The 56,609-nt window shown below is 48.3% G+C and carries 59 protein-coding genes, 1 tRNA gene and 1 pseudogene (1 of these 61 running past the window's edge); 10 read left to right on the forward strand and 51 right to left on the reverse strand.

The features are described from left to right. From ACLTD4_RS06525 to ACLTD4_RS06540, 4 genes and pseudogenes are all read right to left on the reverse strand, one after another. A pseudogene (locus tag ACLTD4_RS06525) lies at positions 1–223 on the reverse strand (iron ABC transporter permease); the annotation flags it as partial. A 4-nt stretch (positions 224–227) separates the two neighbouring features. Beyond that, positions 228–1,004 carry an ABC transporter ATP-binding protein gene (locus tag ACLTD4_RS06530; RefSeq protein ID WP_029465576.1) on the reverse strand — a complete coding sequence of 259 codons (777 nt, stop codon included), beginning with the start codon at positions 1,002–1,004 and terminating at the stop codon, positions 228–230. 174 nt (positions 1,005–1,178) lie between these two features. Continuing rightward, on the reverse strand, positions 1,179–2,045 hold the full coding sequence (locus ACLTD4_RS06535) for a MurR/RpiR family transcriptional regulator (protein ID WP_117620947.1): 867 nt from the start codon (positions 2,043–2,045) through the stop codon (positions 1,179–1,181). A 97-nt stretch (positions 2,046–2,142) separates the two neighbouring features. After that, a complete protein-coding gene (locus tag ACLTD4_RS06540) occupies positions 2,143–3,714 on the reverse strand; it encodes a ClC family H(+)/Cl(-) exchange transporter (protein ID WP_117620948.1) in 1,572 nt (523 codons plus the stop codon). A 192-nt stretch (positions 3,715–3,906) separates the two neighbouring features. Here ACLTD4_RS06540 and ACLTD4_RS06545 point away from each other — a divergent pair, with 192 nt between their 5' ends. Then, complete coding sequence (locus tag ACLTD4_RS06545; protein WP_243008245.1) at positions 3,907–4,926, forward strand: lysozyme; 1,020 nt, start codon at positions 3,907–3,909, stop codon at positions 4,924–4,926. A 112-nt stretch (positions 4,927–5,038) separates the two neighbouring features. Here ACLTD4_RS06545 and ACLTD4_RS06550 read toward each other — a convergent pair whose 3' ends face one another. Beyond that, positions 5,039–5,260: an HPr family phosphocarrier protein gene (locus tag ACLTD4_RS06550; protein WP_117620949.1), complete on the reverse strand. Its 222-nt coding sequence runs from the start codon at positions 5,258–5,260 to the stop codon at positions 5,039–5,041. A 258-nt stretch (positions 5,261–5,518) separates the two neighbouring features. Here ACLTD4_RS06550 and ACLTD4_RS06555 point away from each other — a divergent pair. Continuing rightward, a tRNA-Ser gene (locus ACLTD4_RS06555) sits at positions 5,519–5,606 on the forward strand. 54 nt (positions 5,607–5,660) lie between these two features. On the opposite strand, the gene trxB is transcribed toward ACLTD4_RS06555, so the two are convergent. Both trxB and ACLTD4_RS06565 read right to left on the reverse strand, forming a co-directional pair. Beyond that, positions 5,661–6,578 carry a thioredoxin-disulfide reductase gene (gene trxB, locus ACLTD4_RS06560; protein ID WP_029465572.1) on the reverse strand — a complete coding sequence of 306 codons (918 nt, stop codon included), beginning with the start codon at positions 6,576–6,578 and terminating at the stop codon, positions 5,661–5,663. A gap of 37 nt (positions 6,579–6,615) precedes the next feature. Continuing rightward, on the reverse strand, positions 6,616–6,942 hold the full coding sequence (locus ACLTD4_RS06565) for a thioredoxin family protein (RefSeq protein WP_025530155.1): 327 nt from the start codon (positions 6,940–6,942) through the stop codon (positions 6,616–6,618). A 412-nt stretch (positions 6,943–7,354) separates the two neighbouring features. Here ACLTD4_RS06565 and ACLTD4_RS06570 point away from each other — a divergent pair, with 412 nt between their 5' ends. The 3 genes from ACLTD4_RS06570 to ACLTD4_RS06580 are packed head-to-tail and all read left to right on the forward strand — an operon-like array spanning position 7,355 to position 9,266. Continuing rightward, positions 7,355–8,128, forward strand: coding sequence for a nitroreductase family protein (locus ACLTD4_RS06570; protein ID WP_117620950.1), 774 nt, complete (start codon positions 7,355–7,357; stop codon positions 8,126–8,128). Between the two features lie 11 nt (positions 8,129–8,139). After that, positions 8,140–8,490, forward strand: a complete 351-nt coding sequence (locus ACLTD4_RS06575) for an ArsR/SmtB family transcription factor (protein WP_055656384.1) — start codon at positions 8,140–8,142, stop codon at positions 8,488–8,490. Between the two features lie 23 nt (positions 8,491–8,513). Next, positions 8,514–9,266 (forward strand): EFR1 family ferrodoxin, encoded by a 753-nt coding sequence (locus ACLTD4_RS06580; RefSeq protein ID WP_117620951.1) that lies wholly within the window; start codon positions 8,514–8,516, stop codon positions 9,264–9,266. An 18-nt stretch (positions 9,267–9,284) separates the two neighbouring features. Here the strand turns inward: ACLTD4_RS06580 and ACLTD4_RS06585 are convergent, their stop codons facing one another. The 5 genes from ACLTD4_RS06585 to ACLTD4_RS06605 all read right to left on the reverse strand — a co-directional run bounded on the left by ACLTD4_RS06585 (position 9,285) and on the right by ACLTD4_RS06605 (position 14,002). Then, positions 9,285–9,614 (reverse strand): TIGR04076 family protein, encoded by a 330-nt coding sequence (locus tag ACLTD4_RS06585; protein ID WP_055656388.1) that lies wholly within the window; start codon positions 9,612–9,614, stop codon positions 9,285–9,287. After that, positions 9,611–9,985, reverse strand: coding sequence for a hypothetical protein (locus tag ACLTD4_RS06590; RefSeq protein WP_243008244.1), 375 nt, complete (start codon positions 9,983–9,985; stop codon positions 9,611–9,613). The genes ACLTD4_RS06585 and ACLTD4_RS06590 overlap by 4 nt, the downstream gene beginning before the upstream one ends. After that, positions 9,966–10,250, reverse strand: coding sequence for a hypothetical protein (locus ACLTD4_RS06595; RefSeq protein WP_243008243.1), 285 nt, complete (start codon positions 10,248–10,250; stop codon positions 9,966–9,968). Before ACLTD4_RS06595 ends, ACLTD4_RS06590 begins: the two co-directional genes overlap by 20 nt. A gap of 464 nt (positions 10,251–10,714) precedes the next feature. Then, positions 10,715–12,562, reverse strand: coding sequence for a GGDEF domain-containing phosphodiesterase (locus ACLTD4_RS06600; RefSeq protein WP_055656390.1), 1,848 nt, complete (start codon positions 12,560–12,562; stop codon positions 10,715–10,717). A 195-nt stretch (positions 12,563–12,757) separates the two neighbouring features. Beyond that, positions 12,758–14,002, reverse strand: a complete 1,245-nt coding sequence (locus ACLTD4_RS06605; protein ID WP_055656392.1) for a cation:proton antiporter — start codon at positions 14,000–14,002, stop codon at positions 12,758–12,760. A gap of 143 nt (positions 14,003–14,145) precedes the next feature. On the opposite strand from ACLTD4_RS06605, the gene ACLTD4_RS06610 reads away from it, so the two are divergent. After that, positions 14,146–15,048, forward strand: coding sequence for a LysR family transcriptional regulator (locus tag ACLTD4_RS06610; protein ID WP_025530148.1), 903 nt, complete (start codon positions 14,146–14,148; stop codon positions 15,046–15,048). Positions 15,049–15,077: 29 nt separating this feature from the next. On the opposite strand, the gene ACLTD4_RS06615 is transcribed toward ACLTD4_RS06610, so the two are convergent. From ACLTD4_RS06615 to ACLTD4_RS06625, 3 genes are read right to left on the reverse strand one after another with little or no spacing between them, the layout of a single operon-like run. Beyond that, entirely contained in the window at positions 15,078–16,001 is a 924-nt protein-coding gene (locus ACLTD4_RS06615) for a DMT family transporter (protein ID WP_117620953.1), read from the reverse strand. A gap of 1 nt (position 16,002) precedes the next feature. Next, on the reverse strand, positions 16,003–16,650 hold the full coding sequence (locus tag ACLTD4_RS06620; RefSeq protein WP_002600967.1) for an AAA family ATPase: 648 nt from the start codon (positions 16,648–16,650) through the stop codon (positions 16,003–16,005). Between the two features lie 13 nt (positions 16,651–16,663). Further along, positions 16,664–17,962: a galactokinase gene (locus ACLTD4_RS06625; RefSeq protein WP_055656396.1), complete on the reverse strand. Its 1,299-nt coding sequence runs from the start codon at positions 17,960–17,962 to the stop codon at positions 16,664–16,666. 549 nt (positions 17,963–18,511) lie between these two features. Between ACLTD4_RS06625 and ACLTD4_RS06630 the strand changes: the two genes are divergently transcribed. After that, entirely contained in the window at positions 18,512–19,495 is a 984-nt protein-coding gene (locus ACLTD4_RS06630; RefSeq protein WP_117620954.1) for a TIGR01212 family radical SAM protein, read from the forward strand. 45 nt (positions 19,496–19,540) lie between these two features. Here ACLTD4_RS06630 and ACLTD4_RS06635 read toward each other — a convergent pair whose 3' ends face one another. The 10 genes from ACLTD4_RS06635 to ACLTD4_RS06680 form a co-directional block, all read right to left on the reverse strand. Beyond that, entirely contained in the window at positions 19,541–20,056 is a 516-nt protein-coding gene (locus ACLTD4_RS06635) for a GNAT family N-acetyltransferase (RefSeq protein ID WP_117620955.1), read from the reverse strand. 1 nt (position 20,057) lies between these two features. Then, positions 20,058–21,272, reverse strand: a complete 1,215-nt coding sequence (locus ACLTD4_RS06640; protein ID WP_117620956.1) for a CapA family protein — start codon at positions 21,270–21,272, stop codon at positions 20,058–20,060. Positions 21,273–21,282: 10 nt separating this feature from the next. Continuing rightward, positions 21,283–21,708: a flavodoxin family protein gene (locus tag ACLTD4_RS06645; RefSeq protein ID WP_055656574.1), complete on the reverse strand. Its 426-nt coding sequence runs from the start codon at positions 21,706–21,708 to the stop codon at positions 21,283–21,285. 293 nt (positions 21,709–22,001) lie between these two features. Beyond that, positions 22,002–22,844: a DegV family protein gene (locus tag ACLTD4_RS06650; protein WP_002600973.1), complete on the reverse strand. Its 843-nt coding sequence runs from the start codon at positions 22,842–22,844 to the stop codon at positions 22,002–22,004. A gap of 87 nt (positions 22,845–22,931) precedes the next feature. Then, positions 22,932–23,525: a flavodoxin domain-containing protein gene (locus tag ACLTD4_RS06655; RefSeq protein WP_117620957.1), complete on the reverse strand. Its 594-nt coding sequence runs from the start codon at positions 23,523–23,525 to the stop codon at positions 22,932–22,934. 36 nt (positions 23,526–23,561) lie between these two features. Continuing rightward, on the reverse strand, positions 23,562–24,059 hold the full coding sequence (locus ACLTD4_RS06660) for a MarR family winged helix-turn-helix transcriptional regulator (protein ID WP_055656403.1): 498 nt from the start codon (positions 24,057–24,059) through the stop codon (positions 23,562–23,564). A gap of 130 nt (positions 24,060–24,189) precedes the next feature. Next, on the reverse strand, positions 24,190–24,486 hold the full coding sequence (locus ACLTD4_RS06665) for a sulfate transporter (RefSeq protein WP_117620958.1): 297 nt from the start codon (positions 24,484–24,486) through the stop codon (positions 24,190–24,192). Positions 24,487–24,591: 105 nt separating this feature from the next. Beyond that, entirely contained in the window at positions 24,592–26,610 is a 2,019-nt protein-coding gene (gene htpG / locus ACLTD4_RS06670) for a molecular chaperone HtpG (protein ID WP_055656408.1), read from the reverse strand. A 147-nt stretch (positions 26,611–26,757) separates the two neighbouring features. Further along, positions 26,758–27,255 (reverse strand): DUF5721 family protein, encoded by a 498-nt coding sequence (locus ACLTD4_RS06675; protein ID WP_002600978.1) that lies wholly within the window; start codon positions 27,253–27,255, stop codon positions 26,758–26,760. A gap of 1 nt (position 27,256) precedes the next feature. After that, the gene (locus tag ACLTD4_RS06680) at positions 27,257–28,024 is read right to left on the reverse strand and encodes a DUF6882 domain-containing protein (RefSeq protein WP_117620959.1); all 768 of its coding nucleotides are present in this window, start codon (positions 28,022–28,024) and stop codon (positions 27,257–27,259) included. 171 nt (positions 28,025–28,195) lie between these two features. Between ACLTD4_RS06680 and ACLTD4_RS06685 the strand changes: the two genes are divergently transcribed. Next, positions 28,196–29,494, forward strand: coding sequence for a M18 family aminopeptidase (locus ACLTD4_RS06685; RefSeq protein ID WP_117620960.1), 1,299 nt, complete (start codon positions 28,196–28,198; stop codon positions 29,492–29,494). Between the two features lie 101 nt (positions 29,495–29,595). On the opposite strand, the gene ACLTD4_RS06690 is transcribed toward ACLTD4_RS06685, so the two are convergent. From ACLTD4_RS06690 to ACLTD4_RS06790, 21 genes are all read right to left on the reverse strand, one after another. After that, positions 29,596–29,826 carry a hypothetical protein gene (locus ACLTD4_RS06690; RefSeq protein WP_002600981.1) on the reverse strand — a complete coding sequence of 77 codons (231 nt, stop codon included), beginning with the start codon at positions 29,824–29,826 and terminating at the stop codon, positions 29,596–29,598. Between the two features lie 27 nt (positions 29,827–29,853). After that, positions 29,854–30,828, reverse strand: coding sequence for a peptidylprolyl isomerase (locus ACLTD4_RS06695; RefSeq protein ID WP_412331205.1), 975 nt, complete (start codon positions 30,826–30,828; stop codon positions 29,854–29,856). Positions 30,829–30,879: 51 nt separating this feature from the next. Continuing rightward, positions 30,880–31,992, reverse strand: coding sequence for an SbcC/MukB-like Walker B domain-containing protein (locus ACLTD4_RS06700; RefSeq protein ID WP_412331206.1), 1,113 nt, complete (start codon positions 31,990–31,992; stop codon positions 30,880–30,882). A gap of 355 nt (positions 31,993–32,347) precedes the next feature. Beyond that, positions 32,348–33,145 (reverse strand): AAA family ATPase, encoded by a 798-nt coding sequence (locus ACLTD4_RS06705; RefSeq protein WP_412331207.1) that lies wholly within the window; start codon positions 33,143–33,145, stop codon positions 32,348–32,350. After that, on the reverse strand, positions 33,142–34,296 hold the full coding sequence (locus ACLTD4_RS06710; RefSeq protein WP_117620963.1) for an exonuclease SbcCD subunit D: 1,155 nt from the start codon (positions 34,294–34,296) through the stop codon (positions 33,142–33,144). Before ACLTD4_RS06710 ends, ACLTD4_RS06705 begins: the two co-directional genes overlap by 4 nt. A gap of 55 nt (positions 34,297–34,351) precedes the next feature. Then, positions 34,352–35,137 (reverse strand): HAD family hydrolase, encoded by a 786-nt coding sequence (locus ACLTD4_RS06715; protein WP_117620964.1) that lies wholly within the window; start codon positions 35,135–35,137, stop codon positions 34,352–34,354. Next, positions 35,134–35,754: a Maf family protein gene (locus ACLTD4_RS06720; protein ID WP_117620965.1), complete on the reverse strand. Its 621-nt coding sequence runs from the start codon at positions 35,752–35,754 to the stop codon at positions 35,134–35,136. The genes ACLTD4_RS06715 and ACLTD4_RS06720 overlap by 4 nt, the downstream gene beginning before the upstream one ends. A gap of 238 nt (positions 35,755–35,992) precedes the next feature. After that, entirely contained in the window at positions 35,993–36,556 is a 564-nt protein-coding gene (locus ACLTD4_RS06725; RefSeq protein WP_055656578.1) for a putative ABC transporter permease, read from the reverse strand. 111 nt (positions 36,557–36,667) lie between these two features. Beyond that, positions 36,668–37,126 carry a divergent PAP2 family protein gene (locus tag ACLTD4_RS06730; protein ID WP_002600988.1) on the reverse strand — a complete coding sequence of 153 codons (459 nt, stop codon included), beginning with the start codon at positions 37,124–37,126 and terminating at the stop codon, positions 36,668–36,670. Between the two features lie 43 nt (positions 37,127–37,169). Next, positions 37,170–37,739 carry an HD domain-containing protein gene (locus ACLTD4_RS06735; protein WP_117620966.1) on the reverse strand — a complete coding sequence of 190 codons (570 nt, stop codon included), beginning with the start codon at positions 37,737–37,739 and terminating at the stop codon, positions 37,170–37,172. 29 nt (positions 37,740–37,768) lie between these two features. After that, complete coding sequence (gene glgA / locus ACLTD4_RS06740; protein ID WP_055656428.1) at positions 37,769–39,214, reverse strand: glycogen synthase GlgA; 1,446 nt, start codon at positions 39,212–39,214, stop codon at positions 37,769–37,771. A 103-nt stretch (positions 39,215–39,317) separates the two neighbouring features. Beyond that, positions 39,318–40,121 carry a sporulation transcription factor Spo0A gene (spo0A, locus tag ACLTD4_RS06745; RefSeq protein ID WP_002600991.1) on the reverse strand — a complete coding sequence of 268 codons (804 nt, stop codon included), beginning with the start codon at positions 40,119–40,121 and terminating at the stop codon, positions 39,318–39,320. Between the two features lie 438 nt (positions 40,122–40,559). Further along, positions 40,560–41,387, reverse strand: coding sequence for a PTS system mannose/fructose/sorbose family transporter subunit IID (locus ACLTD4_RS06750; RefSeq protein ID WP_055656431.1), 828 nt, complete (start codon positions 41,385–41,387; stop codon positions 40,560–40,562). Next, positions 41,384–42,178 carry a PTS mannose/fructose/sorbose/N-acetylgalactosamine transporter subunit IIC gene (locus ACLTD4_RS06755; protein ID WP_055656433.1) on the reverse strand — a complete coding sequence of 265 codons (795 nt, stop codon included), beginning with the start codon at positions 42,176–42,178 and terminating at the stop codon, positions 41,384–41,386. Before ACLTD4_RS06755 ends, ACLTD4_RS06750 begins: the two co-directional genes overlap by 4 nt. A 21-nt stretch (positions 42,179–42,199) precedes the next feature. Continuing rightward, on the reverse strand, positions 42,200–42,697 hold the full coding sequence (locus tag ACLTD4_RS06760) for a PTS system mannose/fructose/N-acetylgalactosamine-transporter subunit IIB (RefSeq protein WP_055656435.1): 498 nt from the start codon (positions 42,695–42,697) through the stop codon (positions 42,200–42,202). Positions 42,698–42,701: 4 nt separating this feature from the next. Beyond that, positions 42,702–43,142, reverse strand: a complete 441-nt coding sequence (locus ACLTD4_RS06765) for a PTS sugar transporter subunit IIA (protein WP_117620967.1) — start codon at positions 43,140–43,142, stop codon at positions 42,702–42,704. Positions 43,143–43,169: 27 nt separating this feature from the next. Then, positions 43,170–43,802 carry an RpiB/LacA/LacB family sugar-phosphate isomerase gene (locus ACLTD4_RS06770; RefSeq protein WP_055656439.1) on the reverse strand — a complete coding sequence of 211 codons (633 nt, stop codon included), beginning with the start codon at positions 43,800–43,802 and terminating at the stop codon, positions 43,170–43,172. An 18-nt stretch (positions 43,803–43,820) separates the two neighbouring features. Then, positions 43,821–44,705 carry a class II fructose-bisphosphate aldolase gene (locus ACLTD4_RS06775; protein WP_055656441.1) on the reverse strand — a complete coding sequence of 295 codons (885 nt, stop codon included), beginning with the start codon at positions 44,703–44,705 and terminating at the stop codon, positions 43,821–43,823. A gap of 1 nt (position 44,706) precedes the next feature. Continuing rightward, entirely contained in the window at positions 44,707–45,672 is a 966-nt protein-coding gene (locus tag ACLTD4_RS06780) for a transketolase family protein (RefSeq protein WP_242867928.1), read from the reverse strand. Next, the gene (locus ACLTD4_RS06785) at positions 45,669–46,505 is read right to left on the reverse strand and encodes a transketolase (protein ID WP_055656445.1); all 837 of its coding nucleotides are present in this window, start codon (positions 46,503–46,505) and stop codon (positions 45,669–45,671) included. Before ACLTD4_RS06785 ends, ACLTD4_RS06780 begins: the two co-directional genes overlap by 4 nt. A 15-nt stretch (positions 46,506–46,520) precedes the next feature. Beyond that, complete coding sequence (locus tag ACLTD4_RS06790) at positions 46,521–47,648, reverse strand: iron-containing alcohol dehydrogenase family protein (protein ID WP_117633952.1); 1,128 nt, start codon at positions 47,646–47,648, stop codon at positions 46,521–46,523. Between the two features lie 506 nt (positions 47,649–48,154). On the opposite strand from ACLTD4_RS06790, the gene ACLTD4_RS06795 reads away from it, so the two are divergent. Further along, positions 48,155–48,979 carry a DeoR/GlpR family DNA-binding transcription regulator gene (locus ACLTD4_RS06795; RefSeq protein ID WP_117633950.1) on the forward strand — a complete coding sequence of 275 codons (825 nt, stop codon included), beginning with the start codon at positions 48,155–48,157 and terminating at the stop codon, positions 48,977–48,979. Positions 48,980–49,058: 79 nt separating this feature from the next. Here the strand turns inward: ACLTD4_RS06795 and spoIVB are convergent, their stop codons facing one another. The 5 genes from spoIVB to dcuC form a co-directional block, all read right to left on the reverse strand. Continuing rightward, positions 49,059–50,339: a SpoIVB peptidase gene (gene spoIVB, locus ACLTD4_RS06800; RefSeq protein ID WP_117633949.1), complete on the reverse strand. Its 1,281-nt coding sequence runs from the start codon at positions 50,337–50,339 to the stop codon at positions 49,059–49,061. Positions 50,340–50,467: 128 nt separating this feature from the next. Beyond that, complete coding sequence (locus ACLTD4_RS06805; protein ID WP_181988586.1) at positions 50,468–52,354, reverse strand: TRAP transporter permease; 1,887 nt, start codon at positions 52,352–52,354, stop codon at positions 50,468–50,470. A 2-nt stretch (positions 52,355–52,356) separates the two neighbouring features. After that, a complete protein-coding gene (locus tag ACLTD4_RS06810; protein WP_117633947.1) occupies positions 52,357–53,364 on the reverse strand; it encodes a TAXI family TRAP transporter solute-binding subunit in 1,008 nt (335 codons plus the stop codon). Between the two features lie 66 nt (positions 53,365–53,430). Further along, the gene (locus ACLTD4_RS06815; RefSeq protein WP_117633946.1) at positions 53,431–54,606 is read right to left on the reverse strand and encodes a MalY/PatB family protein; all 1,176 of its coding nucleotides are present in this window, start codon (positions 54,604–54,606) and stop codon (positions 53,431–53,433) included. Positions 54,607–54,687: 81 nt separating this feature from the next. Beyond that, the gene (dcuC, locus tag ACLTD4_RS06820) at positions 54,688–56,067 is read right to left on the reverse strand and encodes a C4-dicarboxylate transporter DcuC (protein WP_117633945.1); all 1,380 of its coding nucleotides are present in this window, start codon (positions 56,065–56,067) and stop codon (positions 54,688–54,690) included. A gap of 206 nt (positions 56,068–56,273) precedes the next feature. Between dcuC and ACLTD4_RS06825 the strand changes: the two genes are divergently transcribed. Continuing rightward, positions 56,274–56,609, forward strand: the 5' portion of a protein-coding gene (locus tag ACLTD4_RS06825) for a FadR/GntR family transcriptional regulator (RefSeq protein WP_051364641.1). 357 nt of this gene lie beyond the right edge of the window; the window shows 336 of its 693 coding nt (coding positions 1–336); the start codon lies at positions 56,274–56,276; the stop codon falls past the right edge of the window.

Raw genomic sequence — 56,609 nt, forward strand, 5'->3', positions numbered from 1 at the left:
TCGAAAGGACCGCGCAGCACACCGATATCTGAATGCTGTTGCCGAACGCCGCTGCGAATCCCCTTCCGGTCAGAACCTCAAGGTAATTGCTGAGGGTCAGAGCACCGCCTTTTTCAAGGGACTTATAAAACAGACGGCAGAGCGGCACGATCAGAAAACCAAGGAACAGCAAAGTGACCGCCAGAAATATCCCCTTGATCTCCACTTCTTTCTTCTGTTTCATAACGCTACCCTACTCTCACTTCCATTATCGGAGCGGCCGTCTGTTTAAACAGCGTGAATATGTGGTTGCGCTTTATCACCAGCTGGTTTAAGATGAATTCCTTCACGAAATCATTTTCCGGAGTCTCGATAATCTCCTCCGGCCTTCCATATTGGGAGATCCTGCCCTGATTGACGATCAGCACCTTATCCGACAGCGTCAGCGCCTCCTCGGGGTCATGGGTGACGATGATGGTAGTCAGGTGGTAATCCCGGGCGATCTGCCGGATCTTATCCTTGATGGATTCCTTGATCACACCGTCCAGTGCGCTGAGAGGCTCATCCAGCAGCAGAATCCTCGGTTTCATCACCATGGTTCTCGCCAGCGCCACTCTCTGCTTCTGCCCTCCGGAAAGCTGCTCGATCTTCTTATGCAGGTGCTCCCGCAGCCCCAGCAGATCGATCAGTTCCTCCACCTCCTGCGGCGTCGAGATCTTCGGGTTATTTTTCAGGCCGTAGGTGATATTCCGGTACACGTTCAGGTTTGGGAACAGGGCGTAATCCTGAAATACGATATTGAAGCCCCTCTGTTCCATGGGCATATCCGTGATCACCTCTCCGTTGAAGATGATCTCCCCTTCATCCGCCCCAGTCAGACCCAGAATCAGGTTCAGGAGCGTAGTCTTTCCGCAGCCGGAGGGACCCAGGATCGAGACGATCTCGCCCTCCTCAATATTCAGGTTGATATCCTGCAAAATAATATTTCCATCATACGATTTTTTCAGATTCTTAATCTCAAGCATAGAAACTCCTCTCATGGTTCATATATGGCGTGTCTGCCTTGCCGACGTCTCTATGAAACCATATTTTTCCTGCTTTCAACTACCGTCTTCTTGAAAATTCTCTGTAAAATGGGCGTAAAAAAAGCTGTAGAATTTCTACAGTTCGAAATTCTACAGCTTATATTTTTTCATCACTTAAAGCTTTGTGGGCTGCCCATAGGCCTGCTTCCGTATTACCCTGCTGCTCTCATCCAGCTTTCCGGTATACCGCTCATAGTCGCTCAAAAGAATGGCAATATAGATCATATCCACCACCATGAGCTGCGAGGCCCTGGAAAAGATGGCGTCGCCGTACAGAAACTGCCGGTTGCTGGTGCACAGGACCAGATCGGAATACTGTTCCAGTAAGGTATGTTCAAAATTGGTGATGGCGATCGTCTTCGCTCCGGCCTTTCCGGCCATCTCCATGGCGTCCACCGTACTTCTGGAAAATCCCGAGTAAGATATGCCGATCGCCACGTCCCCCTCCGAGAGGCTGGCCGCGCTGACGCTCTGCATATACACATCTCCGTAAGCGATGCAGTGGATTCCCAGGTACATCAGCTTCGTGATCAGATCCTGCGCTGTACAGGAGGAATTCTCCACGTAATAGACGGCGATTTTATTCGCCCCGGTAATCGCTTTTACCACGTCTTCCAGGATATCCGGCGTTATGCTTCTTATAGTCTTCTCGATCTGTCCGATGGTGGTTCCGATAATTTTTGCCGGGACATCGCGGATGGTGTCGCGTTCGGAAAATGGAAAACCGTACAGAAAACGGCTGCCCTCCTCCTGTTCACTCCCCGCCAGTTCATACCGGAAATCCTTAAATCCCTGGTAGCCCAGCGCCTTCACAAACCGCATGACGGTGGGCTGGCTGACTCCTGCCCCTTCAGCGATCTTTTCCAGCGTTAAATCCTTCAGATTTTCCCCGCATTTTAGCAGATAATCCGCCGTCTTCTTCTCGGATCTGCGCAGCACCGGATAGGACCGGGTAATCTCCTGTTTCAGTCTCTGGTTCATTGACGCCTCCCATTATGTAGAAATACTACAATTTTACGTCAATTATACGAAGTTCCGAACAGGCCAACAAGACAGGTTATGTAAAATTTTCCTATAATTACTGCATTTTCACCGTCTCACAGAACTCCTGTAGCGTCCGGTGAAGCTGGCCCTCCGCCGTCTCGTCACAGAGCACGACAATCTTATCGCCGGCAAGCAGCTTCGTATCGCCTCTCGGCACGAATTCCGCCTCGCCCCTCATCAGGGAGACGACGAGACACGTCTTCGGCCACGCGATCTCCGATACCTTCATGCCCTCCGCCGCGCTTCCATGGAAGATCATGCCTTCCACCAGCACCTTTTCTCCGGTCAGAACCGCCTTCTTATCCGGATTCTGCTTCGCCAGCAGACGGTGAAGCAGCTGGTCGTAAACCGGCGCACACCGCATGATATCCGGCACCAGATATGCAGCCAGGGACACCATGGACAGCGTGAGCAGATGGGAGAAGGACCCCGTCATCTCACTGATTAAGATAATTCCCGTAATCGGCGCGCGGACAATGGCGGAGAAGTAACCGGCCATCCCCAGGATGATGAAGTTGCCTAAAAGCCCGTCTAAAGAACCGCTCACCATTCCCACCGCGTTGAAGTAGATGCCTCCGATCACGGCTCCCATGACGAGAAGGGGCAGGAAGATACCGCCCGGCGCTCCGGAACCGAAGCTCACCATGGAAAATACGAATTTCAGCACAAACAGCAGACACAGGGAGCCCATCACCATTTCTCCGGAGGAGAGCACCTCCACCAGGGAATGGCCGCCGCCCAGGACGGACGGATAGAGGAATCCGAACACCCCGGCCAGCATAAATGGGATCAGCAGCCGCATCGTCTGTCCCGGAAGCTTCTGATACAGATCCTGGGATTTGGACAGGCAGGTGTTATAGACCACGCCCATCAGCCCGATGATGACTCCCAGAATAAGCACATGGCCGTATGTACCTAACGGCATCATATGAATAATATGAAAAGTAAAGACCGGTTTCAAGCCGAATACATTTCTGGAAACAAAGTCTGATGTAATCGATGCCGCCATGGATGACAGAAGGATCTCCGGTGAAAAATGCTTATGTATCTCCTCTAAGGAGAACAGCACGCCCGCTATCGGCGCGTTGAACGCGGCAGATAAACCGGCGCTCGCACCGCAGGTCATGAGAAGCTTTTCCTCCGTCTTCACCCGCTTCGTAATCCTGGAAAATCCCTTGGCCGCCATAGCGCCCAGCTGGATGCTGGGGCCTTCGCGTCCGAGAGACAGGCCGCATCCCAGACCGATTAAGCCGCCTGCCAGCTTAGCCAGCAGGACCCGCCACCAGCATTCGTCGATCTCGCCCATGATCTCGCCTTCCACCTGGGGAATACCGCTGCCCGATATGAGCGAATCCCATTTCAGAAGCATCGCCACAATTATGGCCGCCACAGCAAGCACCACAAACCACACCGGCACAAACCACGTGTGGGTCCTTCCATAATTCAAAACGGAATTCAGGAGTATTTCCGCATATCCCAGCAGGTAACGGAATGCCACCACCACGACTCCTGAAATAGCGCCCACGGCGACCCCTTCCAGTATCAGTGCATAACGAAAACTCCGGTAACGGTTAATCGTATTGGTAACCGTATTCTCCGACCGCATCTTACGTTCCCCCTCTTTACTCTCTTTTAACATTCCAATCCTTTCGTTAAAAACGTGTTAATTTTTCTATTGACAGTATTTGATTATAACGCTGTGATCTTCAGATAGCAAGGAAATTGTTCACAATTTGGCCACATATTCCCTCAAAAAAAGTATTATGATATGGATATGAAAAAGAAAGTGGTGAGATTTATGAAGCAACACACACATCGATGGACCGGGCTGCTCCTTGCCGCATGCCTCCTCTCCATCCTTCTCTCTCTTCCGGCCTTTGCCAAAGAGAAGGAAAAGATCGATAAGATTCCCCTCAGTTTTTCCTCCTCCATAACAGCGGGGAAAACAGGCGGAGAAGTATACGTCACGGTCGATGATCCCTACTACGCATCACACTGCCGGATCGTCAACACGAAGATTGTCAATCAGCCGGATTCGTCCTGGACAGCCGGAGTATCGCCGGAAATCATGATTTCCCTCCGCGCGGAAAGCGGGTATTATTTTTCTTCCGCGCAGGGAGAGGCGTTCCGTTTAACCGGAGCCGGCGCCGTATTCGACCGGGCGGAATTTCTCGAATCCCAGTCTGTTCTGCATGTGACAGTCCGTTTAAATGCGCTCTCCGACCCGGAAGCGGCGGTCGTTCTAACCGGACTTTCCTGGGATAAAGGGGCCTTCACCGCACTCTGGAACGACGACAGCAACGCCCGCTATTATCAGGTTCAGCTGTTAAAAGACGGTCAGCCTGTGGGCGCCATAGTAACCACCTACACCAATTACTGCCGTTTATCCGATAAGATAGCGGGAAAAGGCAGCTACAGCTTCAGCGTCCGTTTCGTTGACAGCGCCTTAAACCGAAGTGAATGGATCACCTCCGAGACCTGGGAGATCAGCGCTTCCGAGGCAGCCGTGCTGGGGAACGGGACAAAAAGCACGTACGGTCCCGGCACAGTCTCCTCCCCCGGCAGAGCCGTAGGAGAATGGAATTCCGACGACACGGGATGGTGGTTTGAGCACCCGGACGGAACGTGGACCACGGACGGCTGGGAATCCATCGGCGGGGAGTGGTACTATTTCGATCACTCCGGATACCGGAAGAGCGGATGGATTCCATGGCAGGGTACCTGGTATTACTGTGACGAAGACGGGATCATGCTGAAGAACACGGAGACTCCCGACGGATATGAAGTCGGCAGCACCGGCGCAATAAAAGACAAATAAAAACCCCGGTTTTATCTTCTTTTCCCAGGAGACTGTTCTCAGGGATTCAGGAGATAAAACCGGGGCTTGTCATTTGCCCGCCCGTCATTTTTGCTTATTGAGTGTTCTGCGCTCATGCAGCTTTTCCGATTAACAATTCCGGGGAAAATGCCGTGCTGTGGCATACGATTTCCACCGGTTTTCCAAGGCCCACGTTCATAACGCCCATCAGTGATTTTCCATCGATTACAAGATGATTGTAACAGATGTCAACATCGAAATCACAGGATTCCGCTTTGTTTACGAACGCAACCATTTCTTCTACGGTTGAAAATGTATAAAACATGTTTTTCATTTGGAGCACCTCCCTCTCTGTTTGATGATCTTATTTTACTCCTTATTTCGACGGAATAAAATAAAATATTTTTACGAAATGTTGTAATATTTTATGTTCTTTTCTAATCTTTCCCGGTTTTGGACTTTCCATACATAAAAAAATGAGAAATTCTTTCATTTTTTTACGAGAAAGGACTACACAAAAAATGATTTATCGTGTATAATGTAGAAGTTCGGGTTTCGGCGGGCACATATGGCCGGAAGAACTGAATGCTCTGGAGACGTATCGAAGTGGTTGTAACGAGCCGCACTCGAAATGCGGTTGTCGGGTAACCGGCACGTGGGTTCGAATCCCACCGTCTCCGTTTTCTAAAAGAACACCAGAAATCATCTTTGATGGCCTCTGGTGTTCTTTTTATTTATTTCTGAATAAATTCTTCAATAAACTTAGAGGCCACTGCCCCATCCGAAGCGGCTGTAACGATCTGGCGCAGCGGTTTTGTTCTCACATCGCCGACTGCAAATACACCCGGTACGTTCGTCCTGGTCGTCTCGTCCGCGATGATATATCCCTGTTCATTTCTCTCCACCTGTCCTTCAAAAACTGCGGTGTCAGGCACTCGGCCAATTGCTACGAAGACGCCGTCGCAGGCAATCTCCCTCTCTTCCCCCGTCTTCACATCGGCCAGACGAACTCCCGTCACCTTCTTCTCGTGGAGAATCTCTTCAATACGGCTGTTCCATAAAAACTCGACCGGGCTGTCCTTCAGCGCATTCTGGTATACCATGGAGGCGCGCAGTGCGTCCCTCCGGTGAACGAGATATACTTTCTTACAGATCTTTGCCAAAAATAACGCATCCTCCGCCGCACTGTTGCCGCCGCCGGATACCACGACAGTCTTGTCCTTATACCGCATTCCGTCGCATACCGCGCAGTATGCCACTCCGCGGCCGCGCAGCTTCTTCTCTTCCGGCAGTCCCAGTTCTCTCGGTGAAGCGCCGGTGGCGATCACCACCGTCTTTGTGAGAAGCTCACCGCCTGTAGTCGTGATCTTCTTCGGCTCGGCCTTAAGATCCACACGGATCACCTCGTCAAACGCAGTCTCCGCACCGAAACGGTCGGCGCCCTTTTTCATCTTTTCTCCCAGCTCGAAGCCGTCGATTCCATCTTCAAATCCGGGATAATTATCTACCTGGCCGGTAGTCGCCATCTGACCGCCCGGCGACAGCTTTTCCAGCACCAGGACCGACATGCCGCTTCTTGCGCAGTAAAGTGCCGCACTGTAGCCGCCGGGACCTCCGCCAATGATGACAACGTCATATATTTTATCGTTCATATCGTATTCTCCTCTTGTGAACAGTTATCGTTTCGTTTTAAACCGCGCCGTTCTCTTTCAGCCAGTCCTCAATCTCTGTCATGGAACCCGGATTGATGAGAGGCTCGCTCGCCTTACCGCCCTGATATACGATCAGTGTCGGGATCGTCTCGATCTCGTGCTTCTCCTCCAGTTCCGGACTCTCATCGATATCAACCTTGCCCACCAGAAGCTTTCCTTCATACTGTGCCGCCAGACGGTCCACCACCGGTCCCAGTCTGCGGCAGTAACCGCACCACGGCGCCCAGAAATCCAGAACCACCGGTTTTTCCGCCTGAAGTACCTCTTTGTCAAAATTATCTTTATTAATTGTCATGATATCCATCGTTGCTGCTCCTTTCCCTCTGCTGTAACTACTGTTATTTTCTCAGATACAGTTCATACTGTAATTATATTAGTTACAGTATGAACTGTCAAGGGGTTTTTCATAATTATTATCAATTATTATGATTTCCAATTTTCGAATAAGATCATCGAATCAACACACACTGATAAATTGAAAGGAGCCTTCATCCATTTTCAGCAAAGCTGTTTCACAGATAGAACAGAGCAGAAAGGCGGCATCCATGTCAGTCATTAAAATAACCGGTGCGCGGAGAAAGCAATACGGCGAAGTATCTGTACCGGAATCTTCCCCTGCATAACAGTCATTGGTAATGAATTTCTTTACCGATGTTGTATTGCATACTTCAGTTCGTTATAATGGTTCATGAACGTTAACGAAAGGAGTCTGCAATATGGAAAAGCATCAGGTATCGATTGATACAGCAAAATGTGTTGGCTGCGGTGTATGCGCGAATGTATGCGCTGCACATAACCTTACCATCAATCATAAAAAAGCAAAAACAATATCAGATCACTGCCTCATGTGCGGACAATGCAGTGCGGTCTGTCCAAAAGAAGCCATTTCCATCACCAATTATCCTGTGGAACAGATCGAGATAAAGGGAGAGGGCCGACTGAATCCGGACGATGTATTAAATGTTATCCGTTTCCGCCGGACCATCCGGCAATTTAAGCAGAAAGAAATTCCCAGTGAAGTAATCAGCCAGATTCTGGAAGCGGGCAGACTTACGCATACAGCGAAGAATATGCAGGATGTATCCTTTATCGTGCTGGATCGCGAAAAAAATCGTATTGAGCAAATGGCGGTCAGCCTCTTTCAGAAGTTAAAGCCAATGGCAGATTTGTTCAGTCCCATGGCAAGAAATAATAAGATTGATGACAACTTCTTCTTTTTCAACGCGCCTGTTGTCATTGTCATTTTGGCAAAAGATAAAACAAACGGTATTCTCGCAGCACAGAATATGGAATTTGTCGCGGAGGCTAACGGTCTCGGCGTACTGTTCAGTGGATTTTTCACAACGGCGGTGAATGCTTCGCACAAAATAAAAAGAGCGCTGAATATACCAAAAGGAAAACGAGCCGCCATGACCCTGGTAATGGGTTACCCGGCCGTTAAATTTCTCCGCTCTGCACCGCGTGAAAAATTAGACGTCAGCTATCGATAAGGAGGCCGGTAATGGCAAAAGAATGTGATGAGAACCTGTTAGAAATCGTTCATGGCTTTCAGAAATGCAGAAACGCATTTACCGCCATTGGTGATGAAACAAGACAATTGATCCTGCTGGTGCTGTTGGAAAGCGATCTGTCCGGAATCCGGGTCGGTGAAATTGCACAGAAAGCACATCTTACAAGACCCTCCGTTTCCCACCATCTGCAAATATTAAAGGAATCCGGGATTGTTGCAATGCGGAAAGAGGGCACGAAGAACTACTACTATTTAAGTGTAGACGGAACGCAGTGGAAAGAGATTGCTGATTTGATCAACCTCATTTATGCGAGCATACGTCATATCAGTTCGCAGCCATAAAAACAAAGCGAAAGGTGATTACTATGATCTTATATTTTTCAGGGACAGGAAACAGCGAATACGCTGCAAAGAGAATTGGCAGAGAGCTCCGGGACGAGGTCCTCAATTTGTTTGAAAGAATCCGGAACCACGATTATTCAGAAATACACTCAGACAGCCCGTGGGTCGTCGTCGTCCCTACCTATGCATGGCGGATTCCGCGCATCGTACAGGAATGGCTGGAAAACGCGGCGCTGACCGGGAACAGGGACATTTATTTTGTGATGACCTGCGGCGGCAGTATCGGGAATGCAGGCAGATACTTAGAAAAGCTTTGTGCTGCGCGGAAGCTTCACTATCTGGGATGTGCCCAGATCAAGATGCCGGAAAACTACATTGCAATGTTTTCCACACCGACGCAGGAGGAGGCACTGGATCTCATCCAGCAGTCTGAAGCTATGATTGACAAAACCGCCCTTACGATGAAGAGAGGCGAGCCCATTCCACAGCCTGCCTTAACCGCTCAGGATAAGATAAGCAGCGGGATTATAAATGATATTTTTTATCCGGCGTTTGTTCATGCAAAGAAGTTTTCCGCTGCTGATACATGCATATCCTGCGGAAAATGCGTCAAAGTCTGTCCACTGAACAATATCCGGCTCGAAGCAGGAAAGCCGGTATGGGGAAAGAACTGTACGCACTGTATGGCCTGTATCTGCCGCTGTCCGGCCGAGGCCATAGAATATGGCAAACACAGTAAAGGAATGCCGCGGTACGTTTGTCCAAAGACGATGTAGGCGGCACTCCCCTTCCTCTTACCCTATTGTCTCATCATTCTCACCAAAGGTCTCCACGCGAAACACTACGGGGCGTATTCCATCCGTGCAGCAGACGATGGTCTGTCCGTCTTTCCGGTTCCACGGCTTATACGTCCCGCCTGCTGCTACGCTTGTGACACTGTGGTAAATGTCAATCCACGCCCAGGGACAGAATCCCTCGGGCATCTGCGCGCCTCCCTCAAAGACAAAGCTGTCTCCCACGTTCAGCAGGCCACAGGGCCCCGCCTCCCTGCCTTCCGTTAAGTATTCATCGGCAAAATCCGGATAAAATTCTTTTCGAAGAACCGTTATTTTTACTCTTTTCATCTTACACCTCTGTCTGCTGTAATCGTAAATTCTCCGGGCACATCAGGATTGTCCCAGGCCGGATGCTCATCAAATCTTTTCAGGATGAACTTGTTGTTTATGACGGCGTTGATAATCTCGCTGATGGTATATTTCCTGTAACTGCACCGCGGCATCTGCCGTCTGACACTGTCTTCGTAAAAACGTGCGTGAGCCATCTCTCCCTCAAAAACAGCAGTTGAGAAGTAGCTCATGGATGGCTGTTCCAGATTCAGGATATCCGCAATCTTGGTAAATGGGTGGAAATCGCTGCATATCATCGTTCCGCCCAGCTTCAGCAGCGCGTACATAACCTGCATAAATGCGTCGATATCATGGAAATAATGCAGCACGCCTGTTATCCTGTGAGATATCGAATACGGTCACTTCCGCTCCCAGCACAGCCAGAGGAACCGCCTTCTTTCCGCAGGAACCGCAGATATTGGCAATCTTTCTGCCTTCATACGTATCAAAATACGCAGAATACTTTTTCAGCATGGCGGCCGGATTCTCTATGATTTTCTCTGCCTTCTTAGAAGGAGGCCCCTCTTCCTTAAGCCAAAACTCATAAGCGTTATATTCCCACGCGCGTTTGTTTCCGGAGCTGTAATCCATCATAAATCCGCCCTCCCTATTCTGATTTTCCTTCATCTGCGGTTCCATTTCTTCTATAATAATCTATATCATATCAGATAACCGTCCATTTTACTACATCCCGATCATATCAAACGCTTCAAACGAGCCCGCCAGATCGTAATCCTCTTTTGGATTCCGCCCCCTCATCTTTTCTCCGTTGGAGGTAATGCGGCAGCCGCGTGCCGGAAGCAAAGCGTCGTCCGGCCGCCCTCGTACCTACCTTCATTCACTCACTCTCCTCTTCTCCTGTACGCCTCGTCCGCCAAAAGCAGGCCATACCTTCCTGCATGATTTCTATCAAAACTTTGCGTATTTTTCTTAATAAATGATTTGATCAATATATTTATAAATATATAAAATGCTTCCTGCCGGTTGTAATCCGACAGGAAGCAATCGTACTTTCCCGATTTTTCTTATTCCTGCTTTATCTTACTTTCTATTTTCTCTCATTTTCCCTTACTTCCTATTTTATCATACAGCATTTCAAAATCTTCTACCGCCATAGGCTTCGCATAGAAAAATCCCTGGGCCATCTTACAGCCGATTCCCTTTAAGAACCGGGCCTGAGCCTCATTTTCCACGCCCTCGCACAGCACCTCCACGTTTAAATCCCTGGACAGATTTACGATGCTGTTGATGATGCTTTTATTGGCGTATGTAATCTCACTTCTCCCCAGAAAGCTGCGGTCCAGCTTGATGATATCGAAGGAGATATCCTTTAACACATTGAGACTGGAAAATCCTGATCCGAAATCATCCAGCAGGATCGGGTATCCGTACTCACGGAACCGGTTGACCGCATCGCTGATCTCCATGAGATTCTCCACAAAGATACTCTCTGTGATCTCGAGCCCCAGATCCTTGGGATCGACACCATATCCCGTGACCAGCCGGTGAAAATCATCGACGAAGCCCGCGTTCTTAAACTCTTCCCTGGAAATGTTCACGGATACGGAAAAACTGGAAAGCCCCCGCCGCTTCCTCTCCGCCATATAGCGGCACACCTTGTCGTAGATCAGAAAATCCAGCCTGGTGATATCGCCCACCGTTTCCATAAGCGGGATAAATTCCCCTGGCATGATCTCTTCCCCCGTGCTCCGCATTCTGGCCAGCGCCTCCGCTCCCGTAATCTCCCCCGTCCTGATATCAAAAAGCGGCTGCAGAACAAAATAAAATCCATCATCTGAAAAGGCCTGCATGATTTCCTCCGACAGCCTCCGGCGCCTCACATGATTTTTCTCCATCTCCTCCGTAAATATAGCGCATCGCGATACAAACGTCGGTTTTAAAGACTTTCTCACCTGCTCCGCCCTGCTGATATAGGGATGGATGCTCTTCGCTCTGTTAGGGATCTCGCAGATTCCGCAGACGAAGCCCGGAAAACACTTGGGATGCGCCTCCCACTCTCCTGCAAGAAACGCCTCGGTTTCCCGGTGGAACTTTTCCGCCATATCCTCGGCGCTGACGCCCTCGGGTATGGTAAACAGCGCCACAAAATTGTCGGCGTACACGCGGCTCCCACAGAGATAAAAATCACTCTTTCTCAGATGATCCGCAAATGCCAGGAGCATCCGGTTGCCTTCCTGCTCCCCGTAAATGCTGTTGAGCGCCTTAAATCCCAGAATATCGGCGTACAGCACGCCAAAATGGCGGTGCTCCCTGTCCTTTTCTATGATTTCCATTGATTTCTTCAAAAATGTATCGTAATCCGGCAGCTTCGTGACCTTGTCGTACTGCTTCATCTCCTGAATCATGTAACTCAGGTTGCTGTCTTCCTGTATTTTTAAGATAAACTCGGCGTCGGCCTTCTCCTCCTGGTACTCCCAGAATTCCTTCACGTGTTCCATAAAGTTTCTCTCGTATTCCTCAGAGTAGAAACGCCCCTGCCATCCTCCTGTGTTTTCCGCATAAAGCTGCGCTCTGAGCGCTTTCTTGTACATCTCATCGAGGCCGCTTCCCTCATCCGTCTCCCGAAACGCGCCTATGGTCATGGAGTTGAAGATCCTTTCTCTCCGCGCAGCGGTCAGAAGACGGTCGAACAGGGCTTCCAGGGTTCTCTGCTCACAGGAAGCCAGAAAGACTATTCTTCCTTCCCCAATACTGCCTGCTGCCCCGTCCGCCAGACACGGTTCCCGCTCCAGCAGATTTAAGATCCATCCCCTGGCATTCTGGCTCCGGCGTTTGATTGCGACTGAGTATTTTACAACACAAAGGCTGTAATGTGCAGCTCCTGCGCTTTTCTTCAGTAACTCTTCCAGCGTATACTTTAGTTCCGCGTTTTCCAATACCCTCACAGCTGCATCTCCTCCACCTCTGTCTGACTCACGGATCACCAAAATGCTGCCCGTCTCAGACATTTTCATAGTTTAAGTTTACCGCGATTCACAGCGGTTGTCAAACTTTACCACGGAACGATTTCCCCGGATTCTGCGCAGAAATACAGGAGGCAGCCCGTCTGGACCGCCTCCTGTATCAACACTTTCTATTCTTTATTTCACTGCGTGGGCCGGCTGATAATCTTCCACAGACTGGATCACTTCCCGCTTGATCGTTCCCGAAAGGAAGAACGACATCTTCGCACACGCCGGGCCGATCAGCTCATAGAGCACGGAGGAGGACAGGATGATGGTCAGGAGCAGACTTCCGATCTCTGCCGGAAGCATTCTCTGTCCAAGGAACGCAAGACCGATGGCAACGCCGGCCTGTGGAATCAGCGCCAGGCCTATATAGCGTTTCATGGTTACAGGCATTCCTGTCATGGAGCATCCGATGTAAGCACCTGCGTATTTTCCAACGATACGGATAAAGAAATAGCTGACTCCTATGATTCCTGCCGTCCGGAGCGCTGTCACATTTAAGTTCATACCGGAAATGATAAAGAACATGGACATGACCGGCGGCGTAAAATGGTTCACCTGCTTAAACAGCTTCTTATCATTGGTCACGTTCATATATGTCGCACCGAATACCATGCAGGACAGAAGGGGAGAAAGCTGGAAAAATGCGCAGATGCCCGAGATACCCAGCAGCATCGCCACCACCAGAATCAGGCGGTTATCCTTGCTTCTGGCCGGTGTCAGCAGCTTCGACAGCACAACTCCGCATAAAAATCCGAGAACCAGTGCCATGAGATTCCAGAAGATGGGAACCATCACATCCGTAAATGAGATATGGCCGCTGGTTCTCGCATTGACCACCGCCACAACGGCACTGAAGGTCAGAAGGCATACCACATCATCCAGAGCCACCACCTGCAGAAGAACATTGACAAAATCGCCTCTCGCATGGTACTGATGAATGGTCATCATCGTACTGGCCGGAGCGGTAGCCGTGGCAATAGCCCCCAGAATCAGCGCGAAGTTCCATGACATTCCGAATATCATTCTCATGCTGATCGTCACGAGAACACCGGCCGCCAGCGCCTCGAAGATCGTGATGATAATCACCTTGATCCCTGCTTCCTTAATAACTTCCTTCTTAAAAAATTTCCCAACGCCGAAGGCGATAAACGCCAACGCAATATCACTCATAAATCCCATATGTCCCAGAATATCCGACGGCACCATCTTTAAGCAGCACGGACCGATCAAAACTCCGGCTATGATATAGCCGCTGACGTTCGGCAGCTTCAGCCGTTTCGTAATCCTGGTGACAATAAACCCCGCGAACAGTATGATAGACAGCGAACAGAGCACTGCTGTAGATTCATCCATTTGACTGTATAAAAGTTCCATAAAAACATCCCCTTTTTCCCCATTATTGTTGATACTATATGATTTTTTTCCTTTCTATGGTACAATTATAGCAGTCATATGTATAATAGCAAATTATGGTATCTATTGTATTTATAAATTTTTATGATAGGGGTGTGATGTTCATGATGGATTCCAAACTGGAAACCCTGATTAAGGTCAATGAGACACGCAGTTTTACAAAGGCGGCCGAGCTGCTTTCCCTGACGCAGCCGGCAGTCAGCCAGCATATCCGGCAGTTGGAACAGGATCTGGGCGCAACGCTCTTCATTCGGGGGGAGGGTCCCCTGAAACTGACGCAGGAAGGGGAAATTGCGATAAAGTACGCCAAAAGAATTCAAACGCTCTACCAGAATCTGGAGCAGAGTCTGGGCGATCAGAAGCGTCACATCACCAGGCTGTCCGTGGGAATCACCCACACCTCGGAGAGCAATATCATGGTGGAGGTTCTGGCACGTTACAGCAGCCTGAACGCAGGCTGCCGCATAACGATTATTTCTGACACCATAAATAATCTTTATAATAAGTTGAAAACCTACGAACTGGACCTGGCAATTGTCGAGGGAAAGATCGTGGATAACAACTTTAATTCCGTCATGCTGGACACGGATTCCCTGATCCTGGCGGTATCCAACCACAATCCGCTCTCAAAGAAAAGCATTGTGACACTGGAAGAGCTGAAAAAACAGCGCCTGATTCTCCGCCTGCCGGATTCTGCCACCAGAAACTTATTTATCTCCCACCTGGAGAGCAATAACGTCTCTATCGATGAGTTAAATGTGACTCTTGAGGTGGATAACGTGGCCACGATCAAGGATTTGGTGCGAAGAGACTTCGGAGTATCGATTTTGGCAAAGAGCGCATTTGCCTCGGAACTGCGGAAGGGAAAGATGACCGGACTTCCCATCGAGAACCTGAGCATGACGCGGGAGATCAATATGGTTTACCATAAGGATTTTGAGCATACGGATCTATTGCAGGAGATTACCAAGATCTACTATGAGTACTCCAGAAGTAAATATACTTGAGAGTGTGTTTTTCCGGCGGGATCTGGCTGCTACTGCTTGTTTACAATATAGATTCCGATGCAGACCAGAACCAGTGCTCCTATAGCGGTCAGCCCAAAGGCCTGTTGTCCTTCGCCCAGAAACAGGGCTGAGAGGATTACTCCGAAGACCGGGTTCATGAAGCCGAAGACGGCGACTTTGGAGACGGGATTCAGTTTCAGCAGAATTCCCCAGAGGGAATACGCTACTGCCGAGACGGCTGCCAGGTAGAAAAGCATGGAAATGGAAGGCGCTGTCCACACACTCACGCTTCCGCCGGTGAGATATCCACAGAGAATCATGATAATTCCACCGAGCAGGAACTGCCAGCCGCTGAGCATAACCGGATTGTCCTCCCGGGAATAGATTTTTATCAGGACGGAGGAGACCGCATAGGCGATGGTCGAAAGCAGGATGAAGCCTTCTCCGGTCAGGGACAGGCTCATGTCCAGTCCGCTCTGGTTGATGTTGATTAAAACGACACCGGCAAAGCCGGCGATGCAGCCAATGATCTTGTGTTTGTCCAGCTTTTCCTGGCGGAAAATAAGGCTGGCTATGAGAATGGCTACAAATACGTTGGAGGCCTCAATAATAGAGGCCTTCACCCCTGTCGTGTGGGCCAGGCCGACGTAGAAAAAGAGATACTGGATGACGGTCTGAAACAGGGACAGCTTTGCGATCCGGATCCAGGAGGTCTTCCGGGGAATTAGAGGACGGCGGTTCATCAGGCTTCCGAGGAGAATCGTCAGCAGGCCTGCAAGGGTAAAACGGCAGCCGGCAAACAAAAGCTGGCCGGAGATGTCATTGCCGTCAATCTGAAATAGTTGATATCCTATCTTTATACATGGAAAAGCGCTGCCCCACAGCGCGCAGCAAACCATCGCTGTGAGGCAGACGCCCATCGTAGTCGTTAGAAACGCACTTTTCCGGTTCATCTTACAGTTCAATTCCTTTTAACTTGATGTAATCCTTAATAAGCTTCGCGGTCTGCTCCAAATCGAATTTGCTGGTATTGATGATCAGATCGTAATTGGTCCAGTCCTCCCAGCGGCCGCCTGTATAGTAACGGTAATACTCCTTACGTTCTCTGTTAATCTTCTTCACACGTCTTGCAGCCTCTTTTTCATCCACCTTATCCACTTCCATGGTACGCTTGATCAGGGCCGGGACATCGGCATAAACGAAGATTTTTACGAGACCCGGCACGTCCACATCCTCGCGGCTTAAAATGTAATCAGCACAGCGTCCGGCAATGATGCAGGACTCCTGGTCTGCCAGTTCCCGGATAACCTCAGACTGGAAACGGAACAGATTCTCGGGTTTCACGATATCGCCGTCTGTAGACGGCTTCCCCAGCTGCGGCTTCATCCCGCTTACAATCTTGTAAAGCAGGTTATTGCCCGCCTTTTCATCGGCCAGACGGAAAAAAACCTCTCCGACTGCACTCTGCTCCGATGTCATGGTCAGAATTTCCTCATCGTAAAAATGTATTCCCAGCTCTTCCGCCAGCGCTTTCCCTACGATCCGGCCGCCGCTGCCGTACTGCCGGCCAATGGTAATGACCAGATTCTGTTTTTCCTTCATGATACCTTCCCCCTTATTGTTCTTCCATTACCGCATCAAAACAGATGGCTCCGTAAGGACGGATGCTCATGCGGTAAGCATTGCCTTCTCCGAGGGCCTTCTCGATATATGCCACGTACTCTTCCACCAGATCGTTTGGCAGCATAGCCATGATAACACCTGCGAATCCGCCCCCGTGAACACGGCACGCGCCGCGCTGTTTCCCGGCGATGAATAACTCCGTAAGCGCCAGTGCGACAGTGATCCCCTGCTCCTGATAGGCGCTGTTGGTAAAGCAGTTCTGAAGCCATTTCCAGGAGGAATTGCCGGAAGCCGTGATATTGTTTAAGAAATCGGAAAAACGGCCTTCCTTTAATGCCTTTACTTCCGCCTCTACGCGCTTGTTTTCCTCAAAGAAATGAAGGGCGCGCAGCACAGAACGGTCTCCCGCATACTCTCTCACTTCCGCAAGGTGTCCAATTACCTCTTCTTCCGTAATCTCGGCGCAGACCTCTTTTCCAAAGAATTCGGCCACTTTCTTCATCTCAATCGGCACAGAGGAATAATCCGCGCTTAAATCCGCATGGCCCTTTCCGGTATTGACGATAATCAGGCTGTGATTCTGGGAGCTGAAATCAAAATCGATCTTCTCCACAACCGGAGAAGCCGGCTCCAGAAAATCAATGGTGATGAGACCGCCGACCGCACAGGCCATCTGATCCAGCAGTCCGGAGGCCTTGTCCCAGTATACGTTTTCGGAATATTTTCCAATGTGGGCGTAGGCCACGGTATCCATACGGCCTTCATTAAAGAATGTATTTAAAATAGAACATAGAAGCATCTCGAAGGACGCGGAGGAGCTGACGCCGGCCGCGCTGATGACATTACTCGTAATATAGGCATTAAAACCGCCGACCTCATAGCCGGATTCCTTAAAGCCCTGAAGGAGTCCCTTCACCAGGTCAATCGTTCCCGCTTTCTTATCGCTGGGGGATAAATCATTCAGATCAATGATAAAGCTCTGATTAAATGTTTCGCTGATAATATGTACCTTGCTGCTGTTGTTCTTCGCAGCCACGCCGACACAGTCTAAGTTAATGCTTCCTGCAAGGACTTTTCCATGGTTATGATCCGTATGATTGCCGCTGATTTCCGTACGTCCCGGGGAGCTGAACAGGGTCACGTCTTCTTCCGCAAATTTTTTCTGAAAACTTTTCACAAGATTCTGATACCGTTCTATATTGGCATCCACCGCCGCTTCGCCGTACAGTGCGGTCATAAGCTTCCTGGATTTTTCAGATTCGAGCATTTGGATTGTATCGCATACTTTCATGTCACATGATCTCCTTTTTCCATACATTTTCAAAATATCAGAATACCTCCGACACCTGCGCCGCGGGAATCTGCTCTTTGACAAAAGTATATCATAACTTACGAGTCTTCTACAATATAATATTTATCGAAATCCTATAATTTCATTTGACGTCGCTGCAATTCACGGCCCCATGGAAAGTCTCCGCCGGGAATTCCGGTACGTGGGAGGGCAGGAGAAGGAAGTGTTTCCTTTTCCGAGGTTCGCAGGAACTTAAGCAGAAAGACGGGGAAAAGAGGTGGTGAAATCTGGCCTCCAAGCCAGATTTCAAGTGGACACGGAGGAGAAGTCCTTCAGGAGTTCTCCGTAGTTTGCACGATCCGCCCCTTTTCCCCGTCTTTCTGCTTTAGTTCCTGCCACCGAGGAAACAAGAAACACTTCCTTCTCCTGCCCTCCCACGTATCGGAATTCCCGGCGGAGACTTTCCATGGGGGCGTGAATTGCAGCTTGACACCCGCCCTGCCGCTTCCTTATAATGAGGAAGAACGCAAAAGGTAAGGAGGACTTTTCATGTACTGGAACGAAAAACCGTACCATTCCCTGGATTATAAGATGAAACGTATCTATGGTCATAAAATATATAAACTGGCATTAGACGGCGGCATGACCTGTCCGAACCGCGACGGCACCCTGGGTACGGACGGCTGTATCTTCTGCAGCGGCGGCGGCTCCGGAGAATTTGCCGAATCCCTGTCCGCTCACGTATCCGTCACGGAACAGATCGAAGCGGCTAAGGCCCGGGTAGAAAAAAAAATGGAAAAAGCCCGGCCCGAAGCATCACCGGAATATCCCGAAGGCCGTTACATTGCCTATTTCCAGTCCTATACAAACACGTACGCGCCGACTTCGCACTTAAGGGCGCTGTTTACTGAGGCCATCACCCATCCGGACATCGCTGTCCTGTCCATTGCCACACGCCCCGACTGCCTTCCGCCCGAAGTAATCGCGCTTCTGTCAGAGTTAAACCGCATAAAACCGGTCTGGGTGGAACTGGGCCTGCAGACGATTCACGAGGAAACAGCGCGCTTCATTCGTCGCGGCTACCCGCTGTCCGTCTTCAAAGGCGCTTTTCAAAGACTCCATGACGCCGGTCTGACCGTAATCGCCCACGTAATTCTCGGCCTTCCCGGGGAGACGCCCGCCATGATGCAGGATACGGTCAGCTATCTAGGCCGCTTGGGGGAACACGGCATTGACGGTATAAAACTGCAGCTTCTGCATGTGCTGGAAGGAACCGACCTTGCCGTCTTATACCGCGCAGGCGGTTTTCAGACCTTTTCACTGGAGGAGTACGTCGATCTCGTAATCGACTGTATCGCTCTTCTCCCGCCGGAGACGGTAATCCACCGGATCAGCGGCGACGGTCCCAAAAAGCTTCTCGTAGCCCCCGTGTGGAGCGGAAACAAACGGCTTGTGCTGAACTCCATGGCAAAGCGCTTCAAAGAACGCGGCGTGTGTCAGGGGGACCAGTATTTGAAGGAGCAGACGGATTGAGCAATTTTCCTGCTCCATTCATACCCAGAAAAAAAGGCGGTCTCTTTATACCAGAGCCGCCATTCTCTCAAACCCGAACTCATGCAGGACAAGGTCATCATCAATCACCTCGTCATACACTCCGTCTGCCTTTTTAAAACCATTCTTCACATAGAGATTAATCGCCGGTTCATTGATATCCACAACAAACAGCCTTAAGTATTCAGCCCCCAGTTCTCCCGCCCGGGCAACCGCCATGTTAAGCGCAATACTGCCAATTCCCCTTCTCAGGTAATCGACGTTCACTCCAAACCGGTCAATGTACAGGGCCTTCCCCTGCTCGTCGCTCCATCTCACACAGTCAGCGCCAGAGGCGGAACTGCACAGGGCAAATGCGGAAACAATATTCTCTTCTTCCGTGAGTACGTAAAGGCGATTCCTTTCAATATCTTCGTAGAAAAACTCACAAGGATATATTTCGTCCCAGATCGGGACTCCATTTTCATCAATGTTTCTGATGATTTCTTTATATACAGCTTTAAGCTGCGGTAAATCAGCCATCTCTGCCAACCGTAATTTCATGTCAATACCCCACCACGCCATTTTCATCAATGGTCACACCGAACGAAATCCCCTGCATGTACTGATAAAACTCTGCCTTTTTTCCCGGATCGGTCAGTTCCTTTGTAAATCCGGCCCCGGAAGTGCCTGGAACCAGGGATAACTTCACCTGATTCTGTTCCAGATCCACATCAGCGCGCAAAAGCGCGGTCTTCGGAATGCTGCTTCCAAAGATAAAATTGCCGAGACTGTATACAATCGGCTTTCCCTGATAGTATTCAATCCCCTGCAGTACATGAGGATGGCTTCCAATGACGAGATCGGCTCCCGCATCGATCAGCTGTCTGCCAAGGGTCCGCTGGTATTCCTGCGGCTTTTCGTCCCGTTCGATTCCCCAGTGCATGTACACCACCAGATAATCACAGTATTCCCCGGCCGCTTCGATCTCTTTTAAGAGTATGGATGGATCGTATCCGCTCACCATTCCCGGCTTTTTGCTGTTAGCCACCCAGGAAGTATCGGGATACACCCTTGAGGCTGCCAGGAAACCGATGGTTCTGCCGCGCACCTCGATGGTCTCCAGCTGCTTTGCACGGTCCATGTTGGCACCGGCGCCTACATAGGGGATTCCCGCATTCTCCAGAGTCGTACACGTATCCACCAGTGCATCGGTTCCATAATCCAGTGTGTGATTATTGGCAATCGTCACGATATCGATCCCCAGCTCATGCATCATGGAAACCCGCTCCGGCGGTACCCGAAATGTAAACTGTTTATCCGGAGCCGGCGTTCCTCTGTCGCTGAACGGGAACTCCTGATTCGCCATATAGATGTCCGCCCTGCTGATTTCGTCCCGATATGCCTCATCCAGCACTCCATGTATGCCCCCTGCATTATCATACGCGGTCAATACATGACTGGAAAAATATACATCCCCGCTAAAAAGCAGATGAACGACAGGATCCTCCGGTTCTGTCTCCGCCACTGCGGCCGTACTTGCCGCTTCCGTTTCCGATACTTCCAGCTTTAACACTTCCTCCGTAGCCGCCTCCGGAGCCGAAGCCGCCGTCTGCTCCCCTTCCTGCGCCGCGGGAGCCGCCGCCGTCTCCTGTCCGGAGGCAGGAGTCTCCCTTATGCCGCCTCTCTGTCCATCCACCGCAATCCAAACGAGGAGTGCCGCAAGGAGAAATACCGGAAGGATAATCAGAAGCTTCATTAATAAGTTCGTCCGTTTCATCCCTTCCTCCTTAATTCATTATCGATTGATTCATGATAGATGCCTGATTCATAACTTTTTCTGCAAATATTTCCGTTTCTTCCTTAATTTTCGCATCGTAAACCCGTTTTCCACTACAAAAGTACGTTTCTTTCATAACCTTTAAGTCATGATACTTCAAAAATACTTTATAAATTTCTGATGCACCTTCCAGAATTCCTGCTGTGGTAAAGACGGCTACACACTTTACCTGCTGTGGGGACAGGCTCTTTATATACTCTTTCAGTGTCCCGGGAATCTTTCCCCAATAGACCGCACCTCCCAAAAATAAGATATCCGTTACTCCTTCCAGCGGAACTTCGATGGATTCCGCCTGGCAGCCCGCCACCGGTGCAATGGCTTCCGCGATTACTTTCGTATTCCCTGTTCTGGAATAATAACGCACTGCTGTCTTCATGCTTCCCGCTCCAATCTCTTGATAGTCTTTACTAATATTACACTGAGACTGTGTATTTGTCAAATTATGCCAGCAGCGACCGCACTTATGCTTTATATGCGCATGACCGTCCACACCTCCATGACAAAGAAAGGCCTTCGCGGCTATCCGATTTCGGGACAGCCGCGAAGGCCTGATTCACATTACCCAATATGCTTGCATTACGATTTTACTATTACTATTTTATCATTACTGTTTCATTATACTTCGTTCTATATTCCTGCTCCAACGCACATGTCTGGAAGCCATACCGCCTACAATGCAACGATAATCCCGCCGTCACTGGCATATACCGTTGCCACTCCGGCCGTCTCCGTAATGATGACATCCTTAAATGACGCCTGGCGGCACATCTCGTTCTTCACCACCTCAGCACGCTCGGGATTGTTGCAGTGCGCGATAATAAGTACCTTGTCTTTCGTCTCTCCCGCTTCCCGGATCGCGATATCGGCCATGCGCGTAAGGGCTTTATTGATCCCCCTCGCCTGATCCAGCTTGATGATCACACCGGAATCAGCTCCCATAACCGGCTTAATGTTCAGTGCGGTAGCAAAAAATGCCTGAAGGCCGGTCAGACGGCCGTTCTTGCGCAGCGTGTCCAGACTCTCCAGTACGAAATATGTTCTCATATTCTTAATAAAGCTGCGTGTCTTCTCCTCAATCTCCTCAAACGGAAGAGATGCCTGACAGAGCGACTGTATATAAAGGGCGATGTTTAACTCCCCGGAAGAAGCGGAATCGGAACTGAAAACCGCGATGTTCTTCCCATCCTGGCCATGTTCCTCCTCATAGAGCTTCTTCGCCAGTACGGCGCTGTTGTACGTTCCGCTTAAATGCTCGGACAGAGTAATAACAAATATCTGCTCTGCGTCGCATTCAAATGCTTCCTTAAACCTCTCAGGCGACGGACATGCGGTCTGCGGGCACTCACTGCTGCTTCTTACCAGCTCCAGAAACTTCTTCTGGTCAAAGGTCTCATCATCTATTACCTGGGTATGCTCTACCTGCAAAGTAAGGGGAATGATCTGAAAATGCGGATCTTTCTTTAAGTCAGCCGTTAAATCCAGACAGCTGTCCCCGATAATCTTATAGCTCATATTCTATTTCCTCCTGACATATAACTTGTCATGTAGTATTCATTACTATATATTATAGGGAAGCCACGGTGGAATGTCAATAGAATATTACTCCTGAACTTCCGCATTTTGCATCTGTTCCCGAAGCTCCGGGCCACTCGTCCCGTTTTCGGCCGTAAGAAAGCCGGAAATTTCATTCAGGCTTTCAAAATCTGTAAAATCCACCTTCCTGCCAAATGTCTCAATCAGCCCCCGTGTCTCGGAATTTTGCTCTTCCGGCGGGATCTTCTTAACCCTGCTGTACAGAAGCCCCATCATCGCCCGGTGTGCGACGGAAAGCCTGGAGTAATCCATGCCTCCTCTCAGATGAAAGAGCTTCGTTTCTGCCCAAAGCGGGTCCGCCAGCTGCTTCTTTATAAAATTTCGGATATTTCTGACATTCGTTTCATCGGCCGGGTCAGACAGCCCTACTGTGACCACCAGAAGCTTCGCAGCCGGTTCCTGGCGAAGCAGCTTTGCCGTTTGGCTCAGACCGAGAATCTGCCCAGCATAGATCCCTCCCAGGTGTATGACCACTTTACAGGAAGAGAGAGACTTTACCTCCTTGCAGTTCCTGCACGGTATGCCCGTCCTTCGTGATAATTCTTCCGCATAACGCTTCGTCGTTCCGTACTTGCTGCCATAAATAATAATTCGATCCATATTCTTCCTCCTGTATCCTTCCTTATCCTGTGACCGTTACGGTGCCGCCGTCATCGCCTCTTCCGCGGCCTCCAGGCCGTCGATTCCATCGTATAGCTTCATAAGCAGCGTAAACAGCTGCTCCATCTCCTGATCCGTGTACCCCTGAAACAGACAGGCAAGTTTTTGTCCGTGAAGCGCTGCGGTCTGTTCAAAGTACTCGCCCAACCGTTCCGTTGGAAGCAGAAATGACGCCCGCTTGTCATTTTCGTTCTGTATGATTGTAACGAAACCCTTCTGTTCGAGAACTGCGGCCAGCTTCTTGATATTCTGCCTGGAGCATCCCAGCAGATCTCCCAGCTGGGTGAACGTCAGCCGCTCCTCCGACTGCCTCACCATGGTCAGAAGCATAAACTGTTTTAGCGTAATGCCGGAGCTGCTCTTATCAAATATGGTCTGAAGCCTGTTTTCAGCAATGCACAGCGTGCTGAACACAGCTTTCTCCTGCCTTTCTCTTGTACCTTTAAATCGTCTGATGAGATCTGAAATCTGCATGCGTCCCTCCATATGGTAACTTGTTACCTATTTATCGTAAAGAGGAGGACAGGAAAGTCCGCAGGCTACCCTGTCCTATTTTCCGGCTGGTCTCCATGAGATCAGCCGGTTCGTCTTATCTGTCTGTAGATCAGTCGTCTTCCTGTGCGCCTACAACCCCCGCCGTACTGGCGGCAGTCGCAACGACAATCACGACAACAAAGAGGATCAGCAGAATAATCCCTCCGAAAAATGCCAGCATAAAGGTCGTACCGTCATCTTCCGAAGCCGTCTCTGCGGCCGCCGGTTCCGCGGCCGCCGCCACGTTTTCCGTCTCCGCATGAGAAATGAGCACCGCACCCGGGGCCGCTCCTGCTAATACTCCGATGGCCAGCGCCAGCATAAGCCGCAGCACTGCCTTCTTTATCTCCCTTATCTTGTCCGTCATAAGAATCTCCTCCTGGTTACTATACAATCATAGTACCTAGTATATCATAAGGGAGCGGAAAATGGTATCCCTAATCATTCTTAGTTTCTTATTCCTCTTAGTTTCCTATTCCTCTTCTTTACCCATATCTGCCATAAGGATCATGATATCGTTGCTTCTCGCAATGAATTTCGTCATGCGCTCCGGAGTCAGGGATCCGTGGCTTAATGCGGCCAGGTCATACAGCTGCTCGCAGATTTCCTGGATGTGGCCGCCCTCTCTGTGATTCAGAACGTACTGAACCAGCTTATTGTTGTAGTTGAGCACCAGAGTCTCACCGCCGGCTCCAAACATGGACGGATCCATACCAGGCATGGTGTACATCTTCATCATCTCCTGCATACGGCGGCTGTCTTCGGAAACCGTAATCATGGAAGAAACGGCTTCATTTTTCAGTTTTTCCACTTTTACTTCCAGTTTATCGTTGCCAAGCGCCTTTTTGAACACCTCTGTCAGCGCGTCCGCATCGCCCTTCATGGCTTCCCTGGCCTCTTCCGTCATCTCTTCCTTAAAGCTGTCTGATAAGTCTGAGTTGATAGCCAGGAACTTCACATTCTCATTCTTCTGCTCCAGGAAATTGATGAACGGGCTGTCGATATTCTGAGTCATATAGACCGCATCCATGCCTTCCTGCTTAAACATATTGATGTACTGGCTCTGTTCCTTCTCGTCTGTGATATAGAATACGGTGTTCTCGTGCTTTTCCTTATTCTCCTCCAGGCAGTCGGCCAAAGTGAAATACTTGCCTTCCAGATTCTTGAAAATGATATAATCATTCATCTTTTCAGCGAATTTCTCGTCCTTTAAGCAGCCGAATTTGATAAATGGATTGATATCATCCCAGTACTTCTCGTAATTCTCACGGTCGGTCTTGAACATACCGCTTAACTTGTCCGCTACCTTCTTTGTGATGTAATCGGAAATCTTCTTGACAAAGCCATCGTTCTGCAGTGCGCTTCTCGATACGTTAAGCGGCAGATCCGGACAGTCGATCACGCCCTTCAGCAGCATTAAGAACTCCGGAATTACTTCCTTGATGTTGTCTGCGATAAATACCTGGTTGTTGTAAAGCTTGATTACGCCTTCCAGGCTGTCATAATTTAAGTTCAGTTTCGGGAAGTATAAGATTCCCTTTAAGTTGAACGGGTAGTCCATGTTTAAATGAATCCAGAACAGCGGTTCTTTGTAGTCATGGAATACCTTGCGGTAGAAGCCCTTGTACTCTTCCTCTGTGCACTCGTTCGGATGCTTGTTCCACAGCGGGTGGATGTCATTCTCCGGAACGGGACGCTTTAAGATCTTATATTTTTCCCTGGCAGGAGAAATCTCTACGACTTCTTTTTCGCCGTTCTCATTCTCTTTCTCCTCAGTCTTGGCTTCCTCGACGATCGTCTCGATAATGGTGTCTTTCTCGGTCAGCTCGTCCTTCTCGATGGTATCATACTGCGGTTCAGCGGAGGAATTCTCCAGATAAATCTCCACCGGCATGAAGGAGCAGTACTTCTCCAGCACTTCTCTTGCGCGGTACTCGTTGCAGAACTCCAGACTCTCTTCATTCAGGTACAGCTTAATCGTGGTTCCGAAGGAGGTCTTATCCCCCTCTTCCATCTCATATTCCGTACCGCCGTCGGATTCCCAGTGAACCGGCGCCGCACCTTCCCGATAGGATAATGTATCAATCGTCACCTTATCTGCTACCATAAATGCGGAATAGAAGCCCAGTCCGAAATGGCCGATAATCTGATCCTCATTGGCCTTGTCCTTATACTTCTCCAGGAAATCCTGTGCTCCCGAAAATGCGATCTGGTTGATGTACTCATCCACTTCTTCCATGGTCATACCGAGGCCGTTATCGGTGAAGGTGATCGTCTTATCGTTGGAATCCACCGTCACGGTAATCTTAAATTCCACGTCCTCCGGCTTCTGCCACTCTCCCATGACCTCAAGCTTCTTTAATTTCGTGATCGCGTCGCAGCCGTTAGACACTAATTCACGGTAGAAAATGTCGTGATCCGAATAAAGCCACTTCTTGATAATCGGGAATATGTTTTCGCTGTTAATTGTCAAACTACCTGTCTTTGCCATATCCATACACTCCTTACTCTTTGCTGTATATTTTTCCATGGTTTGCCATGGTTTCTCACTCTTTGCCTGCAAAGAGTATTTTAATACTCCATTTTCCAAATGTCAATAGAAAATTAGCACTCATTTAAAATGAGTGCTAGTAATCGTCTATTCCTCCTGGAAAATGATCTCGTTTTTCTTCAAAAAGCTTCTCACCGCCTGGTCCCATTCCATATCCAGGGTCTTGTCCAATGTAAAAATCGAGACCGATGTGCCGGTCACGCAGAACAGTTTTCCTTCCTCATAACGGATATTTAAGTACAGGCCATTGACCTGATCCGCCTTCAAAGGCATCTGATGGCCAGTTACAAACTTATCCACTGCCTGAGGCGGCATCTGCAGCACAATCTGGAAGCTGCCCGGAAGCTTCTTCCCCTTAATCAGTGAAAAACAGTATGGCCGGATCATCTTCCAGGAAGACAGTTCTTCCATCTGATTCTCCTCCAGCTCCTCTTCGGAATAATACCCCTGGCGGATATGACCGTCGATGGTAAACACATTAAAGGTAACAATCTCCGCTTCCTTGATCAGGAAGTGATCAAATGTCTCTCCCACAAAGAGTTTGGCTGTAAATTGTCTGATATCTTCAATTCTTAATGCTATCATTTCACATTCTCCCCGTATTCTTCATGCATTTAATTCGCCAAAAGCTGTCCACGATCTCAAATTCGATGATCAGGTCGTCTTTGAAATGTGCCGTGACCGTAAGATCCTGCCACTCATACGGCGTTCCGTTCCATAGTAAAAAGCTCTCCACAAACAGCTTATGATCCACTGAAAACTGCTGGATGCACTGCATGGTAAGCGCCACAAATTTCTGCTCGGTCACCGGTGCAAAGACCTCCTCCAGCACACCGGAAAAGGCCACCAGAACCGCGCCGCCGGAATGCGGCCCCCGATAATAGCAGCAATGCTCCGCTAACCCACAGGCCACTATGGACAGTGAATGGCCGTTAAAACTGTCCGTCAGTTCAAATTCCGCAGTCGTAAGAGGCTCAAGTCCCCACTCTTCTCCCACGGCTCTCACCTGGTTCGCCGTCTGAAGAATCTCCTCTGGAAAACCATTCACATTTTCCCAGCCCCACAGCCACGTATTGGAGGAAGACGCCTCGCTTCCAAGAAACTGCAGGGGATACTCGTCCGTTCCAAAAGCGATCACGCCCCGTGAAAAATCCACATTCCAGTCACGGTCCTTTACAACCAGCTCCCTGCACGCATCCTGAACCGCCATCACCTTACCAAGGCAGGCAGAAAATACGAGAAACCAGCTGCTCCTGTCAAATTCACAACAGGTAAAAGCCGACTTTCTATTATGATCCCCGTTCCCATCAGTTCCCGGCGTCTCCACTTTTTTTCGATTTTTAAAGAAGTTCATTTTGCTCCTCCTCGTCTGTATTCCGCTTCATCCTCAATGGAACTATTTTACCATAGAAGGCGCGGGGACGCCATTCTTAATTTTTACCCACAATCAGTAAGAACCAATTCCCACCTCTTCCACTTTGTGATATACTAAAAGCTGTAATTACACAGAAAAGAGGTCAAACCTATGAATGATATGAAACAGCTGGAGCGGCTTATCTCCGCTTCCGTATCCCCGTATCACTGCATCATGACGGCCGCCGCTTCCCTGGACGGCGCCGGATTTACAGAACTCTCCCTTTCCGGTTCCTGGAAACTGGAGCAGGGACACTCCTACTATATAAAAGCGTACGATTCGACGCTCATCGCATTTACCATCGGCGAGCTGGCGGATCAGACGCCGAAGCTTAAACTGGCCGCCTCCCATACGGACTGGCCCTGTCTGAAATTAAAGCCTTCTCCCGAGGTAACTTCCGGACGGTACGGAAAACTCAACACAGAGGTCTACGGCGGACCGCTTCTTCACACCTGGTTTGACAGACCGCTGTCCATGGCAGGCAAAGTCTGCGTGACCAGTGATGCTCCGGCCGGCACGAAAACCATATTCGTGGACTTTAAGCGCCCGGTGCTCACGATTCCAAACCTGGCGATCCACATGAACCGGGAGGCCAATCAGGGCGTCGCTGTCAATCCGCAGGTTGACATGCTCCCGCTCTTAACCTTAATTAAGAGTGACCTGGAAAAGGAAGATTTCTTCTTAAAGGCTCTGGCCGCCGAAGCCGGTGTGGAAAAGCAGGATATACTGGACTACGAAATCTACGTCTACAATACGGAGAGCGGCACTTTATGCGGGCTTGACGGTGAATTCTATTCCGCTCCGCGTCTCGATAACCTGACCTCCGTGCAGGCCTGCTTAAGCGGTATCATGAACAGCACTGCCGGAAATGAGATACATGTGATCGCGCTTTACGACAATGAGGAGATCGGAAGCAGCACGAAACAGGGAGCCGCCTCGCTGCTCATGGACCGTGTGCTGGAAAAGCTCTTCCTGTCCCTCGGCTGCTCCAGAGAAGCCTACTTAAACGCCCTGTTTGACGGCTTCATGCTGTCTCTCGACGTCGCACACGCGATTCATCCCAACCACAGCGAAAAATGTGATATCAAGAACCAGATCCTCATGGGAGACGGAGTCGCCATCAAACTGTCGGCCAGCCAGTCCTATGCGACCGACGCGACCAGCACGGGAATGATTGAAAGTATCTGCAGAAATGCCAAAATTCCATACAGGAAATTCTCCAACCGTTCCGATATGAAGGGCGGATCGACTCTCGGAAGCATCTCCTCCAGCTATTTAACCATGCGCACCGTGGATGCGGGAATCCCGATGCTGGCCATGCACTCCGCCAGGGAGGTCATGGGGATTGCGGATCAGAAAGCACTTGTTGATCTGGTGACTGCTTATTTTAACAAAACAAGCATGGATTGAAAGACTTGAATAAAAAACAGGAAACAGGGGGCGCCAGCTGATGGAGCCTCCTGTTTCCTTATCTCGTTCTTCTGCTCTCAAGCCCAACCGCTATTCACAGGCTATTCATATATCTTCATCGTCTCCGGCACAATCTCTCTGCCGGTTTCCAGCGGTGTGGTCGATGTACGGCTTCCTTCCCAGTACCGGTATACATAGGTACTGGAAAATAAAAGTCCCGCCGCGATCAGAAGGACCAGAATAACCTTAAGCACCGCGGCAAAAACTGCCTTCCCCCTGGTACTTTTGCGCTTCCGGCTCCTGCCCCGGCTGCTCCTTCCCCCTTCTGCCATGGAATGCCCCTCTGCTTTCCTTTCCCTTTATGAATTGGGAAAATGTTTTCTGTACAAGTCAAAAAAATTCGTGGTAGTCGTCTTATCGTCAATGGAAAACTTAATTCCATCCCAGATATCGTTGCTGAATGTAACCGGATTCTCTGTCTTGAACTGATTGTAGATCTGTCCGAATGCGTCCTTTTTCCTCTGCTGGTACAGGTTATCCTTTCTCGCCTGTGTGGCATCCTCGTCGTAATCGCTCACACATTTGATGATGTAGAACATGCCGTTGTCCTCCACCACCGGGCTGATCTCGCCTGCCGTCAGGGAAAATGCCGCATCCTCCAGCGCTTTCCTCGCTTCTCCGCGTCCCAGCTGTTTCTGAATCTCGTTATCCTCTGAATACTCCCGTGCAATGGCTTCGAAGTCCGCCCCGTCTTCGTTCACCTGATTCAACACGTCCTGGGCCGTATTCCCGTCCGAGAGGACAATCTGGTCGATGGTTATGACCTTTGCCTCACTGTCGCTGATCTCCAGATTCATATCCTTTGTCAGTTCACTGACCACCTTGTTGGAAAGGAAGTATTCCTCATACATCGTCCGCACATCGTCCTCCTTCATCCCCATGTACGCGATGTCATCCTCGGTCAGAGACTCATAATACTCCTCCGACAGCTTCCGGATCTCCTCCTTCTCGGCGCTCGTGATGATAATCTCCTTATCCTTTGCCAGAAGATTCATCCATTTCATCTCCTGAAGGAATTCCTGGGCCTGCCCCAGCAGATACGTCTCAAATGTCTCCCCATCCGGCAGTTCCACGCTCCAGATCTGGCCGGTATATGCCTGCTGGTAACGGTTGCGCTCTGTCGCCACAATGATCATGGACTGAGGAAGTGTGTATGCCTTCGTTTCATTTACCTCTGAGACCATGGGAAGCCCCTTGGCGCAGCCGGTAAGAAGCATGGCGGCCAGAACAGCAGCCAGCGTTTGTTTCACTTTTTTTCTATATTTAAAATTCATGGACAACTCCTGTATGAATGAAAAACTCTCCTATGTGTTATGCGAATAGTATTATACCATACTTTCTGTCACGATTCTACTTCCCTGATTCGTTTTTTCTACCAGAATATGGCTGCCGATCTGTTCTTTCAATTCTTCCACATGGGAAATGATTCCAACCATGCTGGAACCGCCGCTCAAAGAGGTCAGAATCGCCACCGCCTGTTCCAGGGATTCTGCGTCGAGAGAGCCAAATCCCTCGTCCACAAAGAGAGCTTCCACCTGGATGCCTCCCGCGTAGCTCTGTATCACATCGGAGGTCCCCAACGCCAGTGCCAGCGCAGCGTTAAACGCCTCGCCTCCCGACAGACTCTTCACGGAACGGCGCTTGCCCGTATACTGGTCAAGCACCTCCATCTCCATGCTCTCCTTACTTCTCCTGTCTCTCGTTCTGTCCAGCCGGTGCAGTTCGTACCGCTCCCCGCTCATCTTGAGAAGGCGCCGGTTTGCCGCCCGGAGAATGTCCTCAAAATAGACGGATAAGACGTACTGCTCAAATACCAGATTCCGGCCGTTATATCCACCGGCCGCCCGTTCCAGTTCACGGACCACGCTGTACTCTGTCTCCAGCTTTTCCTTTTCCTCCAGATGGCCTTTCAGAGTGGCCAGCGACTGCCGGTTCAAAGCCAGAGCCGCTCCCGTCCGTTCCTTTTCCCTGGCCGTCTGCCTGCGTTCTCTCTCACATTCCGTAAGCGCCGCTTCAAATCCGGATAGCTCCACCAGCTCCGTCTGTTTTGGAACCCGGATGGCCGCCTTTAACTGGGAATAAGCCGCTTTCTGCTTTTCCAGCTTAACCGCGCAGTCCTGGTAGGCCTTTTCACACTCCCGGATCTCTTTTTCTTCCTGTCTTGTCTCTTCTTCCAGCAGGCGGAGCCTTTCCTCGATTTCGAAAAGAGCCCGCTCTCCGCCGTCCGATAAATCCATGGAACCAAGGTTTTCTTCCATGTTTTTTACGGCGCCCACCAGCGCGGCCGCGTCGCTCGCGGCCGCCGATGCCTTTTCTAATGCCGCCTCATAGTCCGCCTTCAGCCGCCGGATCTGTTTCTCGTCCGGCACCTCGCCCTCCATGGACGCGGGAGCCGGATGGACAGTGGAACCGCAGACCGGACACGGAAATCCTTCCACCAGATCCCTTGCAATAATTCCCGCAGCCGCTTTCTTAAAACAGTCATCCTGATATTCGTAAATCCGCTTCTTTTCCTTTGCCTCTCCATCGAGCTTTAAATACTTTTCCTGCCGTTCAGCCAGCTGTCTGCGCGCGGCCTTCCATGCAGCAAGCCTTTTTCTCCTCCTCCAGCACGCGCAAGTCCGACTTCTTCCCCTCCAGCTTTCCCGGCGGGCGGGGCGGCCGTATGCCTGGCCAGCTCCTTTTCTGTTCTTTTAAGCCGTCCCGCTCCTCTTCCAGCTTTGCTAGGGTCTTCCTGTCACTTTCATACTTTCGGACCGCCTGGTTGCCGCTTCGCAGCTCCTCAGATCGCCCTCACCGGTCCTTATAGGTCTGGTCCAGTTCACCCAGGCAGGAGGCCAGTTCTCTCTCCCGGCTCCCCAGCCGTTCATTTTCCTGTTCCACAAATCCCAGAAGCTTTCGGTAATTCCGGTTTTTCTTTGATTTCAGTTCCTCCCAGTCCCCATTCTCAATACGGAACGTTCCCGTGATCTCGTCCGCCCGGTGCTTCACCTCATCGATCCGGCCGTTTAGGGCCTTCACTCTGGAGGACAGCAGCGCCGCCATCGTATCGTAGATCCGCGTCTGGAAAATATCCCGGAATATCTGGGTTCTCTCTTTGGAGCTGGACACAAGAAGCTGCTGAAATTCCCCCTGTGCGATCATGGATATCTGGCGGAACTGGCGGTAATCCAGTCCCAGCAGTTCCGTCACCCGCTCCGTCACCTGCGTGCTCCCCGAGGCCAGAAGCGCCTCTTCTTCGTAGAGCTCGCCGCCCTCCAGTTCCGTGGTCATTCCCTCGCCCTTAAGCTTCGGTCTGTCATACTTTGGATTTCGGGTAACCCGGTACTGCTTTCCTCTATGGGAAAAGGTGAGCGTCACATACGTGGGTGTGGAAGCGTCCGCAAAATCGCTCCGCAGGCTGTCCTTCTCCCGGATGCTTCCGCTGACCTCCCCGTAAAGAGCAAAGGTAATTCCGTCAAATATCGTGGTCTTTCCGGCGCCGGTCGGTCCTGAGATCAGAAACAGCCCCCGCTGCATGGCCTCGAAATCTGCCCGTTCCACGCCTTTATAAGGCCCCCATCCGCTCAAAACAAGCGCTGTCGGCTTCATGAAACCTCCTCCTCTGCCTGTTCGGCCGTCTCCCTCATCACGGCTTCCTGCTCTTCTGACATGGTCTTTCCCGTAACAAGCTCGTAAAAATCCGCAAACAGTCCATACGGACCCTTTTCCTTCATAATATCATCATGGATCACGGTATCGTCCTGCTCCACCGCCCATTTTTCCCATTTTAACTGCATGATATTGGGATAGACGCTTCGGAGTGTTCCGATCGGATCCAGCAGCTCCGTCTCATCCGTTAAAACCGCCAGGATATAGTCCTCCGGATCCGCCGCGCTCACAACCTCCGGGAGAATTAAATCTGCCAGACGGCCCCTGATCTTTCGCATATCGTGGACCGGCGTCAGCGGAAGGCGTTCCAGCGTGATCCTCCCGTTCTCTCCCACCTCACCGTACAGCACCGACTTCCGGTGACTGCACTCGGAAAAAGAGTATTTTACCGGCGAGCCGCTGTAGTATACCGGATTCTTCCCGATCTGCTGACAGCCGTGGATATGCCCCAGAGCCGTATAGCAGAATGGCTGAAACAATGCCGCTTCCACCTGATCCGTTCCGCCCACAGACACCCGTGTCTCCGAATCGGAGAGCTCCGGCAGTAATCCCTGGTTCACCACAAACTGATGGGCCATCAGAATATCCCTTCCTCCGGGACTGTATGTCACATGGCGGAGAATCTCCTCGAAGCTCTCTTCAAACGTCTTCATGCTGCCCTCGCACCGGTAGAGGGACTTAACCTCCGCAGGCTTTGCAAACGGAGCCAGATGAACACGTACAAAGCCCCACTGGTCGGGGATATCCACGAACCGTACCGGGGCTTCCAGCTTTCCCTCCAGATAGAGCCCCCTCTTTTCCAGAATCCGGTTGGCAAATCCGATCCGCTCTCCACAGTCGTGATTCCCGGCAATGGCCAGAATCGTCACTCCCATTTCGGACAGTCCGGTCAAAAACGCGTCAAACATGGTCACTGCGGCGGCAGGCGGCACGGAACGGTCATATAAGTCACCACTCAAAAGAACGGCATCTGCCTGCCGTTCTTTTACGTAATCCATGATCTGTTTCAGTGCCGCTTCCTGTTCCTCCAGCATGGAGAATCCACTGACGGTCTTGCCAATATGAAGGTCTGATGTATGAATAAACCGCATCCTCGTTCCCTTTCGTCCCTTAATTCCCTGCTGATTCTTACGTATCCAGCGGGGCTTATACCAAAAGCTTCAGAATCTTTAACACGCCGTCGTTCACATTGGTATCCGTCTGAAACCTGGCTGTGGCTTTCACCTCCGGCCTGGCATTTCCTACGGCAAAGCTGTAGTACGCCTGTTCCAGCATCTCGATATCGTTTAGCTGATCGCCGAAAGCCATCGTCTCCTCGGGTTTGATCTCCAGGCTGTCCTGTAAAAGCTTCACGGCCTGTCCCTTGTTGATTCCCGGCTTCATGCAGTCCATCCACATATCGCCTGCAATGGTAATCTTAAACCTGTCTTTGTATTTCTCTCTCAGCTCCCTGGTGTATTCCTCCACCTCGGTCTCACGGTATATGGACACCTTGATGAACTGGGAGTCCACCTTCGTCAAATCCGGTACCTGTTTCACGCGGAACTGGTATCCCTCCACCAGCCAGTCGATAAACTCCTGCTTCTCCGTCTCCAGATAGACCACATCAGGGCCGCTGAGCATCACCTCAAGGCCCTCCATCCGACGCACATCGCGCACTATATCCATCACCGTTTCCCGGTCGATGGGATTTAAAAATAAATTCCGGCCATGGCAGCCCACATAAGCTCCGTTGTCGGATAAGTAAAATACTTTTTCTTTGATAGGTCCGAATATCGACTCAATGCTGGCCCACTGACGGCCGCTGGCAGCCGCAAACTGTACCCCGTTTTCTCTAATTTTCATGATCACATCGAGAAGCTCCGGGTTCATCTCATGGCTTCCATCCGGCACCAGTGTGCCGTCGATATCGGATACGATCAGTTTAATCATCCGTTATTCCTCCTTGCTGTGAGCGTCAAAAGGCTCTTCATTTCCTGGTATACACGTCCTACAGGCAATCCTACTACATTATTGTAATCCCCGTCAATCCCTTTGATGTAAGAAGCGAATTTTCCCTGAATTCCATAGGCCCCTGCCTTGTCCATGGGTTCCTCTGAAAAAGCGTATTCATGGATCTCCTCAGCCGTCATCGGATAGACATGCACATCCGTCTTCTCCGCAAATGTCTTGCGGGCCCTGCCTTCCTGGCCGCATACGATCATGGTCACTCCCGTGTACACCTGATGGGTCTTCCCTGCCAGAAGCGCGATCATGCGTTCCGCCTCCTCATGGGTCCTAGGCTTTCCCAGAATCCGGCCTTCCGCCGCCACCACCGTGTCCGCACCGATCACAATCGTGCCCTTCGCACAACGCTCCGCCACATCAGCGGCCTTTTGAAGCGACAGCTCCTTTACAACCTCCTCCGGCCTGTCGGTCGTTATCTTCTCTTCCAGCGTGCTGGGAATAATCTCCGGCACGATTCCTATCTGTCCCAACAGTTCCCTGCGCCTCGGTGACGCGGATGCAAGAACGATCTCTCTGTCTTCAGTCAAACTATCTGCCTCCATTTCTATCTTAAGTCCGGCGTTTGGATTCTTGCACCGGAGCGCGGCTCACACGCTCACACCTAGACACATCTACACGCTCACATCTGGACATGCTACACACTCACGCGCGGCCGTGACTGCATGCTCTCACATGGCCATGCCACACGATCACACATGACCACGCCACACGATCACGCGACCGTGACTGCACGCTCCCAGGAATGAAATAAGCGGGACCCTTTACGAATCCCGCCAACCATCAATATACTTTCAGACGCCCCACGACTGACACGCCTTCCTCTTCTTCCATCTCCGCGGCCTTAAGCTGATACCGCATGGTGTATGTAAAATCCGCTACGTAGAAGGATAAGAGTCCCAAGGCCACAAGGCGTTCCAGGCCGATCGGAACAACATCCACCAGCTGGCTTACAAACCCATTTAAAAACTTAAAGAAAAATAATCCTAAAAATCCCCAGGCAATACTGCTTTCCAGACAGATAATGCCCTTGTAATTGAATGGCTTCCGGCTGTAATCCCACCAGAATGCTCCGAACAGCTTAATCATAATGTGAGCCGTCACAAGTTCCATGGAAGTTGCCATCACCACGGAAGCGAAATACAGCACCACAGGCTGTCCTGCCAACGGTTCCAGAATCAGGCAGGCCCCCAGCGCTCCAAAGCCATATATGACACAAAACGGGCCATGTCCAAATCCGCGGTTCAACACCGGTCTCCGGTTCTCATAGCTGAGCACGGTACATTCCAGAAGGTAACCGATGAAACTAAACGCGAAAAACCAGTTAATCGTATGGTAAATCGTCATATCCATTGTACCTCCAACTTTAACAGTTTTTTAACTTGTTAAAGTATAATATGGATATCTTAAGAAATCAAGAATTATTTTCTTACGATTCATGGAAATATTCCGACTTTTTTAATAATACTGCGCCATGAAAACGGCGAGGGCAATGCCAAGAATGGCACCTGCCGCCACCTGAAGCGGAGTATGTCCCACATATTCCTTTAACTTTTCCTGCAACACCTCTCCGCTTAACTTAAGCGGGTTCTCAAGCAGTATGCTGTTTAACAGCTTCGCCTGTTTTCCCGTCTCCCTGCGGACTCCCATGGCGTCATACATAACCACCATGGAAAGGATAAAACATACTGCAAACTCAAAAGAACCGACGCCGTAATGCAAGGCGGCGGCGGTCGTCATTCCACATACCGTTGCGGAGTGGGAGCTGGGCATACCGCCCGATCCCACCAGCCGCTCCGGATTAAAGCTTTTATTCAGGGCAAGGTCGATGATTGTCTTCAGTACCTGAGCCACCACCCAGCCGGTGACAGCGCTCATCAGAACCTGATTTGCCAGTAATTCGTCCCAAAATGTCATGGTTTTCTCCTGCTTTTTGTATCAGAGGATCCTTCCAGCCGGTTTAAGCGGTTCTTCCCGCTCTCAGGCTGTATAAAACCCACCTTTTTACTCTGGCGGCCGTCTCTGCCAGGCCGCAGAACTTATCTGCGTAAATGATGGCCATCCCTTCCCTGCTCTTTGGCGGAACCGGGGTAAGCGGCCACATATGGCGCAGAATCATGTCCTTTTCCTTATCCGTTAAGTCAAAGTACTTTTCTGCGTTGGCTAACGCCCTGCGCGGATGGGTAAATCCGTGAAAGTGTTCTCCCGTCTCCTTCGCATGGGTATGCCAGTCATATAAGAATAAATCATGCAGAAGTCCCGCTCTGGCGGTCTGTACATAGTCCCATCCAAAGCGGCGGCAGATCCGGTAACTCAAATAGGATACCTTGATGCAGTGCGCCTTACAGGTAGTATCCCCATGCTGCATAAAACGATCCATGGATTGAAACACAGGATTTTCCAGAATGTCCTCTACACACGCAAGATACGCATCATCATCCTCATACCGCTCCTGATTGATCCAGGAAGAGTCCTCCGCCCAGCGGAGCACCTCCTCCTTTTCTTCCCGAGTAAAACACTTGTTTTTCATGCTATGTCCGCTTCCTTCTTTATCTGATCTCAATAGCCAATCAGCCAGTCATACAGTTCCTGATACTTGACAGCTGAAGTATTCCAGGAATAATCCATCGCCATCGCGCGGTCTATGATCTTATTCCACTCCCGCTTCTTATCATAGTATATCCGCTCTGCATAGCGAATAACCGCCAGCATCTCATGAGCGTTGTAATTCTGGAATGAGAATCCGGTTCCACGGCTCTCAAACTCGTTATACGGTTCCACCGTATCCTTCAGACCGCCTGTTTCGCGGACAATCGGGACGGTTCCGTAGCGAAGCGACATCAGCTGGCTCAAACCGCACGGCTCAAATAAGGACGGCATCAGAAATGCGTCGCAGGCCGCATAAATCTTATGGGACATCGGCTCGGAATAGAAAATATTCGCGGATACCTTGTCATTATACTTCCAGTCGTAATGGCGGAACATATTCTCGTACCGCTCTTCTCCGGTTCCCAGCACAACCAGCTGGATATCGTCCTGGCATATTTCGTCCAGAACACACTGGATCAAATCGAGGCCCTTCTGGTCAGTCAGTCTGGACACTATACCGACCATAAACTTCCTGTCGTCCTGGGGCAGTCCCAGTTCTTCCTGCAGGGCCCGTTTGTTCTTTATTTTTTCCTTGCGGAAATTCTTTGCATTGTACTTCTGGACAATGTAAGGATCCGTCTCTGGATTGAAATCATCGTAATCAATGCCGTTTACAATACCACGCAGGCTGTTTGCACGCGCCCTCATCAGACCGTCCAGCCCTTCGCCATAGAATGGCATCTTGATCTCCTCGGCATACGTCTCGCTTACAGTGGTTATGGCGTCGGCGTAAACAATGCCGCCCTTTAACAGGTTGCCATCCTTGTATGCTTCAAGTTTATCTGGTGTAAAGTAGTAATCCGGGAGGCCTGTCAGCCTCTTGATCGTCATGACATCCCACACTCCCTGGAACTTTAAGTTGTGGATGGTGATAACCGACTTCATGCTGCGGAAGAACTCTCCGTCATGGAACCGGTCTTTTAACAGGACAGGTATAAGCGCCGTCTGCCAGTCATGGCAGTGTACCACATCCGGCTGAAATCCAATAACCGGAAGTGCCGACAAAGCCGCCCTTGAGAAAAAGCAGAATTTTTCCAAATCACAGTACCAGTCGCCGTATGGCTTTGGTCCGTTAAAATAGCCTTCATTATCAATAAAGTAAAAAGTAATTCCCTCGTATACGTATTGAAGAATTCCAACGTATCTGCTCTGTCCCATGTAATCCATATAAAAATGGTTTACATACTCCATGTCGTTTCTCCACGACTCCTTCATACACAGATACTTGGGAATCATAACCCTGACATCAAAATATTCCTTATCAAAACATTTGGGAAGGGAACCTACTACATCAGCAAGTCCACCGGTTTTAATAAAAGGTACTGCCTCCGATGCAACGAATAAAATCTTCTTCATCAAAAAACCTCCCTCATTTACAGTCACCCCTGAGGGCGCCACTCTTTGTCTTATAGTATACTGCATTTTGATTAAATAAGGAAGTATAATTGTGATAGATTTTCTAAAGTTTTTTGTAATCCAGTCTTATTTTATCCGCAATCAGGGCGATAAATTCAGAGTTTGTCGGCTTGCCCTTTCCCGTGCTGACGGTATATCCGAAGAGATCATTGATCGTATCCATCTTGCCCCTGCTCCACGCAACCTCGATGGCATGGCGGATCGCACGCTCCACACGGCTCGGCGTTGTCTGATGCTTCTTGGCTATGGATGGATAAAGGATTTTGGTAACACTGGTTAACATTTCCTGGTCCTGTACAGAGATAACAATGGCATCCCTTAAGTACTGATATCCTTTGATATGAGCCGGGATGCCGATTTCATGAAGCATTTGAGTCACGTCATTTTCCAGATTCTGTTCCATGTACTCATTCTTGTTCACATATGGCTTGACCTTCTTCATGCCTGAAAGTCCCGGTGTTTTCGCTTTCCTGTGTCCGACTCTTCTGACTTTATCGACAACAATATCTTTATTGAAAGGCTTCATGATGTAATAGTTGGCGCCCATACGGAACGCATCTTCGGTAATATTCTCACTTCCGGCCGCTGTTACCATAATAAACGACGGCATCTTAGTCAGTGCTGCATTGCCGCGCACGCGCTCCATCACCGTAATTCCGTCCATTCTCGGCATAATGACATCCAATAAGACAACATCAGGGCTCGTTTTTACAATCATGTTGTAAGCATCTTCTCCATTATCCGCCTTCCCGACGACATGGAAATCCTCCTCTCCCTCCAATATATCGTTTAGCAGACTGAGCGTCTGCAGGTTATCGTCCGCTATTGCAATACTGATTTCCGACATCTTCCTACTCTCCCTTTCTTGTTGATTGAATGATTAGTGTAAAGCCATTATAGACTTGCCCCCGAATTGCCGCAATGGAATTCTGTCGCATTTTTCGACAAAAGACGGGCGTTTTTCCCACATTTTCCTCCGATGGCCCCCGAAGTGAAATAATCACCCTTCGATCCAAATCCAGGCCTGGTCACAAAATCCGACAGACTTCATTTTTATGTAAATGTTGAAATTTGTGGCTCGGTGTCGGGAAAAACCTTCTTGCGTGATTATCGGAATATTCTACCATATTATGGTGCTTTTTGAAAGGTATTAAGATTTATTTCTGACATTAAAACGGCAAAGGCCCAGTAATTCGGGAACCTTTGCCATTCTGTGTTAAATAATTGTTTATTTATGTTGAGAGAAGAAGCAGTCCCCCCAGAGCCTCGATCTGGCAGGCGGTCTTTAAACAACCCCCAACAAAGCCAGAATCATAGCGAGTGCCAGAACCAGAAGCATGATTATATTAATATTGATTTTCTTCATCTGCGCATATAAGCAGCCCAGAGTCAGTGACAGAGGTACCAGTCCCTTGAAGATAGAATCCAGATACGTCTGAACTGTAATTGGATCGGCATTCTCTACGGGAATGGCAAGCGCACACTTAAAGGTAACTGTAGATGCCACCATCGCTCCGATCATAACAAGGCCCAGAATACTGGCGGCCTTTGTAAGGATCTGTATTGTTCCGCTCTTTTGCATATCCGATAAAAATGTTGTACCAAGGCTGAATCCCTTATAGGTTAAATAATACCGACAGATAAACGCTGGCACATTAAAGATCAGAAGGAAAGAAATCGGAGCCAGAATCGAACCACTGGCAGCAAAAGTTATTGCAATACTCGCGGCCAGAAGCCGTAGGACTCCCCAGAAAATTGAATCGCCGATTCCCGACATTGGTCCCATCAGGGAGGTCTTTACCGCGGAAATGGAACTGGTATCAAAGGTACTGTCCTCCGATGCTTTCTTCTCCATGGAGGCAACCAGCCCCATACAGAAGGTGGACACGTGTTGTGTCATGTTAAAATATGTAGTGTGGCGCATCAGTGCCTGGCGGTAGCCCTCCTGATCATCCTTATAGTAGCGCCGAAGAGCCGGCAGAATACTGTTAATAAATCCAACGGCATGCATTCTCACCTGTCCACCGCAGCGGCCTGATGATAAGAACATGGATCTCCAGAAAATGGAGTTCAGCATCTTTCTGTCTTCTTTTGACATTGTGTTCTGTTTCATGCGAAGAAATCCTCCTCTCTGTCAACTGGTGTTACGGCTGTTCTGGTTTCCTGAAGCTTATGAAGCTCCATATCCCGCAATGCAACCGAAATTACCAGAATAATTGCCAGTGCCGCAATGGCGACCTGCGGAAGTCCTAAATATACAACCATAATGAATCCCAGGAAGAAGTAGATTGCCAGCTGTTTGTTCCAAAGCATTTTCATAAGGATTGAAAGCCCCACTGCCGGGAGGAATTTTCCGGCGGTATTAAGTCCTGTCAGAACCACTGCCGGAATACTGTTAATCGTGGCTTCGATGGCTGCGCCGCCTGCCAGCAGACCCGCGAACATGCATAGAGCCACGATAAAGAACCGGATAAACCACATGGTAAAGTTCATGGTAATAAGACCCTTATCGTTTCCCTTTTCAGCGAGGCGGTCGATAATGGGCGCTGTGAAGTTATATAAAACATTGTTGATAATCATGAAAAGGAAGGCTGAAAAAACGCCTACCGGAACGGATAAAGCCAGCGCCGCGTCCGCGCTGATATTTTCCATAGTTGCCATAACTACTGCAAAGGTTGCCGCAGCTGCGGGCTCTGCCGAAATATTCCCCCCAATATTCACAGACCCCATGAAGATCGCCTCGACCGCGGCTCCCACAATGATTCCTGTCTTAATATCCCCTAAAAATAAACCCGTAATAAATCCGACCACGATCGGCCGCTCCGTCATGGACTGTGCAAACAGCCAGTTGCCTCCATAACAGATAAAATACGCTAATGCTGCTAAAAATGCACGTAAAACCATTTACTGTTTCCCCCTCTCTGATCAATGCCCCTTTAACAAGTCTTTTACCGGTTTTTTAGCATCACTTGGTATTACCTGCTGATATGCAGGAATATCCATGGCAGCCAATTCTTTCAGCGCCTCCAGCTCTGCCTTATTCACAATGATTGTACTTGATAATACCAGTTTCTCCGATGACGGTGACGTATCAAACCTGCCGACGTTTGCCACATTTACCGACTGTATCATGCCCGGACAGGCCTTTACGATTTTCACTGCATCAGCAATACAGTTTGTTAATACGAAAATACTGCTCTCCGCCGCTCTCGGATCATGGAACAGTTTAACCGCATCATCCACGGTCTTGATTAAAAGCTTGATTCCTGTCGGAACCGCCATCTGCAGCGACACGTTCGTCACTTCATCTGTCACCGCCTTGTCATTCGCCACCACAATTCGGTTGGTTCCGAAGGCTTTGCTCCAGACCAGCGCGATCTGACCGTGAATCAGACGGTCATCAATCCTTAACGATGGTATCATTGTCTTACCTCCTCCTAAAAAAGTCTTTTTCTGTTGTGAATACGTGATTTTTCTTCAGCTCTTCAAGCGATATGACCTCCGGCTGAGCCATCTCTATCATAGCCTTTATTTCTTCCGGTGTCTTCACATCGTCCTCCACCAGAAGGCCGACGAGAAGCGGCAGATTAATATTGGTAACAAGAACCGTCCGCTTATCGAAACCGTCTAAGACGGCCATCACCTTCTGATTTACGCTCCCGGCTTTGATATCTGTAAATATGTATGCCTCATCCCCCTCCTGCATCTCACCGAGAAACAACTCTAAATCACGCTCATAGTTCTCATCTGCCTCCCCAACATATGCATCGATAACTGTAATATCATCCGCTTTATTCAGAAACAGTTTCAGCGCCGATTTTAATCCACTGGCTATGCGGCCATGTGTTGCAATCAGTATATGTCTCACTCACACACCTCCTTTCTCCTCACACGATTAAATCAAAGCGATGTAGCGCCGTATTTCCGAATCTGGTGTATGGACAAAATACTGACTTTTAAAATTCTTTCCGCTGACCGTATTTTCAAGGATATCTCTGTCCACCTCCTTTAAGACCGTCATCATATCTTTTGACACTTGCCCCTTAACCATCTCGAAGCATTCCCGGAACTGTCTCTGAACCGCTCCCCGCTCAGGCGGATATCCGATTCCGTGGCGGCAGGAAAACAGTTCACGGAACACGTATTTCAGATTCAGATCCGCACACCATCCAAAATCTTTAGCAAACGGCATGGAAATGGCATTTCCACTGTTAATCTGTGTAAACAGAAAAGCGTCGGCAGATTCCTTCACATAGCCACAGTACACATTCGGATAGATATTGGAGGCCAGACAGGCACCCTCCCCCGTTCCGCACCCTGTGATGACAAAGTCTGCCGTTTGGCTGTTCAGCAGAATCGCTGCCAATAATCCCGCTTCCACATAGCTGATCGCATAGTCCGGATCATCCTCACTCATACCATAATTAAATGCCTCGTGCCCAAGAGGTTCTACCGTTTCCTTCAGTGTCTCAAAGATCAGTCTGTTTTTCGATACCTGGCTGCTTTCATTAATTAAAGCAATTTTCATATTGCCGTCTCCTTTCGGTCAGTCGAATTCCGCTCCCGCCGTGCTCCCAAAGGTATAACGCATGCTGGAGCCAATCATACGCATATAACTCTTAATAAAATCTTTCATGGCATCTTCACAGCGCATACACAGATCCATATAACCGTATTCCGGATTCTCTTTCAGAGCCCGGCCTGTCTCTGCTACCGCATGAGCCATGACATCTGTATTTACATTGATCTTGTTAATTCCGCAGGCAACCGCTTTTCTGATATTCTCTTCCCCTGCTCCGCTGCCTCCGTGCAGCACCAGGGGGATGTCAAGCGTATTGGCAAGCAGAGTAAGACGCTCAAAATCCAGCTTTGGAATCATCCCCTTCGGATAACTTCCATGGGCCGTACCTATGGCGACTGCCAGACAGTCGCAGTGGGTCCGCTTCACAAATTCCCTGGCCTGTTCCGGATTGGTATAATAATCACTATTGGAATCATCACCCGCGTCCGCATTGCCCACATGGCCAAGCTCCGCTTCACAGGATTTACCGCATCCGTGGGCCAGTGCTGCAATCATCTGTGTACGCCTGACATTCTCCTCAAAATCGCAGGATGAGGCATCAATCATGACGCTGGAAAAACCAGACTGCAGAGCCGTCACAAAATCCTGATATGCGGCTCCATGATCCAGGTTAAAAGCCACCGGTACCGCCGCACGTTCCGCTATGGAACGCACCATGGGCGTGAGTACATAGCTGTGTCCGTGCTCTCTCATCTGTCTCGGAGAAATATTTAAGATAATCGGCGAACACTCCTCCTCAGCACTTTCCACACATGCCTTAACCTGCTCCATATTTACACAGTTTACCGCCATCACTGCATATTTATTTTCATGGGCATGGTTCAGCATTTCTTTCATTGAAACAAACATATTACAATCCTCCCTTTTCCTTGTTTCTTACCAGTTCGGCTGCGGCCGCGGCAATATCTTCGGCTGCCATGTGAAATGCATTCAAAAGTTCCTCCAAATGGCCAATCTGTCCGAAACAGTCCTGCACTCCGATCCGTTTCATCGGTCTTGGCAGGTGCTCCGCCAGGCATTCCGCTGCAGCGCTGCCAAGTCCATTGTAAATACTCCCATTTTCCGCAGTCACCACACATCCGGTCTTTGCTGCGCTCTCTATAATAAGCCTGGTATCCAAAGGCTTTATTGTATGGATGTTGATTATCTCCGCCTGTATCTGCTGTTTTTCCAGAAGCTCCGCCGCCTTAAGCGCCTCCGCTACCATAATTCCGGACGACAGAATTGTAACATCACTTCCTTCTCTTAGTACAATTCCTTTTCCAAGTCTAAAGTCAGTCTCTTCCCCGGTAAAAATTCTGGTGGCATTGGGACGGAACAGCCGTATGTAAACAGGTGTTTCCAGATTAAGAATCTGCGGAAAAACAGCTCGCAGCTGCCGGCTGTCAACCGGTTCAAAGATTGTCATTTCCGGAATACTTCTCATGATTCCCACGTCATCCATGGCCATATGAGTGCCGCCGTTCAGCTCGGTGGTGATGCCCGGATCCGAACCGCACATTTTTACATTGCAGCCTGCGTAGGCCACGCTCTGGTTTATCTGATCACAGCAACGTCGGGAAGCAAATACTGCAAAGGTATGTGTAAACGGTATTTTCCCCATGAGTGACAGCCCTGCAGCTACGCAGATCATATTGGCCTCTGCGACTCCCACATCAAAGGTCCGGTCCGGGAATTCCTGCTGAAACTTGTCCGTAGAACCGCTTTTCATCAGATCTGCCTCCACGATTACGATGCGCGGATCTTTCCTGCCGTACTCCACAAGAAGGTCTGAGTAAACCTCCTTAAGCGGTCTTTCTTCTCTCTCATAGATCATAGACATACCTCCCGGCCTTCTATTTCTGCCAGCGCTTTCACATACATTTCTTCCGTTATATTCATACTGTGGCTCTCCAGTTTATTTTCAGCAAAATATGCGCCCTTTCCCTTTGCTGTATTTAAGATAATCATGGACGGCTTCCCCTTTGTTTTTCGGGCTGTCTCAATGGCGAAATCAATTGCTCCAATATCGTGACCATCAATACTCTGCACATGCCATCCGAATGACTCCCATTTTTTATCCAGAGGCTCCAAATCATTCACGTCCCCGATATATCCGTCAATCTGCATCTTATTATAGTCGGTAAATGCAATAAAATGATCCAGTCTTCTGCTTCCTGCAAGCATTGCCGTCTCCCAGATTAATCCTTCCTGGCTTTCCCCGTCGCCGATGATTGCATAGATAAAACAGTCCTTCTTATCCAGCTTCGCCCCCAGTGCCATCCCTGCTGCTGCCGCAAACCCTTGTCCCAGACTTCCCGTCGACATATCGATGCCTCTGGTCAGTTTCCTGTCACAGTGGCTTGGAAGCATGCTGCCGAAATGGTTCATGGTCTCAAGCTCGGAAGGATCAAGAAACCCCCGCAGTACCAGGGCCGCATAAACCACAGGTCCCGCATGGCCTTTGGAAAGCACGAACCGGTCCCGGTCGTCCCACAGCGGATCATCCGGCCGCACATTCATATGTTTAAAATACAGGACACTCATCACCTCGCAGAGAGACAATGCGCCTCCAATATGGCCTTTTCCGACCTTCGCAATACTTGTAAGCGTCAGCTTACGAATCTCTTTAGCCTTTTGTGCCAATTCTTTATTTTCTGCACAGTTCATAGAAACAACTCCTTTTCAGTAAATCGATTTTAGCAGGTCAAACACCGTCTCTTCTGTCATGAAGGCAGGAGTCAGCGAAAGCTGTGGATAATAATTCATTGCATCTTTCGCGATGCCTGAAAGTTCCTCTGCCTTCGCTCCGATTTCCCTCAAAGCGACCGGCATCTCCAATGATCTCATAAGATCACATACACCATCTGCCAAAGCTTCCACATCGATATATCCCAATGCCTCCGCCAGCGTCTGCATCTTCTTTCCCGCCTTCTCAACGCTGATCCGTATAAAAGCCGGCAGAGTAATGGCACATCCGGTTCCATGAGGAACGTGGTATCTTGCTGTCAGCGGATAGCTCAGCACATGTGCACCCGTAGTCCGTGTCTGCCCGAATGCAAGTCCCGCCAGAAGGCTGGCAGTACATAAATTCTCCCGTGCAGCTCCATCTTCCGGCAAGCGGTACGCTGTAAGCAGATTATCGAGAATCAGCTTCATCGCCTGTACAGCAAAGGAGTCACTGATCGGCTGGCTGTTTAAATTCCAATAGGCTTCTATAGCATGGCAGAATGCATCCATGCCCGTATTCGCCGTCACGCTGCGTGGCATAGTATAAGTATATTTCGGATGAATTAGGGCAAGATCGGCATAAAATTCCGGACAGACCACCGGTCTCTTTTCTCCCGTCTCCGAATCGGTATAGACCCCCACATTAGTGACCTCGCTGCCCGTTCCCGCTGTAGTAGGAATCAGAATCAGACGAACGGTTCGTTTTCCGAAGCTTTTCCCCTTTCCTGCATAGTCTCCGATCACACCGCCGGATGAAGCCAGACAGGCCGCCGCTTTGGCTGTATCCATACTGCTTCCGCCTCCGATTCCAATTACGGTTTTTGCTTCATGCTCCCGGATCATAGCCGCACATGCATTCACTGTATCTGTCGATGGATTCGGCTCAACCTTTGAAAAATAGGAAACGTCTGCATTTCCCAGTCTGTCCCCTGTCCGCCCGGCTACCCCCGATTCATAGAGAAATGGATCCGTCACTATGACTATGGATTCCCCTGCGATTTCTTCTCTGATATCCGGTTCCGCTTCTGTGAAAAGAATCCTGACGGGCATCCAGTATTGAAAACTTGAGTTCTGATTTTCCATTATTTTCCTTTCTTTCGTTTCTATTTCTTTTTTCTGTTTGTTAGTTTCTTTTCTTGACTTTATCTTAGCTGTTTTTTTACTTTTTGTCAATATTCATTCATTTTATCGCTATATTTTTAGTTATTTTTACACATTTGTAAATTATTTATGTATTTTTATTTGCTTTTTATATTTCGTTTTAATCGTTTTTTATTATTTTTCTTGCATTTTCTTTTCTTTTTCAAATACACGCCATCATTTTTACTAATATCTTTAGATATTATTTTGCAATCGAAACTTTTGCCTTACATTTTTTTCGTTTTTCTCTTGTATTTTTTACAAAAATCATGTATTCTAAAATTAAATATAAAAAAATAATATCAGAAAGTATACTTATTTCATTTTTTGTGTTTATATATGGGATATAAAAGAAGTGAATTAATAATTGGAAGATTAAATTGAAAATACGAGATAACTTTAGTTGTTAATCGATAAAGATCAGAGTAAGAAAGGATAATAAATAACTTATGAACAGCCGAGAAAAATATATTCTGCAGGCTCTGCAGCAAACCGGGTCCATATCCCTGTCTGAACTTTCCAGTACATTAGGTGTTTCGCTGGTAACGATAAGAAAAGACGTAGCAAATCTGGAGGCAAAGGAACTTGTCTCCAGGCAGCATGGCAGTGTTTCGCTACCCTATCAATATGAAAACAATCAAATCCCCTTCAGTCTTCGTGAAGCGTTTAATGAACAGGACAAAAAACTGATTGCCAAGGCAGCCGCCACTCTGATTCATCCAGATGATGCCATAGCTCTTGATTCCGGGACCACTACGTATATGATCGCCAACGAAATCAAATCCTTACCACCGGTCAATATCGTTACCAATTCTATCCGGGCCGCCATGGCACTGGAGCAAAGCCACCATACCATATTTCTCGCAGGAGGTCAGGTGCTCAGCCGCAGTATGTGTACCGTCGGCCCGGAGGCGGAAAAGATATTTTATCAGATCAGACCTGATAAGGTGTTCATCGGCACCACCGGTATTTCAAGTGATTTAAATCTGACTGCTTCCTTAAATATTGAAGTAGGTGTAAAGCAGGCTATGATTCAGGTCGCAAGACAGGTGATTCTTGTCACTTCCAGTCAGAGTTTTCACAGAAATCGGATGTTTATCTTTGGGAGTGCCTCACAGATACACTGCATTATCACAACGCATCCCGAGCCACCGGCGGAGATTCTGGAACAGATCGCAGAGCATAATATTCACCTTGTCTATGCGGATGATCCCGAATCCGTGAAGAGTCTGGAGAACTGGGATAAGAATATGGGAAGGCGGAACGGCATATAAAAATACGTAAAGATACGCAAAGATCGAGGAAGCTCAGAGCGGCATCCTCGATTTTTGCGTATTACATATTTTGTTCCTATTATTCTGCCGCCTCCAGCATATTCTCAATAAAGATCCCATACCCTCTCGTACTATCCTGAATAAACACATGAGTCACCGCCCCAATCAGCTTCCCATCCTGGATAATTGGCGAGCCTGACATTCCCTGCACAATTCCACCAGTAATTGCCAGCAGTTCCGGATCCGTCACCTTGATTACCATTCCCTTGTTCTTATGGGCAGTCGTATAATCCACCTTCTGAATCTCGATCTCATAGTCTTTTACGATTCCTGAAACATCACTCCGTATATAAGCGGTCCCCTTCTTAACGTCCTGGCGGTATCCGATTGGTATCGCGTCCGCTTTTGCGGTCTGCTTAAACCGTTCATTGACCGTACCAAATATTCCCTCTTCCGTATTGGAATGAATCGTTCCCAACACCGATCCCGGACCATAGTAGATCACTCCGCTCATGACTCCCGGCTTTCCGAAAGTTCCCTTTTCGATTCCTAAAATGGAAGTTTCATATAGTGCGCCATCCTCAATCTGGACGACTCCGCCTGTGTCACTGTCGCTGATTCCATGTCCCAGCGCACCAAAATTACCATTCATGTCAATATAAGTCATGGTTCCAATACCCTGAGTATCGTCACGGACCCAGACGCCCAACTTCGGATTTCCATCCTCTCCCTCCACCGGAGTCATCTTCACCTCAATCTCCTGATCTCCGCGTCGGACTGCTAAAACCGCCTCGCTGGTACCATTTTTGTTTAATTCTGTAACCAGCGCTTCCTTATCCTTTAAAGGTGTTCCATTAAATGCCTCAATATAGTCCCCCGACTGAAGCACTCCAAAGGCCGGCTCTACAATCATACCGTCTTTCTTCGTGATATCCCCCGTTCCAATTACCATAATCCCATCAGATTTTAAGTAAATTCCCACTGGAGTTCCGCATGGAATGGCGTATTTCGTATCCACCACATCCACCTGGATATCCTTTAGCTGGAGCCAGCCAAACAGCTTTAAGCCAATCTTGTAGCTTCCCTGATTTTCTGAATATACAGAAAACGGCTGGTTCACGGAAAGGTTAATCTGATCCGTCGGAATATTGGAACCATTACTTAAAACCACTTCCTCACTGTCTGAAGACAGCGTCACTCCAAAAGGCATGGAGAAATGAAACTGTTCTTCTTCTTCGGCTACGACATTCAGCTTGTCCGGTATCACCCACTTCATATAGAAATAAGAGAAGCCAATGCAAAACACCAGGCTCACCCAAAACGCAGCCACCACATATCTGTGGAATTTTTTTCCCGTCATCTCACATACCTCCTTATAAAAAATGAAAGGAGACAATTTTTTGCTCCTTTCATAGTATGTGAGAAATCGGTGAAAACACTCTGTCATATTTTAGTTGTAACTAATTTCTTTTAAAACCAGAATTGATTTTACGTAAAATCGTTCTTGTCAGAATTTGCATACATGATTTCTTTCTTTAGATAATTCTTTAATAATATTGCCAAAATCACTCCATTTGAAACAATTTTTATTATAATAGAAGAATGCAATTCACAGATGGCAGCAACAAACAACAATACTCGTTCCATCTTGGTAAACTTATTTTTTCCAACTCCTTCAATACTGCCGCACAACGCTATAATCGTTAAAACGGACATACAGAACTCAAACAGGATATTTCCTATATTGCCTCCAAGCATCAACAATTCCGGGTTTAAAACAAATAAAAACGGTATAATGTAAATGGGGATTGCCTTTTTAGCAGTGTAAAAGCCCAGTTTAATCGGGCTTTCACCTACCAATCCCGCCGATGCAAAAACGGCGGTTGCTACGGGGGGCGTTATACAGGAAAGAATTCCAAAATAAAAAACAAACAAATGGGCAGCTATGGGATAAACACCAAATTCCACCAACGCCGGTGCTACCAGCACACTAAGTACAATATAAACAGATGTGGTGGTCATCCCCATTCCCAATATGAGTCCGGCAATCATGGTAAATATCATCAACACAAGCTTATAACCACCGGAAAGAGCCAACAGCACAGAAGAAAACTTTAGCCCCAGCCCTGTTAGAGACAGGATTCCCACAATAATTCCTGCCACAGCACAGGCGACACTCACTGTCAATGCTCCTTTTGCCGACTGCACCATTGCCTGCCAGATATCCGGCAGTCTCATCCGTTTTTCCTTATTAAACTGGGATACAATAATTACAAGTAAGGTAGACCACATACCTGATTTTACCGGTGACCACTTCCAAATGGAAATTGTCAGAATCAAAAATATAATAGGAATCAGATAGTAAAACCCATTTACTAAAATCGGACGGCAGTCTATCTTTTCTTTATTCTTTTTTAGTCCCAGCCTGTTAGAGTGAAAATTAATGGAGATCCATATTGTCAAGTAAAAAAGGATCCCTGGTATAAGGGCTGATTTTGTCACATCTCCATATGACATGGACAGGGTCTCTGCAATAATAAACGCCGCAGTCCCCATAACCGGTGGCATAAGTTGTCCGCCAGTCCCCGAAATGGCAGAAATCGCACCGCAAAACTCATTGGAAAACCCGTCTTTTTTCATGATTGGAACCGTCATGGGACCTACCGCCATAACATTGGCTACTGCACTTCCTGAGACCATTCCAAGAAGACCGCTGGCCATAGTGTTCACTTTCGCACCACTTCCCTTTAATGAACCTAACAACGCTCCGGCCAGTTCCAAAAAGAATTTACTGGCTCCGCTGATTTCCAGAAAGCTTCCGAAAATGATGAAGATAAATATATGCCTGGCTGCTGTCCCCAGAATCGTTCCGTAGATCCCAGAGGTTTCCATCGTAAGAAAGCTGATAACTCTCTGTATGGTAAAACCGCCGGTTCCCATGCTTCCACTGATCCGATGCCCCAGCAAAGCGTAAAAAATAAAAAGAAGCGCAATCAGAGGAAGCGGCCTTCCCAGCCTTACATTTGCACAGTTTAATACAGCTGTGATTAGCACAAGGCCCACTATTAAATCCAGCTTATTCGGTCGAATTACCCGAAACGACATTCCATACCAGTTTGTAAAGACATAGACTGAGGCAAAGACAGTAACTGCCAGAACGAATATGCTCCACAAATCGATTATATTCATGCTTAACTTATTTCTGATATGGATCAATAACGTTATTGATAAGATAATACCCAAAAATAAGCTTCTCTGCTGCATCGCCGGGAAGATTCCTGTCACATATCCAAACAGCTGAATTCCTGTTAAAGCAGCACAGAGCAGAGAAATCAGTTTATCCAATCGTTTTGTTACGTCTTCAGCTTTTTTCACTTTTATCTTCCCCTGTCCTCTAAAACTTCCATGTAGTATTTAAGAGCGCCATCATGAAATGTCAGCAAGCTGCTGTTTAAATATACTTCCGTCGTTTCTTCGTTCCATTCCATGCCACTTGAATGAATCGCAGCCAGCTCATTCACATTTTCATTCAGTATTTTTGTAATCTGATATACAACTTCTTCGTCTAATTCGACATTACATGCAAGAAGCGTGTCAACCGTAAGGCAGTTCATATCTTCCGTCTGTTTTGAATAAGTATCCTTTTCGATTGTTACCGGAGTCCAGAAAGGATATTCTTTATCCAGTTTTTCAATAACTGCATCATCGATCGATAAATACACTACATCATTGGAATAATCCAGGTCTGTGACCGTAGCCTGCGGTATACCTCCTGCCATAAAAGCCACATCAATCGTTCCATCCTTTAACGCCTCCGCCTGTTCACTCGATGTCATCGGTATCATATTGGTATTATCGCTATTACAACCGTAGGCCTCCGCTACCGCCAGCGCCATATAATACGTGGTACTGCCGATTGGCGGAACTGATACAGTCTTGCCAGCCATATCCTCGTATCTCTCTACCCCGGTTCCACTGACTGTCAAACCGTATAAATAAGCTTTATGTCCAACTTGAATGGCTCTTAAATTCTTTAGTGGTTCCTCAAAACCTCTTTCTGCCTCTCCCAGTCCAGCATAATAGATTCCATCAATTGTAACGATTCCCAGATTTGCAGGGTCCTGCTCTACAAGAGTCATATTTTCAACCGGAGAACCACTGGTCGACTGTGTAACAACATTTATATCTTCCAGATATTCTGTTAAAATTTTCGCCTGGCCAGCGGCTATATAGTAATATGTTCCACCACTATTCCCCGACATGATAGAAAGATGATTCGACTTCCCCTGTTTGACTGCCCCCATCCGACTATCTGATACAGAAATGCCTATTAATGCTAAAATCAATACTATGAAGATCCAGTTGCTGTCTATTTTGACTTTCATAAATAAGCTCTCTTTCTTAAAAACAGGGCATGGGGAATCATGTACCTTTCCTCATGCCCTAATTGATCAGCATTTGTTTAATTCATTCACGGCCTTTTCAAGTCTATTAAGAGCTTCTACAAGCGTAGCCCTCGGACATGCAATATTCATTCTCATAAATCCGGTACCTTCTATACCAAAAGTTGCCCCGTCATTAAGCCCTAATTTTGCTTTTTCAAAGAAAAATGTCTTCAGCTCCGACTGTGTCATCTGTAAATCACGACAATCCAGCCATAAGAGATAAGTCGCTTCCGGCTCTGCCAGCTTAATCCTTGGTATTCTGTTTCGAATAAAATCAACGATATAATTTTTGTTTTCTTCCAGATAATCCATCATCTCGTCTGCATAGTAATCACACTCCGTGTATGCAGTAATAAATGACAGCATTCCAAAAATAGTTCTTCCATAGTTCTTATTATCCTCGATGATAATCTGGATATTATCTCTCATTTTCTTATTCGGAATAATAGCTGCGCCCGTGCGGAAACCTGCGATATTAAAAGTTTTACTCGGATTAATGAGAACCATACTGTTCTGTGCAAATTCTTCCGATATCGATGCAAACGGAATATGATGATATCCCTTGTATGTAAGATCACAGTGTATTTCATCAGCGATTACAATTACATGATACTTTAAGCATAATTCACCGATTCTCGTCAATTCTTCCAGTGTAAATGCTCTCATGACCGGATTATGAGGGTTGCTCATAAAAAACAGCTTTGTCCTCGGATCCTTTAATTTTTCCTCCAGATCTTCAAAATCAATCTGATATTTTCCATTTTCATCCTGAATCAGTGGATTGGTCAGCAGCTGACAGCCGTTATTTTTTGTAATTGCCTGAAATGGCGGGTATACTGGCGGCTGAATTACGACTTTATCACCGGGATACGCAAATGCTCTAATTGCATACATCAAAAATGGAAGTACACCGTTAGAATACTTTACCCACTCTGGATCTACCTCCCATCCAAACCGTACTTTTTCCCATCTGGCAGCCGCTCTCTCGAATTCAAAACTCTCTACCGGGTAACCAAAGCATGGATGTTCCGCCCTCTTTTGAATTGCCTCTGCAATTTCTTCCGGTACTGCAAAATCGGTATCGGCAATCCACATGGGAATGACATCCTTCGGATAGGAAGGCTCATATTTTTTACACTCCGACACTCTTCGGTCAATCAATTCATCAAAATTATGTTTCATCGTTTTCTCCTTTTCATTCGAACACTGCCCGTTTTGTCTCGCGAAGATCACATCACATATCGGCAAGGGTTCCATTTATCATTAAAGAATTACAAATATAATATATGATGCCGCTACATTGAGCGCATAAGCAACAATCATCGGTACCATATTTCGTTTAATCACATCCGTTATCTCCACCTCAGCTACACCACTGATCGCTATTACACCTCCACAGAACGGGGAAATACATCTTCCGATACCTCCCGCTAAATGCATAGGAACTGCAAATGCAGCAGTCTGCGTACCAAGTGCTTCTCCAATCCCTGGTGTAAGTGGGCCGAATGCAAACCATGGAGCGTTTCCGCTTCCGGTTAAAAGTGCTGTACCAAAAACAATTAAACTGAGCATCACTACTGCAATCAGTGCTGCACCTGTAAGGTTTGATATCCAGCCTGTGAGAATTGTAATGCCTTTTAACTGTGTAATCGCTTCTGCAAAAACACCTGCTGCAACAATGATGATTACAATATTCGTAAAATACTGCCCCATCCATTCAAACACCTTTTTTAAATTTTCTCCAATATGAGCCACACTCTTCGTTACAATCAAATCACAGATGAATACAAAGAAGAACCCAATCAGATTTGCTGTAATGATATCCATATTAATGGTATCAACAAAGCTGAAAATTACGACGAGTGCCAGCGGTATCAGGGGAAATACGCCGTAGAATACAGGTATACCGAAGTCCTTAGGAGAGAATTCTACGATTCCACCGCTGCCAGTCTTCGTCTCACCGTACTCTTTTTTATCCATATATTTAAAATATACGGCATAGAAGACTGCCATAATCAGGATTACCGAGCCTCCTACAAGAATCTCATAATTCATGAAATAATCCATTGGAGAAATTCCCATAACCTCTGTTGCACCGAATATGGCCGAGCTGTCATTTGGTCCCATATCCAGCATTCCTATGGTTATCAGTACCGCTGCAGCACTAACCTTACTGACACCGAGAGAGATCAGGATCGGAAATATCGTAGCCATAAACAGAAGTCCCAGGGAAATCTGACTTGTAATAAATACCTTTAAAATAGAGCCTACGATAAAGACTCCTGCCAAAATCAGATAAGGATTTTTAAGCTTTATCAGAACCTTCCCCGCTGCCGCTGCCAGAACATTGGAAGCCTTCATATGATTCATCAGCATGACGTATCCGGCCACCACCATCAGCCTGATACCTGTTCCCTGAACCGTACTGATAAATTTTGTACGAATCACATCTACTACATCCAAAAAGATATTTCCTGTTGTCTTTTCCCCCAAGACAGATACACCAGTAATTGCCGTAACGACCAGTAAAGCCAGTGTTCCGACAAAAAAGAACACTAATTTGGAATCCATCTTCTTCAAAATCATGACCGCCGCTATGACTATAAACAGCACGGTCAGTGCTACAAACATAAAATCACTCATTTGTACCCTCCTCTTTTGGTTTTAATAATTAGACTGACGTCAGACGTCTGATTACATGGTTAGTATAATCCATATAGTATATTTTGTCAATAAATTTTATCTTTCTTCTTATTTTTTAGGAAATATGCAGTAGCATTTGACATTTTTCGTAACTTCCCCTATACTTACAGTAGTTCAAATGAATGAAATATAAACTTGAGGTTGCTATGTCAAATTTAAAAACTTTATCCGTTTCAGTTGCATCAGCTATTGAAAATCAGATTATTGAAGGGGTTTTAAAACCCGGAGACCAGGTTCCCAGTGAACAGGAACTGATAGAAACATACAATGTAAGTCGTTCCACACTCAGGGAAGCGATCAAATCACTTGTCTCAAAGGGAACTTTGGAGATTCGCCGTGGAAAGGGAACTTTTGTGTGCCAGCTTCCTGGAATGACAGAAGATCCTTTGGGACTAAACTTTATGGGAATTGACAATTTAGATCCCTACCTGTATGAAGCGAGAATTATTTTTGAACCGGAAATCTGCAGTCTCTCTGCCCAA

Source organism: Hungatella sp. (assembly GCF_046966825.1).

Excerpts from the sequence above, each read along its gene's own strand:
- trxB (WP_029465572.1), bottom strand. The coding sequence starts at position 6,578 with ATGAACGATAAAATATATGACGTTGTCATCATTGGCGGAGGTCCCGGC.
- ACLTD4_RS06655 (WP_117620957.1), bottom strand. The coding sequence starts at position 23,525 with ATGGATCGAATTATTATTTATGGCAGCAAGTACGGAACGACGAAGCGT.
- ACLTD4_RS06545 (WP_243008245.1), top strand. The coding sequence starts at position 3,907 with ATGAAGCAACACACACATCGATGGACCGGGCTGCTCCTTGCCGCATGC.
- ACLTD4_RS06535 (WP_117620947.1), bottom strand. The coding sequence starts at position 2,045 with ATGAACCAGAGACTGAAACAGGAGATTACCCGGTCCTATCCGGTGCTG.
- ACLTD4_RS06790 (WP_117633952.1), bottom strand. The coding sequence starts at position 47,648 with ATGGAAAATCAGAACTCAAGTTTTCAATACTGGATGCCCGTCAGGATT.
- ACLTD4_RS06605 (WP_055656392.1), bottom strand. The coding sequence starts at position 14,002 with ATGGAACTTTTATACAGTCAAATGGATGAATCTACAGCAGTGCTCTGT.
- ACLTD4_RS06580 (WP_117620951.1), top strand. The coding sequence starts at position 8,514 with ATGATCTTATATTTTTCAGGGACAGGAAACAGCGAATACGCTGCAAAG.
- ACLTD4_RS06645 (WP_055656574.1), bottom strand. The coding sequence starts at position 21,708 with ATGAAGACAGCAGTGCGTTATTATTCCAGAACAGGGAATACGAAAGTA.
- ACLTD4_RS06750 (WP_055656431.1), bottom strand. The coding sequence starts at position 41,387 with ATGAAACAGAACACAATGTCAAAAGAAGACAGAAAGATGCTGAACTCC.
- ACLTD4_RS06575 (WP_055656384.1), top strand. The coding sequence starts at position 8,140 with ATGGCAAAAGAATGTGATGAGAACCTGTTAGAAATCGTTCATGGCTTT.
- ACLTD4_RS06635 (WP_117620955.1), bottom strand. The coding sequence starts at position 20,056 with ATGAAATTACGGTTGGCAGAGATGGCTGATTTACCGCAGCTTAAAGCT.
- htpG (WP_055656408.1), bottom strand. The coding sequence starts at position 26,610 with ATGGCAAAGACAGGTAGTTTGACAATTAACAGCGAAAACATATTCCCG.
- ACLTD4_RS06565 (WP_025530155.1), bottom strand. The coding sequence starts at position 6,942 with ATGGATATCATGACAATTAATAAAGATAATTTTGACAAAGAGGTACTT.
- ACLTD4_RS06620 (WP_002600967.1), bottom strand. The coding sequence starts at position 16,650 with ATGAAGGAAAAACAGAATCTGGTCATTACCATTGGCCGGCAGTACGGC.
- ACLTD4_RS06540 (WP_117620948.1), bottom strand. The coding sequence starts at position 3,714 with ATGCGGTCGGAGAATACGGTTACCAATACGATTAACCGTTACCGGAGT.
- ACLTD4_RS06775 (WP_055656441.1), bottom strand. The coding sequence starts at position 44,705 with ATGTTTGTTTCAATGAAAGAAATGCTGAACCATGCCCATGAAAATAAA.
- ACLTD4_RS06710 (WP_117620963.1), bottom strand. The coding sequence starts at position 34,296 with ATGCGGTTTATTCATACATCAGACCTTCATATTGGCAAGACCGTCAGT.
- ACLTD4_RS06715 (WP_117620964.1), bottom strand. The coding sequence starts at position 35,137 with ATGATTAAACTGATCGTATCCGATATCGACGGCACACTGGTGCCGGAT.
- ACLTD4_RS06695 (WP_412331205.1), bottom strand. The coding sequence starts at position 30,828 with ATGAATTTTAAATATAGAAAAAAAGTGAAACAAACGCTGGCTGCTGTT.
- ACLTD4_RS06690 (WP_002600981.1), bottom strand. The coding sequence starts at position 29,826 with ATGGCAGAAGGGGGAAGGAGCAGCCGGGGCAGGAGCCGGAAGCGCAAA.
- ACLTD4_RS06585 (WP_055656388.1), bottom strand. The coding sequence starts at position 9,614 with ATGAAAAGAGTAAAAATAACGGTTCTTCGAAAAGAATTTTATCCGGAT.
- dcuC (WP_117633945.1), bottom strand. The coding sequence starts at position 56,067 with ATGAGTGATTTTATGTTTGTAGCACTGACCGTGCTGTTTATAGTCATA.
- ACLTD4_RS06570 (WP_117620950.1), top strand. The coding sequence starts at position 7,355 with ATGGAAAAGCATCAGGTATCGATTGATACAGCAAAATGTGTTGGCTGC.
- spo0A (WP_002600991.1), bottom strand. The coding sequence starts at position 40,121 with ATGTCGGAAATCAGTATTGCAATAGCGGACGATAACCTGCAGACGCTC.
- ACLTD4_RS06610 (WP_025530148.1), top strand. The coding sequence starts at position 14,146 with ATGATGGATTCCAAACTGGAAACCCTGATTAAGGTCAATGAGACACGC.
- ACLTD4_RS06730 (WP_002600988.1), bottom strand. The coding sequence starts at position 37,126 with ATGACATTTTGGGACGAATTACTGGCAAATCAGGTTCTGATGAGCGCT.
- spoIVB (WP_117633949.1), bottom strand. The coding sequence starts at position 50,339 with ATGACGGGAAAAAAATTCCACAGATATGTGGTGGCTGCGTTTTGGGTG.
- ACLTD4_RS06685 (WP_117620960.1), top strand. The coding sequence starts at position 28,196 with ATGAATGATATGAAACAGCTGGAGCGGCTTATCTCCGCTTCCGTATCC.
- ACLTD4_RS06650 (WP_002600973.1), bottom strand. The coding sequence starts at position 22,844 with ATGAGCTATAAGATTATCGGGGACAGCTGTCTGGATTTAACGGCTGAC.
- ACLTD4_RS06680 (WP_117620959.1), bottom strand. The coding sequence starts at position 28,024 with ATGAACTTCTTTAAAAATCGAAAAAAAGTGGAGACGCCGGGAACTGAT.
- ACLTD4_RS06705 (WP_412331207.1), bottom strand. The coding sequence starts at position 33,145 with ATGAAGCCGACAGCGCTTGTTTTGAGCGGATGGGGGCCTTATAAAGGC.
- ACLTD4_RS06660 (WP_055656403.1), bottom strand. The coding sequence starts at position 24,059 with ATGCAGATTTCAGATCTCATCAGACGATTTAAAGGTACAAGAGAAAGG.
- ACLTD4_RS06755 (WP_055656433.1), bottom strand. The coding sequence starts at position 42,178 with ATGGTTTTACGTGCATTTTTAGCAGCATTAGCGTATTTTATCTGTTAT.
- ACLTD4_RS06550 (WP_117620949.1), bottom strand. The coding sequence starts at position 5,260 with ATGAAAAACATGTTTTATACATTTTCAACCGTAGAAGAAATGGTTGCG.
- ACLTD4_RS06530 (WP_029465576.1), bottom strand. The coding sequence starts at position 1,004 with ATGCTTGAGATTAAGAATCTGAAAAAATCGTATGATGGAAATATTATT.
- glgA (WP_055656428.1), bottom strand. The coding sequence starts at position 39,214 with ATGAAGAAGATTTTATTCGTTGCATCGGAGGCAGTACCTTTTATTAAA.
- ACLTD4_RS06595 (WP_243008243.1), bottom strand. The coding sequence starts at position 10,250 with ATGATGGATTACAGCTCCGGAAACAAACGCGCGTGGGAATATAACGCT.
- ACLTD4_RS06795 (WP_117633950.1), top strand. The coding sequence starts at position 48,155 with ATGAACAGCCGAGAAAAATATATTCTGCAGGCTCTGCAGCAAACCGGG.
- ACLTD4_RS06665 (WP_117620958.1), bottom strand. The coding sequence starts at position 24,486 with ATGACGGACAAGATAAGGGAGATAAAGAAGGCAGTGCTGCGGCTTATG.
- ACLTD4_RS06630 (WP_117620954.1), top strand. The coding sequence starts at position 18,512 with ATGTACTGGAACGAAAAACCGTACCATTCCCTGGATTATAAGATGAAA.
- ACLTD4_RS06625 (WP_055656396.1), bottom strand. The coding sequence starts at position 17,962 with ATGAAAGTATGCGATACAATCCAAATGCTCGAATCTGAAAAATCCAGG.
- ACLTD4_RS06810 (WP_117633947.1), bottom strand. The coding sequence starts at position 53,364 with ATGAAAGTCAAAATAGACAGCAACTGGATCTTCATAGTATTGATTTTA.
- ACLTD4_RS06760 (WP_055656435.1), bottom strand. The coding sequence starts at position 42,697 with ATGATACCATCGTTAAGGATTGATGACCGTCTGATTCACGGTCAGATC.
- ACLTD4_RS06640 (WP_117620956.1), bottom strand. The coding sequence starts at position 21,272 with ATGAAACGGACGAACTTATTAATGAAGCTTCTGATTATCCTTCCGGTA.
- ACLTD4_RS06815 (WP_117633946.1), bottom strand. The coding sequence starts at position 54,606 with ATGAAACATAATTTTGATGAATTGATTGACCGAAGAGTGTCGGAGTGT.
- ACLTD4_RS06675 (WP_002600978.1), bottom strand. The coding sequence starts at position 27,255 with ATGATAGCATTAAGAATTGAAGATATCAGACAATTTACAGCCAAACTC.
- ACLTD4_RS06735 (WP_117620966.1), bottom strand. The coding sequence starts at position 37,739 with ATGAAAAACAAGTGTTTTACTCGGGAAGAAAAGGAGGAGGTGCTCCGC.
- ACLTD4_RS06615 (WP_117620953.1), bottom strand. The coding sequence starts at position 16,001 with ATGAACCGGAAAAGTGCGTTTCTAACGACTACGATGGGCGTCTGCCTC.
- ACLTD4_RS06725 (WP_055656578.1), bottom strand. The coding sequence starts at position 36,556 with ATGACGATTTACCATACGATTAACTGGTTTTTCGCGTTTAGTTTCATC.
- ACLTD4_RS06780 (WP_242867928.1), bottom strand. The coding sequence starts at position 45,672 with ATGATCTATGAGAGAGAAGAAAGACCGCTTAAGGAGGTTTACTCAGAC.
- ACLTD4_RS06720 (WP_117620965.1), bottom strand. The coding sequence starts at position 35,754 with ATGGAGGCAGATAGTTTGACTGAAGACAGAGAGATCGTTCTTGCATCC.
- ACLTD4_RS06770 (WP_055656439.1), bottom strand. The coding sequence starts at position 43,802 with ATGAAAATTGCTTTAATTAATGAAAGCAGCCAGGTATCGAAAAACAGA.
- ACLTD4_RS06785 (WP_055656445.1), bottom strand. The coding sequence starts at position 46,505 with ATGAACTGTGCAGAAAATAAAGAATTGGCACAAAAGGCTAAAGAGATT.